48 protein-coding genes, 2 tRNA genes and 1 pseudogene are annotated in these 57,410 nt (G+C 40.9%); 30 read left to right on the top strand and 21 right to left on the bottom strand.

The features are described from left to right. The first annotated feature begins 216 nt into the window (after nt 1-216). The 3 genes and pseudogenes from RRG12_RS26310 to RRG12_RS26300 all read left to right on the top strand — a co-directional run bounded on the left by RRG12_RS26310 (nt 217) and on the right by RRG12_RS26300 (nt 3,950). Nucleotides 217-471, top strand: a complete 255-nt coding sequence (locus tag RRG12_RS26310) for a hypothetical protein (RefSeq protein ID WP_420761205.1) — start codon at nt 217-219, stop codon at nt 469-471. 84 nt (nt 472-555) lie between these two features. Further along, nucleotides 556-3,658, top strand: a pseudogene (locus tag RRG12_RS26305) (phosphoenolpyruvate carboxylase). 37 nt (nt 3,659-3,695) lie between these two features. Continuing rightward, a complete protein-coding gene (locus RRG12_RS26300; RefSeq protein WP_420761204.1) occupies nt 3,696-3,950 on the top strand; it encodes a hypothetical protein in 255 nt (84 codons plus the stop codon). 239 nt (nt 3,951-4,189) lie between these two features. Here RRG12_RS26300 and RRG12_RS26295 read toward each other — a convergent pair whose 3' ends face one another. Next, nucleotides 4,190-4,864, bottom strand: coding sequence for a DUF1997 domain-containing protein (locus tag RRG12_RS26295; RefSeq protein WP_069072034.1), 675 nt, complete (start codon nt 4,862-4,864; stop codon nt 4,190-4,192). 177 nt (nt 4,865-5,041) lie between these two features. Here RRG12_RS26295 and RRG12_RS26290 point away from each other — a divergent pair, with 177 nt between their 5' ends. Both RRG12_RS26290 and RRG12_RS26285 read left to right on the top strand, forming a co-directional pair. Then, nucleotides 5,042-5,701, top strand: coding sequence for an NAD(P)H-binding protein (locus tag RRG12_RS26290; protein ID WP_069072033.1), 660 nt, complete (start codon nt 5,042-5,044; stop codon nt 5,699-5,701). A gap of 222 nt (nt 5,702-5,923) precedes the next feature. After that, nucleotides 5,924-6,574 (top strand): glycoside hydrolase family protein, encoded by a 651-nt coding sequence (locus RRG12_RS26285; protein WP_069072032.1) that lies wholly within the window; start codon nt 5,924-5,926, stop codon nt 6,572-6,574. A 14-nt stretch (nt 6,575-6,588) separates the two neighbouring features. Here RRG12_RS26285 and menH read toward each other — a convergent pair whose 3' ends face one another. From menH to metG, 5 genes are all read right to left on the bottom strand, one after another. After that, entirely contained in the window at nt 6,589-7,407 is an 819-nt protein-coding gene (gene menH / locus RRG12_RS26280) for a 2-succinyl-6-hydroxy-2,4-cyclohexadiene-1-carboxylate synthase (protein ID WP_069072031.1), read from the bottom strand. A 182-nt stretch (nt 7,408-7,589) separates the two neighbouring features. Then, nucleotides 7,590-7,991 (bottom strand): metal-sensing transcriptional repressor, encoded by a 402-nt coding sequence (locus tag RRG12_RS26275; protein WP_420761203.1) that lies wholly within the window; start codon nt 7,989-7,991, stop codon nt 7,590-7,592. A gap of 160 nt (nt 7,992-8,151) precedes the next feature. Next, nucleotides 8,152-9,360 (bottom strand): LPS export ABC transporter periplasmic protein LptC, encoded by a 1,209-nt coding sequence (lptC, locus tag RRG12_RS26270; RefSeq protein WP_420761202.1) that lies wholly within the window; start codon nt 9,358-9,360, stop codon nt 8,152-8,154. After that, a complete protein-coding gene (locus RRG12_RS26265; protein ID WP_069072029.1) occupies nt 9,360-9,989 on the bottom strand; it encodes an NYN domain-containing protein in 630 nt (209 codons plus the stop codon). Before RRG12_RS26265 ends, lptC begins: the two co-directional genes overlap by 1 nt. Nucleotides 9,990-10,155: 166 nt before the next feature. Beyond that, nucleotides 10,156-11,760: a methionine--tRNA ligase gene (gene metG / locus RRG12_RS26260; protein WP_420761201.1), complete on the bottom strand. Its 1,605-nt coding sequence runs from the start codon at nt 11,758-11,760 to the stop codon at nt 10,156-10,158. A 379-nt stretch (nt 11,761-12,139) separates the two neighbouring features. Here metG and RRG12_RS26255 point away from each other — a divergent pair, with 379 nt between their 5' ends. The 3 genes from RRG12_RS26255 to RRG12_RS26245 all read left to right on the top strand — a co-directional run bounded on the left by RRG12_RS26255 (nt 12,140) and on the right by RRG12_RS26245 (nt 15,680). Continuing rightward, nucleotides 12,140-12,865 (top strand): lysophospholipid acyltransferase family protein, encoded by a 726-nt coding sequence (locus tag RRG12_RS26255; RefSeq protein ID WP_420761200.1) that lies wholly within the window; start codon nt 12,140-12,142, stop codon nt 12,863-12,865. A 96-nt stretch (nt 12,866-12,961) separates the two neighbouring features. Then, nucleotides 12,962-13,789, top strand: a complete 828-nt coding sequence (locus RRG12_RS26250) for an alpha/beta fold hydrolase (protein WP_420761199.1) — start codon at nt 12,962-12,964, stop codon at nt 13,787-13,789. A 724-nt stretch (nt 13,790-14,513) separates the two neighbouring features. Then, nucleotides 14,514-15,680: an EcsC family protein gene (locus RRG12_RS26245; protein ID WP_420761198.1), complete on the top strand. Its 1,167-nt coding sequence runs from the start codon at nt 14,514-14,516 to the stop codon at nt 15,678-15,680. Nucleotides 15,681-15,740: 60 nt separating this feature from the next. On the opposite strand, the gene RRG12_RS26240 is transcribed toward RRG12_RS26245, so the two are convergent. After that, nucleotides 15,741-16,979 (bottom strand): RNA-guided endonuclease InsQ/TnpB family protein, encoded by a 1,239-nt coding sequence (locus RRG12_RS26240; protein ID WP_420761197.1) that lies wholly within the window; start codon nt 16,977-16,979, stop codon nt 15,741-15,743. Between the two features lie 456 nt (nt 16,980-17,435). Here RRG12_RS26240 and RRG12_RS26235 point away from each other — a divergent pair, with 456 nt between their 5' ends. The 5 genes from RRG12_RS26235 (at nt 17,436) to fabD (ending at nt 22,380) form a co-directional block, all read left to right on the top strand. Next, nucleotides 17,436-18,917, top strand: a complete 1,482-nt coding sequence (locus RRG12_RS26235) for a leucyl aminopeptidase (RefSeq protein ID WP_420761196.1) — start codon at nt 17,436-17,438, stop codon at nt 18,915-18,917. A 26-nt stretch (nt 18,918-18,943) separates the two neighbouring features. Further along, nucleotides 18,944-19,099, top strand: a complete 156-nt coding sequence (locus RRG12_RS26230; protein ID WP_420761195.1) for a hypothetical protein — start codon at nt 18,944-18,946, stop codon at nt 19,097-19,099. Nucleotides 19,100-19,156: 57 nt separating this feature from the next. Next, nucleotides 19,157-20,179 carry a phosphate acyltransferase PlsX gene (gene plsX / locus RRG12_RS26225; protein ID WP_420761194.1) on the top strand — a complete coding sequence of 341 codons (1,023 nt, stop codon included), beginning with the start codon at nt 19,157-19,159 and terminating at the stop codon, nt 20,177-20,179. A 155-nt stretch (nt 20,180-20,334) separates the two neighbouring features. Further along, nucleotides 20,335-21,327: a beta-ketoacyl-ACP synthase 3 gene (locus RRG12_RS26220; RefSeq protein WP_420761193.1), complete on the top strand. Its 993-nt coding sequence runs from the start codon at nt 20,335-20,337 to the stop codon at nt 21,325-21,327. 171 nt (nt 21,328-21,498) lie between these two features. Continuing rightward, nucleotides 21,499-22,380 carry an ACP S-malonyltransferase gene (gene fabD, locus RRG12_RS26215; protein ID WP_420761192.1) on the top strand — a complete coding sequence of 294 codons (882 nt, stop codon included), beginning with the start codon at nt 21,499-21,501 and terminating at the stop codon, nt 22,378-22,380. A gap of 36 nt (nt 22,381-22,416) precedes the next feature. Here the strand turns inward: fabD and RRG12_RS26210 are convergent, their stop codons facing one another. The 3 genes from RRG12_RS26210 to RRG12_RS26200 form a co-directional block, all read right to left on the bottom strand. After that, nucleotides 22,417-22,554, bottom strand: a complete 138-nt coding sequence (locus RRG12_RS26210) for a hypothetical protein (protein WP_420761208.1) — start codon at nt 22,552-22,554, stop codon at nt 22,417-22,419. Nucleotides 22,555-22,606: 52 nt separating this feature from the next. Then, nucleotides 22,607-23,503 (bottom strand): indole-3-glycerol phosphate synthase TrpC, encoded by an 897-nt coding sequence (gene trpC / locus RRG12_RS26205; protein ID WP_420761207.1) that lies wholly within the window; start codon nt 23,501-23,503, stop codon nt 22,607-22,609. A gap of 328 nt (nt 23,504-23,831) precedes the next feature. Further along, nucleotides 23,832-24,014: a hypothetical protein gene (locus RRG12_RS26200; RefSeq protein WP_420761191.1), complete on the bottom strand. Its 183-nt coding sequence runs from the start codon at nt 24,012-24,014 to the stop codon at nt 23,832-23,834. Between the two features lie 543 nt (nt 24,015-24,557). On the opposite strand from RRG12_RS26200, the gene RRG12_RS26195 reads away from it, so the two are divergent. Both RRG12_RS26195 and RRG12_RS26190 read left to right on the top strand, forming a co-directional pair. Beyond that, complete coding sequence (locus RRG12_RS26195) at nt 24,558-25,205, top strand: RNA polymerase sigma factor (protein ID WP_420761190.1); 648 nt, start codon at nt 24,558-24,560, stop codon at nt 25,203-25,205. Nucleotides 25,206-25,412: 207 nt separating this feature from the next. Beyond that, nucleotides 25,413-26,072, top strand: coding sequence for a hypothetical protein (locus RRG12_RS26190; RefSeq protein WP_420761189.1), 660 nt, complete (start codon nt 25,413-25,415; stop codon nt 26,070-26,072). 698 nt (nt 26,073-26,770) lie between these two features. Here the strand turns inward: RRG12_RS26190 and RRG12_RS26185 are convergent. The 3 genes from RRG12_RS26185 to RRG12_RS26175 form a co-directional block, all read right to left on the bottom strand. Beyond that, nucleotides 26,771-26,989: a hypothetical protein gene (locus RRG12_RS26185; protein WP_420761188.1), complete on the bottom strand. Its 219-nt coding sequence runs from the start codon at nt 26,987-26,989 to the stop codon at nt 26,771-26,773. Between the two features lie 253 nt (nt 26,990-27,242). Then, a complete protein-coding gene (locus RRG12_RS26180; RefSeq protein WP_420761187.1) occupies nt 27,243-27,431 on the bottom strand; it encodes a hypothetical protein in 189 nt (62 codons plus the stop codon). A gap of 169 nt (nt 27,432-27,600) precedes the next feature. After that, the gene (locus RRG12_RS26175) at nt 27,601-27,789 is read right to left on the bottom strand and encodes a hypothetical protein (RefSeq protein ID WP_420761186.1); all 189 of its coding nucleotides are present in this window, start codon (nt 27,787-27,789) and stop codon (nt 27,601-27,603) included. A 500-nt stretch (nt 27,790-28,289) separates the two neighbouring features. Between RRG12_RS26175 and RRG12_RS26170 the strand changes: the two genes are divergently transcribed. Together RRG12_RS26170 and RRG12_RS26165 are read left to right on the top strand one after the other, a co-directional pair. Then, complete coding sequence (locus RRG12_RS26170) at nt 28,290-28,571, top strand: hypothetical protein (protein WP_420761185.1); 282 nt, start codon at nt 28,290-28,292, stop codon at nt 28,569-28,571. A gap of 866 nt (nt 28,572-29,437) precedes the next feature. Continuing rightward, nucleotides 29,438-29,611 (top strand): hypothetical protein, encoded by a 174-nt coding sequence (locus RRG12_RS26165; protein WP_420761184.1) that lies wholly within the window; start codon nt 29,438-29,440, stop codon nt 29,609-29,611. Nucleotides 29,612-29,859: 248 nt separating this feature from the next. Here RRG12_RS26165 and RRG12_RS26160 read toward each other — a convergent pair whose 3' ends face one another. Next, nucleotides 29,860-30,102 (bottom strand): hypothetical protein, encoded by a 243-nt coding sequence (locus RRG12_RS26160; RefSeq protein ID WP_420761183.1) that lies wholly within the window; start codon nt 30,100-30,102, stop codon nt 29,860-29,862. On the opposite strand from RRG12_RS26160, the gene RRG12_RS26155 reads away from it, so the two are divergent. The 3 genes from RRG12_RS26155 (at nt 30,095) to RRG12_RS26145 (ending at nt 32,307) form a co-directional block, all read left to right on the top strand. After that, nucleotides 30,095-30,733, top strand: a complete 639-nt coding sequence (locus tag RRG12_RS26155) for a lysophospholipid acyltransferase family protein (protein ID WP_420761182.1) — start codon at nt 30,095-30,097, stop codon at nt 30,731-30,733. The genes RRG12_RS26160 and RRG12_RS26155 overlap by 8 nt on opposite strands. Nucleotides 30,734-30,888: 155 nt before the next feature. After that, nucleotides 30,889-31,926: an AI-2E family transporter gene (locus RRG12_RS26150; protein WP_420761181.1), complete on the top strand. Its 1,038-nt coding sequence runs from the start codon at nt 30,889-30,891 to the stop codon at nt 31,924-31,926. A gap of 84 nt (nt 31,927-32,010) precedes the next feature. Then, complete coding sequence (locus RRG12_RS26145; RefSeq protein WP_420761180.1) at nt 32,011-32,307, top strand: DUF2288 domain-containing protein; 297 nt, start codon at nt 32,011-32,013, stop codon at nt 32,305-32,307. Between the two features lie 149 nt (nt 32,308-32,456). On the opposite strand, the gene RRG12_RS26140 is transcribed toward RRG12_RS26145, so the two are convergent. Together RRG12_RS26140 and RRG12_RS26135 are read right to left on the bottom strand one after the other, a co-directional pair. Next, nucleotides 32,457-34,409 (bottom strand): SPFH domain-containing protein, encoded by a 1,953-nt coding sequence (locus RRG12_RS26140; RefSeq protein WP_420761179.1) that lies wholly within the window; start codon nt 34,407-34,409, stop codon nt 32,457-32,459. Nucleotides 34,410-34,429: 20 nt separating this feature from the next. Beyond that, the gene (locus RRG12_RS26135) at nt 34,430-35,101 is read right to left on the bottom strand and encodes a DUF1449 domain-containing protein (protein ID WP_420761178.1); all 672 of its coding nucleotides are present in this window, start codon (nt 35,099-35,101) and stop codon (nt 34,430-34,432) included. A gap of 845 nt (nt 35,102-35,946) precedes the next feature. On the opposite strand from RRG12_RS26135, the gene RRG12_RS26130 reads away from it, so the two are divergent. The 8 genes from RRG12_RS26130 to RRG12_RS26095 all read left to right on the top strand — a co-directional run bounded on the left by RRG12_RS26130 (nt 35,947) and on the right by RRG12_RS26095 (nt 46,322). Then, the gene (locus RRG12_RS26130) at nt 35,947-38,370 is read left to right on the top strand and encodes an endonuclease MutS2 (RefSeq protein WP_420761206.1); all 2,424 of its coding nucleotides are present in this window, start codon (nt 35,947-35,949) and stop codon (nt 38,368-38,370) included. A gap of 237 nt (nt 38,371-38,607) precedes the next feature. After that, nucleotides 38,608-39,732 carry an alpha-hydroxy acid oxidase gene (locus tag RRG12_RS26125; RefSeq protein WP_420761177.1) on the top strand — a complete coding sequence of 375 codons (1,125 nt, stop codon included), beginning with the start codon at nt 38,608-38,610 and terminating at the stop codon, nt 39,730-39,732. 106 nt (nt 39,733-39,838) lie between these two features. Continuing rightward, nucleotides 39,839-39,922 (top strand) — tRNA-Leu (locus RRG12_RS26120). Between the two features lie 767 nt (nt 39,923-40,689). Next, complete coding sequence (locus RRG12_RS26115) at nt 40,690-41,487, top strand: WecB/TagA/CpsF family glycosyltransferase (protein WP_069073711.1); 798 nt, start codon at nt 40,690-40,692, stop codon at nt 41,485-41,487. Nucleotides 41,488-41,994: 507 nt separating this feature from the next. Then, nucleotides 41,995-43,476 (top strand): lipopolysaccharide biosynthesis protein, encoded by a 1,482-nt coding sequence (locus tag RRG12_RS26110; protein WP_420761176.1) that lies wholly within the window; start codon nt 41,995-41,997, stop codon nt 43,474-43,476. A 177-nt stretch (nt 43,477-43,653) separates the two neighbouring features. Continuing rightward, complete coding sequence (locus RRG12_RS26105) at nt 43,654-44,817, top strand: polysaccharide pyruvyl transferase family protein (RefSeq protein ID WP_420761175.1); 1,164 nt, start codon at nt 43,654-43,656, stop codon at nt 44,815-44,817. Beyond that, on the top strand, nt 44,810-45,655 hold the full coding sequence (locus RRG12_RS26100; RefSeq protein ID WP_420761174.1) for an FAD-binding protein: 846 nt from the start codon (nt 44,810-44,812) through the stop codon (nt 45,653-45,655). The genes RRG12_RS26105 and RRG12_RS26100 overlap by 8 nt, the downstream gene beginning before the upstream one ends. 595 nt (nt 45,656-46,250) lie before the next feature. Continuing rightward, a tRNA-Gln gene (locus RRG12_RS26095) sits at nt 46,251-46,322 on the top strand. An 88-nt stretch (nt 46,323-46,410) separates the two neighbouring features. On the opposite strand, the gene RRG12_RS26090 is transcribed toward RRG12_RS26095, so the two are convergent. Next, complete coding sequence (locus RRG12_RS26090; protein WP_420761173.1) at nt 46,411-46,890, bottom strand: hypothetical protein; 480 nt, start codon at nt 46,888-46,890, stop codon at nt 46,411-46,413. Nucleotides 46,891-47,106: 216 nt separating this feature from the next. On the opposite strand from RRG12_RS26090, the gene RRG12_RS26085 reads away from it, so the two are divergent. Continuing rightward, entirely contained in the window at nt 47,107-48,405 is a 1,299-nt protein-coding gene (locus tag RRG12_RS26085) for a hypothetical protein (RefSeq protein WP_420761172.1), read from the top strand. 85 nt (nt 48,406-48,490) lie between these two features. Here RRG12_RS26085 and RRG12_RS26080 read toward each other — a convergent pair whose 3' ends face one another. From RRG12_RS26080 to RRG12_RS26065, 4 genes are all read right to left on the bottom strand, one after another. After that, the gene (locus tag RRG12_RS26080) at nt 48,491-49,636 is read right to left on the bottom strand and encodes a SpoIID/LytB domain-containing protein (protein WP_420761171.1); all 1,146 of its coding nucleotides are present in this window, start codon (nt 49,634-49,636) and stop codon (nt 48,491-48,493) included. 189 nt (nt 49,637-49,825) lie between these two features. Then, on the bottom strand, nt 49,826-52,018 hold the full coding sequence (locus tag RRG12_RS26075) for a GumC family protein (RefSeq protein ID WP_420761170.1): 2,193 nt from the start codon (nt 52,016-52,018) through the stop codon (nt 49,826-49,828). 583 nt (nt 52,019-52,601) lie between these two features. After that, nucleotides 52,602-53,561, bottom strand: a complete 960-nt coding sequence (locus RRG12_RS26070; RefSeq protein ID WP_069073705.1) for a ribonuclease Z — start codon at nt 53,559-53,561, stop codon at nt 52,602-52,604. Nucleotides 53,562-53,671: 110 nt separating this feature from the next. Beyond that, complete coding sequence (locus RRG12_RS26065) at nt 53,672-54,061, bottom strand: hypothetical protein (RefSeq protein WP_420761169.1); 390 nt, start codon at nt 54,059-54,061, stop codon at nt 53,672-53,674. Between the two features lie 1,390 nt (nt 54,062-55,451). Here RRG12_RS26065 and RRG12_RS26060 point away from each other — a divergent pair. Beyond that, nucleotides 55,452-57,200, top strand: a complete 1,749-nt coding sequence (locus RRG12_RS26060; protein WP_420761168.1) for an endonuclease — start codon at nt 55,452-55,454, stop codon at nt 57,198-57,200. The last annotated feature ends 210 nt before the right edge of the window (nt 57,201-57,410 follow it).

Here is a 57,410-nt window from a genome sequence, read left to right as displayed (position 1 = left end):
TAATTCTATATGACTGGCTGATAACTTGTCCTTTAAAACCGGACTCGCGTCCCAATGTGCTAATGTAACGCCCCTGGCCCCTGATAGGCGAAACAAACAACAAGCTTATCTCATTTCAACTCCATCCCTTAAATGTTGGAGTCATCTTAACTCCTAACTCTTAACTCCTGACTCATAACTCCTTTTGCCTCATATTCCCATAACCAAAAATTAGCAATGCCTCCTACCAACCAACAACCCGCAACTAACCCCACATCCAATTTGGATTTTTTTAGCATTCCCCAATCTTTCCTTTTACAAATAGGTACAGCGTCTATATTACTGCTGCTCATTACCGGAAAAACTACAGTAAGAGCACTAGAATCCATCGGGGAAGCCAGTGAAGAATTATTTCGAGGCGATCGCCTACCCAACCTCGACTTCCCAGATGAACACGAAATCAATCAAGATGAGAAGATATACACCAAATAATTATTTGCTCAGGAACAACCCGGTGAGCATTCAGTGCAAAACCTAGAACCGTAAACAGTAATTAGCTTTACAAGAATAGAGAATATGGGTTCCCTTTTATACTCTTCGTCTCAAACTGCGGATATATACCCGGTGTCGGAATTATTTTTGCGTCATCGTCTCCAGGTAGTGGAAGAATTGTGGGAGTCAGTTCTCCGGCAAGAATGCGGTCAGAATATGGTAGATTTGTTGCGGCAGTTGCGCGATCTATGTTCACCAGAAGGACAAGCAACAAATGACCAAGCATCCTCAGCCGTTAAATTAATTGAACAACTAAATATCAACGAAGCAATCCGTGCGGCTCGTGCTTTCGCTCTATATTTTCAGTTGATCAACATCATAGAGCAGGAATACGAACAACGGCAGCAATTGAGTCGCTATGAAGCAGAAACAGAGCCTACAGACGCAGAAAGAGCATCTAATGTCAATTACTCGTCCAATCAAAGAGAAGATGATGCGCCTGTTAGCAAGGGAATCGCAGCAGAATTGCTGGCAAAAAATTATCTAGAAAAAGCGCAAGTCAAACCAAAAGGGACTTTTGCTGCTTTATTTCCCTATTTATTCAAACTGAATGTACCACCCCAGCAAATTCAACGTTTAATTGCACATCTGGATGTGCGTTTAGTTTTCACAGCGCACCCGACGGAAATTGTTCGCCATACTATCCGGGATAAGCAGCGCCAGGTGGTACAACTCTTGCAAAAGCTGGATACCTTAGAAAACCATTTTGGTACTACAGCCGGGGGATATGCTTGGGAAGCAGCAGATGTCCGCGAACAATTGCTCGAAGAAATTCGCCTGTGGTGGCGCACAGATGAACTGCACCAGTTCAAACCTACGGTGCTAGATGAAGTAGATTATGCCCTGCACTACTTCCAAGAAGTTTTATTTGATGGCATTCCCCAACTTTATAAACGTTTCAAACATACCCTATCCAATACCTTTCCTTGGCTAGAACCACCGAGTAAAAACTTTTGCTCTTTCGGTTCTTGGGTAGGCTCAGACAGGGATGGGAATCCATCAGTCACACCCGAAATTACCTGGAAGACAGCTTGCTATCAGCGCAAAATGGTGATCGGGAGATATATTCAGTCAGTGAAAAATCTGATTGAATTGTTGAGTGTGTCGATGCACTGGAGTGATGTTTTACCAGACTTACTGGAATCTCTAGAATTGGATCAGTCCCAGTTGAGCGAAGTTTATGACGCACTGGCGCTGCGTTATCGACAAGAACCCTATCGGCTCAAACTAGCTTATGTGCTGAAACGGCTGGAAAATACTCGCGATCGCAATCTAGCTTTATACAATCGAGAAACGCCAAAAAATCAAGATAGCCCCCTGTATCTTTCCGGAGCCGATTTTTTAGCAGAACTGCGGATGATTCAGCGCAACTTGACAGAAACAGGTTTAAGCTGTCGAGAATTAGAAAATCTCATTTGTCAAGTAGAAATTTTTGGTTTTAACTTGACACAGCTAGATATTCGCCAAGAATCATCCCGCCACGCCGATGCGCTGAATGAAATCCTGGAATACCTGCAAATATTACCTCAACCTTACAACGAACTCTCTGAGGAGCAAAGAGTCGCTTGGCTCACAGGAGAACTGCAAACCCGTCGGCCATTAATTCCGGCAGAATTGCCATTTTCCGAAAAAACCAACGATGTAATTGAAACCTTTCGCGTCGTGCTAATCGCTCCAACAAGAATTTGGTCTAAATATTTGCCAAACTTACATTATCAGTATGTGCCGCGACGTGAGCGATGTGCTGGAAGTGTTGCTGTTAGCCAAAGAAGCCAGACTTTTTGACCCCGCCATTGCTGTAGGAACTATTCAAGTTGTCCCCCTATTTGAAACAGTAGAAGACTTACAACGCTCCAGAAGCGTCATGCGGAAACTGTTTGAACTGCCGTTATATCGCGCCTTATTAGCCGGCGGCTACGAACAAACAAAAGCAGAAGATACCGATGAAAATTCATCCTCCCCTGCCTCCCCTGCCTCCCCTGCCTCCCCTGCCTCCCCTCCCCCCTCCCCCCTCACCCCCAACTTGCAAGAAGTAATGCTGGGGTATTCTGACAGCAACAAAGACTCTGGTTTTTTAAGTAGCAACTGGGAAATTCATAAAGCCCAAAAATCACTGCAACAAATAGCAGAAGGCTATGATCTAAATTTGCGGATTTTCCACGGACGCGGCGGTTCTGTGGGACGCGGTGGCGGCCCTGCTTACGAGGCGATTTTGGCTCAACCCGGTCATAGTATCAATGGGCGAATCAAGATTACCGAACAAGGAGAAGTTTTGGCTTCTAAATACTCCTTGTTGGACTTGGCTTTGTACCACATGGAAACCATCACTACAGCTGTGATTCAAGCTAGTCTACTGCGGACAGGGTTTGATGATATTGAACCCTGGAACGAGATTATGGAAGAATTAGCAGTGCGATCGCGTCAACATTATCGTGCTTTAATTTACGAACAGCCTGATTTTGTTGACTTCTTCCACCAAGTAACCCCAATTGAAGAAATAAGCCAGCTACAAATTAGCTCTCGTCCAGCCCGCCGTCCATCTGGTAAAAAAGATTTAAGCAGTCTGCGAGCTATTCCTTGGGTATTTAGCTGGACACAAACTAGATTTTTGCTGCCTTCCTGGTACGGTGTTGGCACGGCTTTACAAGAATTCTTGAACGCAGAACCAGAAGAACATTTGAAATTGCTGCGCTACTTTTATGTTAAGTGGCCCTTTTTCAAGATGGTGATTTCTAAGGCTGAAATGACCTTGGCAAAAGTAGATATGCAAATGGCACATCACTACGTCCAAGAATTGTCAAAACCAGAAGATCAACTTCGTTTTGCCAAAGTTTTTGATCAAATTGCCAGCGAGTTTTATCTCACAAGGGATTTGGTGTTAAAAATCACCGATCACAATCAACTGTTAGATGGTGATCCTGTATTGCAACGATCTGTGCAGTTACGCAATGGCACAATTGTCCCCTTGGGATTTATCCAAGTTTCACTACTCAAGCGCCTACGCCAGTCCTTAAACACTACTGCTACTTCTGGAGTTATCCATTCTCGCTACAGCAAAGGTGAGTTACTGCGAGGAGCATTGTTAACTATTAATGGTATTGCAGCAGGGATGAGAAATACAGGTTGATTGGGCATGGGGCATGGGAATAAGGGACAAATGACAAATGACAAAAAATAGAATTTTAATTTGCACTTTTTTGGCATTGTCATTAGGTTTTTTTGGTGCTTACACCAGTGGGCAAATTACCATAATGCTGCATAGCCAAAAATGCCAAAACCAACCTTGGGGTTTAAAGGAGATGTGTAACGCTTGGATGACACCAGGAGCAATATGGCAAGGTAGCACAACAGGACTATGGACAGGCACTATTTTAGGGGGGTTTATTGGTGGTTTGGTGACGCGACAAGCTCGTGATTAGTCTGTTGACTAATTAATCAAGCGTGAATTCGACGAACCTCTCCTTAACTTGAACTTTAGTTAAAGTCTGTCCCTTTGCACTTGCAAGTCGGTTTGGTTAAGAAAGTTATCTGTTGAGGTGAGCAGGGAAAGAAAAATTGCTAATAAACTTTCTTTCTTACCCTGCCTCACTTTCTTATCCGAATTGTATTGTCCCCACTTGTGACTATCCATTAGTCAGATTTTTCTTAACACTTTCGTTCACCGCTTTTGCCTAGAATTGGTATTAAAGGGTATGTCCAAAGATTTATGAAAATCTTCCTGAACTTTGCGAGTTAAGCGGCGGGAGACTTGGCGGACGATTTGGTTAAGTACGCGATCGCCTGTAGATTGAACTAGAGACTTGGGTAATCGCTGAATAAACCTAGGAAAGTGAATATAAACTATTAAATCTAATTCCCATTCAACTCTTGTAACCTCCCCAATACTAGAGGAAACATCCGTTTCTATTAACTTGAGAGCTGCGTGGTAGTCTACGTCATAACCAGGCGGCTGATAGTCAGGAATGGGGATTGTACGGATGCGGTAAATACCTTCCTCTGGGGGCAATAATTCTAAACCAATTTTCGGTTCTACTTCATAACCGAAAGAACCAAAACGACCAATTACTAAAGCATAGCCATTTTCCCCAAGTGATTGTACCTTCATAGGTTCAGCGCAGCGCGAAAACCATGAGGCGTGAGCATTGAGATACTCAGCAACCTTCTCTGCTGGGGCAGCCATTTCCATACAGTCTTGATAACGACCGTAAAATTTTGTGAGCGTTGCTACATTTGCTTCTGTTAATGTTTCCTTAGCTTCTTCTTGGGTGGAGGCTACAGGTAAAACGGCTTCTGTTATTTCCCAGGATTTATATTCGCTTTTTCTTGAAAGCATAAATGCATTACTGTATACTTTGGCGTTCGTCTATATTAATGATTCCCCACGCGCCTGGGTCATTTCGCATTCAAATCCCATTTTACTGAAACCTCATTAATCTGCCATCAACTCCATAGAATTACTAAAATAAAGAACTGAACAAGCACACAATAGTTTCCCAGGATAGCATTTCTCATGAAAGCATTTGTAGCAGGGGCAACGGGTGAAACAGGTCGCCGGATTGTGCAAGAATTGATAGCGCGGAATATTCCCGTCCGAGCCTTGGTGCGGGATATAGAGAAAGCTAGGGGTATTCTCTCTCCTGAAGCCGAATTAGTTGTAGGCGACGTTTTACAACCAGAAAGTCTGGCTGCTGCGTTGGGAGATAGCACAGTTCTGTTGGTTGCAACTGGCGCAAAACCGAGCTTTGACCCCACTGGCCCCTATAAAGTGGATTTTGAAGGGACTAAAAATTTAGTAGATGCTGCTAAAACAAAGGGAATTGAACATTTTGTCTTAGTTTCTTCTTTGTGTATTTCGCAGCTTTTCCATCCACTGAATTTGTTTTGGCTGATTTTGTTGTGGAAAAAACAAGCTGAGGAGTATATCCAAAAAAGTGGTCTGACTTATACGATTGTGCGACCTGGTGGCTTGAAGAATGAAGATAACCTCGACCCCATTGTGATGCAGAGTGCAGATACACTGTTTGAGGGTAGCATCCCCAGGCAGAAAGTCGCCCAAGTTGCGGTTGAGGCGCTGTTTGAAGCTGATGCACGGAATAAAATTGTCGAAATTGTTGCCAAACCTGAAGCTAGCTCCAAAACTTTTGGGGAATTATTTGCTAACGTTGCGTAATCAATCAGTGAAGAGTTAGGAGCAACACGCGCTAGGGGGCGCATCTATGCGCCCCCTATGAACAGTCGGTATGTATTGTCTGAAAATGAACTTTGCCAGAATGAGCGCGTCAATTATTGTTGTTAGCAAACAGAGCAAATTTGAAGGAGTTAGACTCTGAAAGGCTTTGAATTCAAGGGTGTTGAAAAACTTATTGGCCCAATAGCCGCGCTTCTCGGCTTTGTGTATTTGTTGCAATGGTATATTGGAGACTTGCGATCGCCTTCTGATCCCGTTTTTAGAGACCAACAGCCGCCTTTGGTGATGAAACAGGGCGACCCCTATATCCGCGCTTTAATGCGAACTATCTCGGCGAGTGAGGCTAGTGGGAACCGTCCCTATTCGCTGTTATACGGTGGACAGCAAGTTAATGACCTCAGCCGACATCCTGAGATATGCGTCACAATTGTCACAGGCCCCAACACAGGTAATTGTTCTACTGCTGCTGGCAGATATCAAATTATCAACATTACTTGGTATCGTTTAGCCCCCACTTATCATCCAAATCCAATGCAGATGATGTTTTGGACTGGTTATAGTTTTGAAGCAGAATATCAAGATGTAGTAGTTTACCGATGGTTAAATGATTCTAAAGTTTGGGGAGTTGATATTTCTCAACTGTTGCGTCAGGGAAAGATAAATGATGTTTTGCGGCGACTCTCTCCCACCTGGACAAGTTTAGGATATGGGATAGAAACTAATTCTGTTAGTAGCTCTTTACCTAAGATTTATCAGAAAATGTTGCAAGAAGAATTAACCGCAATTAATCAACCAACAGCCCCGAATTTGACACCATCCCCAACTCCTTCTAGCAAGGCAATAAAGAAGCAGTGAAGTTATCTTAATTTTTAACTTGCTGCGGACAAAAAATCTTTTATATTTTCCACAAATGCCAAGGTGTTTTCAAAGTGGATATTATGCCCAGCATTATCAATTATTCTCATCTGGGCAAATTCACATCTTTTAGCCATTTCTGTATTAATAGATATAAATTTTTTATCATATTCACCAACTAATAAGAGAATAGGAATTGTATTATCTTTTAGCTTTTCCCATAAAGAGGGTTGGTATCCAGTACCCATAAAGCGCAGTGACTTATCTAATTCCTGGGGATTGTTCTGTAACCTAATTTCTACCATGCGATCGTATTCTGGATGATTTTTGATACAAGCAAAAATCGGCTGATCATACCAATGTGATAAAAAAGTGGCAAAATCGTTTTTTTCAAAACTTCTTGTTACCTTTCTACCTATTTGCGTATCAAGTTTAATGCGTTCTAATCGTTCTGCTTCTGTTGGCAAACCTGGTGAAGCTGACTCTAGTACAACTTTATGAAAACGTTCTGGAAAATTCAGGGTGAGATATAAAGCTAATCTTCCACCCATTGAATAACCAACTAAAAAGCATTTGGCAATTTTTAACTCATCCAGCAAGTTGATTAATGCATGGGCAGTATTTGTTATTGTATAGTAATCATCCCCAGCCAAAACTTGGGTTTTGCCATGTCCAGGGAGATCAATTGTTAAATAGGAAAATTCATCAGATAGTAATTTTATAGCTTCATCAAATTCATTTATATTACCCATGAAACCATGCAGAAAAAGAATCAGTGGTTTTTCTGGGTTGCCCATGAAAGAATAGTAAAATTGATATTTTTCTCTTACCATAGTCTACTTAAAAACCATCTTTCTTGGCTGCACAGCATATTATCTTATGGAGTAAGCTTATTTAAGCATACGAGGAAATGAATTAAAATAGGTTGCTAAAAGTTTGCAACATAATATTGCTAAGGTAAATATCATGATGCACTATTGAATAGCGAATGTATCCTACATTATTTTTTTAATTTTTAAGGTAAAAATCGATCTAAAGCAGCTTTTAACTGTTTAATTTCAAGGTCAATATTACCTTCTTGTGCGGCTCTACCAATGCACTCGGTTAAATGTTCATCCAAAACAATTCGCGCTACCCGATCCAATGCGCCTCGGACTGCGGCAATTTGCAGTAAAACATCAGGACAAGGGGTACTTTGCTGCACCATTGCCTTAATACCACGAACATGTCCTTCTATACGCGATAATCGATTGACAATTCGCCGTAGAGATTCTTCACTATGGACGTGAGAATGAGCTAACTCTCCAGTCCCATGAGTATGATCTGTCTGCTCTTGCTCTGTATCATGATGGTGGGAATGTTCTGCTTGCTGGGGTGTTGGCAAGGATTCCTTACCTAATCTGTTTGATCCATTCATGGGTTATCAAAGGACTTGTAGTACTAAAATCCTAGCCTAGTACTCGACCAACCCAAAATTTATGAGTGGGGAGTGGGGAGTGGGGATGAGGGAGATTGAGAATAACTACTATAAACAATGCCCAATGCCCCATGCCCAATGCCCAATGCCCCTAACTCCACTACTGACGATTGGCTCTTTCTTGGGGAATAATCTCCGTTACGACCCTACCGCTAGGACTGCCACCTTTGACAACAATATTTTCTGTTTGCAGATTACCAACGGCTGTTTCACCCACAAAATTTATTTGTGGGTCAACTTGCCGATAAAGCACATTTCCCTGAGCTTCAACTAACTTATTGTCTAAATACCAAGTTAATGAATTGGATCTTAGAGACTGGCGACGCTGACCAACGGCGTTGACGTTACCTGTTAAATAAACAATTTTTCGCGGTATTATCATTTGACCTTGATTGGATGTCACTGTGACATTTTCGGTACGGTGGAACATTCGTGTGGGCGAGTGTGTGGTAATATTTTCTGTGTTCATGTTCCAGGTCATAGAGTTACTAGCTATTTGCAGTGGCGGGTCTAGTAATTCTAGTTGGGCATTTTTCTGGACAGTGGCAATTTTTGTTTTTAAGTTGACTTCGGCATAATTTCCCTTGCCGCGATCGCTAATTTTATTATCTTTGTAGCGATCAATTTCTATGGGGCGATCGCCAATCAGTTTTTCTTCTTTAATATTCCAGATCAAATGCTCGGTTCTAACTTGTAATTGGGGATCAGCTGAATTCGCTACTACTCCTCCAGAAAATTCCATTCGCTGTTCGCGGGTTTTAACTCGCGCTTCTTTCGCCACTGCTTGTAGTTGTTTATGAGTGCCGTTAATCTGGTTGCGGACAATCAACAAATCTTCTTGGGGCCGCCATTCTAATTCATTGCCTTGCAATACAATTCCATTACTAGGGTCTGTGGCAAATATCTTGCCTTTAAGAAACAACTGCTTCCCATCTTGCTCAATGTCTGCTACATCTGCCTTGATTTGGTAAACTACTTTGCCATCTTGGTATAGTTCACCATAAGGACTTTCAGCCTGACCAATTTGTTTTTCTTTGGTGTATTTTGCAGTTTTAGCCCTGACTTTCCAAATGGGTCTTCCCACTTCATCTGCTTGTTCTAGGGTGACATCAAAGAAAGTCAAATCGCTATCTGGATTAGATGAATCCGCAGTATTTTGTTGGGAAGCTGGAGGGGATTTACCCCCGCAAGCAACTAAACCAAATACCAAGAAAAAGGTCAAAGGTAAAATAAGAAAAGAGGGAGTGGAGGAGAAATTTTGAATTTTTCTCTTGCCCCATCTCCCCTTTTGATGAAATTTATACGCCATTATTCTTGGATTTCTAGGTGTCCATCACTACTTCTGGGGTCTTCTAAAAAACCGATACCAGATAAAGGCCGGTATGGATAACTTTGGCGAGGGGTTTTTTGAATATCCTCTTTGATGGCTTCTAAATCGATGTAGCGATCGCTTACATTAATTAAGCTGTCACTGGTCATCGATCGCAAGCTCACTACTTCTACCCGCACGCCACGATAGCTCACTGAATTAACTGCATAAGCTAAATCCCCATCACCGCTGACTAAAACTGCGGTATCATAGGAATCTACTAGTGCCATCATATCGACTGCTATTTCTACATCCAGGTTAGCTTTTTTAGAACCATCTGGTAGCTGGACTAAATCCTTAGCAATGACTCGATAGCCATTGCGACGCATCCACAGCAGAAAACCCTGTTGCTTCTCGTTTGTCCGGTCTACACCAGTGTAGAAAAAAGAACGCAACAGTCTGGAACCTCCAGTTAATCGGCACAATAGCTTGGTGTAGTCGATTTCGATTCCTAGTTGCAGTGCAGCGTAAAATAAATTTGAGCCATCTATAAATATGGCAACCCTACCCCGATTCTCCAAAACTTGTTCTGGCGTAAAGATCGAATCGTTTTCCAAATTATTCAACATCATTGTGATACCTCAATTTTTATCCCTGTTATTTTTGATACAAATTACCAACTTTTAGATGCTAGTCACAGCGGCTTATGATAATGTTCCGAGGCTAATTTAAATTCAGCCCCGATAAATTTTTTGAGAAAATAAGAGATTGAACAAAATCAGACTTTGATAAGGACTAATCGTTTTTCGGGGGTTCTATTCGCTTAAAAATAGGTTTGGGTGTACCCAACTCTTGTTTACTGGATAGTATTCCCCATGTAGCATGGGTGGCAAAAGGGGCAGTAACCGAACTTTGTATTTGATCGTTGAAGTTTATTCCGAAGCCCAGCTGCTGATAAATATCGCTACTGATGTTCGGAATAATTGGGGATAGCAGATAAGCTGCTAGTCTAACTGATTCTAGAACTGCGTAGAGAACCTTTTCCACCGACTCTTGCTGTCCCTGTTTATATAATGACCAAGGAGCTTGTTCATCAATAAACTTATTACTGGCTTGCACCAATGAAAGGATAGCCCCGCAGGCTTGATTGAAAGCTAGCTCTTGGTATGCTTGTTTCACCTGTTCCCCTAGACGTAAACCAATTGCTTTCAAAGGATTTTCGTCAGGAATCGCTTCATTGCCGATTGATGGGACTTTATTCTCAGCGCAGTATTTCTTCACCATGTTCAAGGTGCGATTGAGCAAATTACCTAAATCATTTGCCAAATCTGCATTCAAAACATTGATGAACCTTACTTCATTAAAATCTCCATCTTTGCCAAATTCGATTTCCTTAAGGAAGTAATAACGAACGGCATCACTACCATAGCGCTGAACTAACGCGATAGGATCAAGGGTATTACCCAGACTTTTGCCCATCTTCTGCCCGTCTTTGGTCAAAAAGCCATGCCCAAATACTCGCTCTGGTAAGGGTAAGCCAGCCGACAACAGCATTGCGGGCCAGTAAACTGCATGGAAGCGGAGAATATCTTTACCAATTAGGTGCAGGTTGATTGGCCACCATGTTTCTAAAGCATTTGCTAAAGTTGGTTCTGCATCTGGTTCTAGTAATGCTGTGACATAACCTAGCAGCGCATCAAACCAGACATAAAGGGTGTGCTTGGGATCAACTGGTACGGGAAAACCCCAATCTAAATTCACCCGCGAAATGGAAAAGTCTTGCAACCCTTGATTGACAAAGCTGAGAACTTCGTTGCGCCGACTTTCTGGTTGAATAAAATCTGGTCTTGATTGATAAAATTCTGTCAGCTTATTTTGATATTTGGATAAGCGGAAAAAATAGTTTTGTTCGTCTCGCCATTCAACTTCTTTGTTAGTATGAATTGGGCAACGGTGTCCTTCTAATAGATCCCGTTCTTCTTTGAATTCTTCACAGGATACGCAATACCAGCCTTGTTGTTGTCCCTGGTAGATATCACCAGATTCCCAGACTCGCTCAAAGAATTCTTTGACGATCGCTTCATGACGAGGTGCAGTAGTCCGACTAAAGCGATCGTATTGTATGTCTAGTAACTGCCATAAACTCACAAAGCTAGGGACAATTTCATCACAAAACTCTTGTGGTGCTTTGCCTAAACTTTCTGCTGATCGCTGGATTTTTTGCCCATGTTCATCTGTACCTGTAATTAGTAATACCTGATTTCCTAGTAGTCTGTGAAATCGCGCAACTACATCTGCTGCGATCGTCGTATAAGCACTGCCTATATGAGGAACATCGTTTACATAATACAGGGGTGTTGTTAGTGCAAATGTCAATTCTTTTTTATTCACTAGATTCATACAAAATAAAAATTAACTTATTAAAACGTTTTACACCTTAGCTTTCAGCGGCAAAACCACGCAATTATACAATATTATTCTTATTTTTTCCAATAACATCTTTATACTAGCAAATTTATTAGGTCAATAATTGTTTTGTAATATGCATCAATTCAGCTATTTTTGCCTAAAAGATGAAAATTGACTAATCATAATTTTTTTGAATACTTTCTATTAGATATTATTGTGATCAAAAATACATAATTGAGAACATAGAAAATTTAGCTGCTTTTGTAGATTAGATATTTCTATCTTAAGACGGTCATGGCAATAGTAAAGAAATGTAAAAATTAAATTAAGATAAGCTGCCATATTTACCGGAAAAATATATTGATTAGGTATGAGTCGAAATAGCCCCCTAGAGATTTCTCGTGCTTTGGTGGCTGCATTTTCAACGCAAATGTTTCGCTATTACGAAGACCGCATTCCCCAGGATGCCAGCGTGTTGGTAGTTAGCAATCACCGCAGCTTTATGGATGCACTGATTTTAATGGCGGCGTTATCGAATCCGATTCGCTTTGCTTGCCATCACTATATGGGACAAGTGCCAGTCATGCGGGAGATTGTCACTGGACAATTGGGGTGTTTTCCTTTGGAGGAGACTCAAAACCGCCAGCAAAGCTTTTTTTCGCAGTCGCAGTTGCTATTGCAGTCTAAGCAGATGGTGGGAGTATTTCCAGAAGGGACTGAACCAATGGTGAAATTTACTCAGCCAAACCAGGTGAGTGAGTTTCAGCGCGGGTTTGCCCATTTGGCATTGCGGGCTGATGTGCAGGATTTAGCTATTTTACCGATCGCGATCGCCTCCTTAGAAGAGGTAAACACGAATGGCTTCCCATTAAGGCTTTTGAGTGTATTTGACCCCTCAGAACCTTTATTTAACCAAAGTGGTTGGCATCCTTTGGTAATTTATCGTCGGGTTGCAGTGTTAATCGGTCGTCCTTATTGGATTACGCCCCAACATCATCAAAAATATCATGGCAAACAAGCCAGAACTGTTGTGGCTGAACTGACAGAACACTGTCATGGTGAAATTAGTAATTTACTGCGTCAAGGTTGCTATTAGAGTCGTTCGATTTGGGATTTTGGATCGTCCGAACAATCAACAGTTAAAAAGTTTTATACCATTAACAAATGACCATTGACTACTGACCAATGACTAATGACTATCTCTGAAGTTGAGTTAAAGCCTTGTTTCCTGACTCCTGAACGAGTACAGCCAGAGTATCCCTTATTGGTATATTTGCCAGGAATGGATGGAACAGGTCAACTATTGCGATCGCAAACCACAGGATTAGAAACTGGCTTCGATGTCCGCAGTTTGGCGATCCCCCGCAAAGACCTTAACAGTTGGGATGTGCTAACTAAAAGTGTCTTGGACTTGATCCACGCAGAATTAGAAAAAAGCTCTCAGAGAGCAGTTTACCTGTGTGGTGAGTCCTTTGGTGGTTGCTTGGCAATGAAAGTAGCAATCCAAGCACCTCACTTATTTAAGCGAATTATCCTAATTAACCCAGCTTCATCCTTTCAGCTTCGCCCTTGGTTGCATTGGGCATCCCAACTAACCTACTTAGTACCATCAGGGTTGTATGATGTTGGCGCACTAGGGTTGTTGCCGTTTTTAGCATCTTTGCCACGCATTTCCCGGAGCGATCGCCATGATTTGCTAAAAACTATGCGTTCTGTACCATCAGAAACCGTTCTTTGGCGATTGTCTTTACTGCGAGAGTTTAATATTGACGAGGAACAATTAAGTCGCTTAACTCAACCAGTTTTGTTGATTGCCGGTGGTAGCGATCGCCTTTTGCCTTCTGTAAGTGAAGTCAAGCGCATAGGGAATATCCTACCAAATAACAAGATTGTGGTATTGCCCCATTGCGGACATGCTTGCTTGCTAGAGCAAGATACTAATCTCTATGAAATTCTTAAAGATAACGAATTTTTAGAAAGTAATGCTGATATCAGTACCGAGTTAGAGGTGAGAGGATAGGGTGAGGTGCGATCGCATCAAATTGGGATATTTCTACCCGCGTTTCTCATCTGATGCTGGTGGTTTGACTTTGTTTTCATTCTCTTCCTAGATCAAACGCGGGGATTTGAGGATGTTTTAAAAGTCCTCTGGTCGGTAGCAAAACGTTTTAGATCCCCCTAAATCACCCGATAAATTGGGGGACTTTTAGAGACTTTGCCCTCCTTTTTAAGGCTACGGTGTATACACAAGTTATAGAATCACAACCAGTCTGTCGGATTACCCCACCCTAACCCTCCCCTTGTAAAGGGGAGGGAACTGGATTTTCTATTTCCCCCCTTGCCAAGGGGGGATTAAGGGGGGTAATTCGACTTGTGTGTACACCGTAGCCTTGCATTGGGGAGGGAACTGGATTTCTTGTTTCCCCCCTTGCCAAGGGGGGATTAAGGGGGGTAATTCGACTTGTGTGTACACCGTAGCCTTGCATTGGGGAGGGAACTGGATTTTCTGTTTCCCCCCTTGGCAAGGGGGGATTAAGGGGGGTAATTCGACTTGTTTATACACCGTAGCCTTGTTAAGGGGGGTTGGGGGGATCAACAAGTGCCTAAAATTACAGCAAACCACTTTTAAAACAAGAAAATAGTTAATCTGAAACTGATAATTATGTTTATAGAGGGATGTAGAGCCGCTCAGGATTCGCTAAAAGAAAGAGAGAGGCTTTAGAGATAGAGAATGGTGTCAAAGAATGGCAGACAAACCCCAAGAAATAGAAGTGAAAAAATCAGGTAATTCACCCACAGAAACTTCAAAAGTCGGAATTCAGGCTCAATCATCAGTAGAAAATGAACCATCTATAATAGAGTCTTTTGTTAAAACTGTTGCTGATACTGGCATGGCAGTTTTAGACACAGTAGTGGGTGTGGGAGAAGCCACCGCGAAACAAACACACAAGTTAATTGAGCAAACAACTCAAACTAGCGGTCAGTTTGTTAACCACCTCAGCCAAAATTGGCTGATTAGAAAAGTATCTGGAGTGTTAAATCTTAACTGGCTAATTGGTAGTACTGACATTATTGATTTAGAAAAAGCAGAAGCGGCAGTAAAGAAGCTAAAGCAAAAGTATCCCAATGAATCAACTAGCCAGATTGCTCACCGAATCATGCTGGCAAAAGCAACTAAAGCTGGCACTGTTGGACTAGCAACTAGTATTTTGCCGGGAGTAGCAGTTGCATTGTTGGCAATTGATTTAACAGCAACAACAAAATTGCAATCAGAAATGATTTATGAGATTGCATCTGACTATGGGCTAGATTTAAAAGATCCTGCCCGGAAAGGCGAAGTTTTGGCAATTTTTGGTTTGGCTTTGGGTGGAGGCCGTTTATTAAAAGCTGCTGGATTAGGGTTGCTGCGAAATGTACCTTTTGCTGGTGCAGCGATCGGAGCTAGTTCAAATGCGACGATGATCTATTCATTGGGGTATGCTGCTTGTCGATTTTATGAAGCCAAGCTGGATGAATCAACATCCCTCGAATCGCCAGAGACATTGGCAACCTTGAAAGCCGAAAGCGAAAAGTATCTCGAAAGTGCGATCGCTCAACAAACTCTCATGGATCAAATCTTAGTCCACATGATCCTAGCCAGTCATCCAGAAAAGACTTGGGAAGAAATTTTGCCAGAATTAAAAGCTGTAAACATCAGTCCTAAGTCCTTAGATGCCATTGCCCAAAATATCAAATCACCCCAACCTTTAGATGTACTGTTAAATCAGCTAAATCGTGATTTTGCCATACCTTTGTTAGCTCAGTGTTACAAAATTGCCCAGGCTGACAATCAGACTACACCAATTGAGCAAGAAATAATCTCAGCGATCGCCAGCAAATTTGACATTGACACAAATACAATTGGGGCATAGGGAATTGGGCATTGGGCATTGGGCATTGGGCATGGGGTAGGAATTGACATCCTCCCCACCCTACTTCGTAGAGGGTGGGGATTCCAAAGATCGCTCTTTAGGTTTCCTCTTTCCACGAGTTGATTTGCTTGAAGGAGTTTCCTCACCCAAGTATTGATCAGGCTCTCCGGAGGCGTTAGTTCCGACGTGACCCGCCGTACTTAATCCATGAGCTAATATGTTCCGTGCCGCATTCCAATCCCGGTCTTGGGTGTGTCCACAATGAGGACAAACATGAGTTCTGGTACTAAGAGTCTTTTTGACAACTTCACCACAATTCGAGCAATTCTGCGAAGTGTAATGAGGTGGGACTGCAACAGTCACTACACCAAAAACCTTGCCGAAATACTCAACCCATTGCCGGAACAACGACCACGAAACGTCATTAATCGATTTAGCCAAGCGATGATTCTTGACCATATTCCGCACCTGCAAATCTTCATACGCCACGAGGTCGTTAGACCTCACCACGCACCTTGCTGTCTTAACAGCAAAGTCTTGACGCTGGCGACTTACTTTGAGGTGAAGACGAGCAAGTTTATTTCTAAACTTAATTCTGTTTTGAGAACCCTTTTTAGTCTTAGACATCCGGCGTTGCAATCGCCTCAAAGACTTCTCGCTCTTGCGAAGATGTCTAGGATTAGCGACTGTATCCCCGTTACTATCGGTGTAGAAGTGGTTCAAACCAACATCAATACCAATAGTTTTACCCGTTGGCTCTCGCCTTTCTATTCGCTCTTGGTCAATGCAAAATTGGCAATAATAGCCATCTGCACGACGTACAACCCGCACTCTTTTAAAGTGTTTAAGTTGGTAGAAATGCAAGTCACGAGTTCCCCAGAGTTTGAAAGTTCCCGCTTTAAATCCATCGCTAAAAGTGATGTGTCTGCGGTCATCAGAAAGTCGCCACCCACAGGTTTTGTACTCAACAGAACCGTGGGTTTGTTCCTTCTTGAACTTTGGAAATCCCTTTTTTCCAGGTTTACCTTTTTTGCAGTTATCAAAAAACCGAGCAATCGCAGACCACGCTCTTTCAGCACTGGACTGTCTTGCCATTGAGTTCAGCTTCGATACCCAAGGAAACTCAATACTGGCTGCAAGTACAGCGCAAAATTTATTTAGGTCATAGCGTCCAATGCCCTTATTGTCCATCCAGTATCTAAGGCAACTATTACGCACAAAACGAGCAGTTCTGATTGCTTCATCAAGCGCTCGATACTGCGAGTCTTGTCCATCAAGTTTTGCCTCGAATACGAGCATTTATGTCTAACTTTGGCACATAAAAAATATATCATGATTGTTAAAAACTTAGCTACTATGCAGATTCTATTTCGCTAACGCTCAATATCAATCCGCATAGTGCTGAGTTTTTAACCGCTTTACATCCCCCGCCTACGAGATGTTGAGGCGGGGATCTTACAGCGATTCGATAAATAAAGTACAGTTCATTCATCGCTTCATTAACGAGTATCAAAGACTCATTAACGGAGTTCTGAGGTGGATTAATGAGTATCAAAGACTAATTAACGGAGTTCTGAGGTGGATTAATGAGTAACAAAGACTCCCTTAGAAGTCCTATTTATACCAATTTGCTAAATTATAGCCACTGATCCCTGCTCCCCAATGCCCAATGCCCAATTCCCCATGCCCAATACCATGAAACAAGAATTTTGAGCAATACTGGTACAGGAAGGAATATTTACAAAAAATCCCAAAATGACAATTCAACTTAGTGATAAGCCTTTGCTAGAGTGGGCAGGCGATAGTTTGGCAATTGGATTATTTGAAGATGCAGTAGAGTTAACCGGAGAACTGGCAACTTTAGATCAAAAGTTTTCTGGGGTTTTAAAAGAACTAATTACAGAAGAAGAATTTAAAGGGAAAGCTAACAGTGCAATCTTCACCCGTGTAAATGCTGATAGCCCAGTGCGTAAATTGATTATCGTAGGTTTAGGAAAACCAGATGCACTAAAACTCGACACTTTGCGACGCGCGGCGGCGGCTGTAGCCAGGGTAGGAAAAAAGCAAAAAAGCAAAATTCTGGGATTTAGTTTTCCATTGTGGAACAATGATCCAGCCGCTAGTGCCCAAGCGATCGCAGAAGGTGTGGAATTAGCGCTTTACCAAGATATTCGCTTTAAATCAGAACCAGAAGAGAAAGGTTCACAAATAGAAACCGTAGATTTACTAGGATTTGGTGGACAAGAAGCAGCCATCACCCGCGCCAATCAAATCGTTTCTGGGGTAAATTTGGCACGGCAGTTAGTAGCAGCACCAGCTAACGCAGTAACACCAATTACTTTGGCGGAAACTGCCCAAGCGATCGCAAAAGAGTACGGTTTACAAGTAGAAATTTTAGAAAGAGAAGACTGTGAAAAGTTGGGTATGGGTGCTTTTTTGGGAGTAGCGCAAGCTTCCGAATTGCCACCTAAATTCATTCATCTGACTTATAAACCAGAAGGTACACCCAAAAAGAAACTAGCAATTATTGGCAAAGGTGTAACCTTCGATTCTGGTGGACTCAACATTAAAGGTGCTGGTAGCGGCATCGAAACCATGAAAATGGATATGGGCGGTGCAGCTGCTACCTTGGGCGCGGCAAAAGCAATTGCTCAAATTAAGCCAAATGTTGAGGTTCACTTTATCTCGGCGGTAGCTGAAAACATGATTAGCGGTCGCGCCATGCGTCCTGGAGACATTCTCACAGCATCAAACGGCAAAACAATCGAAGTGAACAACACCGATGCTGAAGGACGTTTAACCCTAGCAGACGCCTTGGTGTATGCCGACAAATTGGGATTAGATGCGATCGTTGATTTAGCTACCTTGACTGGTGCCAACGTCATTGCCTTGGGTGATGATATTGCCGGATTGTACACTCCCGATGATGCTGTCGCTTCCCAAATCGAGAAAGCTGCCCAAAGTTCAGGAGAAAAGATTTGGCGGATGCCAATGGAAGAAAAATATTTTGAAGGGCTAAAATCTGGGATCGCGGACATGAAAAATACAGGCCCGCGTCCAGGTGGTGCTATTACCGCTTCCCTTTTCCTTAAACAATTCGTTAAAGAAACTCCTTGGGCACATTTAGATATTGCTGGCCCAGTGTGGGCAGATAAAGAAAATGGCTACAACAGCGCAGGGGCAACTGGCTACGGTGTTCGGACACTAGTTGATTGGGTACTGGATGCTGGGGAATAGGGAGTGAAGAAGGGAATAGGTGACAGGTGACAGGTTACAGGTTACAGATTATTCGCTATCACCTGTCACCTGTCACCTATCCTCTAATCCCAATCCCCAATCCCCAAATTCGTGCTATCTTGAGCTTGCCAGTAAAAATTGTTGCAATAGTAACAGAAATAATTTGGCTGTCAGAAAGTTAAGCTTTTTCGGGCATTGCCATCTGGTAAAATTTGTAAGGTTTCTAGAAGCTCTTAGCAATGAGATCGACTCGCGTAAGGATCGCAATTGACGCAATGGGAGGGGATCACGCACCCGGTGAAATCGTTGCTGGCGCATTGCGAGCACGGGAAGAATTGGGTGTAGATATATTGTTGGTTGGTGATCCCCAACAAATAGAAGCTGCCTTGCCACCAAAAACAAGTTTAGGGCAGATGGAGATCGTGACTGCACAGGAAGCGATCGCAATGGATGAGGAGCCTTTAAACGCAGTTAGACGCAAACGCAAGGCTTCTATTAATGTGGCTATGGATTTGGTCAAGCAGGAAAAGGCAGATGCCGTATTTTCTGCCGGCCACTCTGGGGCAGCTATGGCATCAGCTTTGCTCCGCTTAGGACGATTGCCAGGAATTGACCGCCCAGCCATAGGGACAGTTTTTCCCACGATTGTTGCTGGTAAGCCAGTACTGGTACTTGACGTTGGGGCAAATGTAGATTGCCGTCCCAAGTTTTTAGAGCAGTTTGCCGTCATGGGATCGGCTTACAGTCAATATGTCTTGGGTACAACCGAGCCTAAAGTGGGTTTGCTGAATATCGGTGAAGAAGACTCTAAGGGCAACGATGCAGCCGTCCGCGCCCACCAACTGCTGCGCGAAAATTCCCAAATTAATTTTATTGGCAATGCCGAAGGGCGTGATGTGCTTTCCGGTCGCTTTGATGTGATTGTCTGTGATGGATTTGTCGGGAATGTATTATTAAAATTTGCCGAAGCCGTCGGAGAAGTAATTCTGCAAATTCTGCGGGAAGAATTACCCCAAGGATTGCATGGTCAACTCGGTTCAGCACTCTTAAAACCAAACCTGAAGCGGGTTAAACAGCGAATGGATCATGCAGAACATGGTGGTGCTTTGCTGTTAGGCGTGGCAGGAGTCTGTTTTATCGGTCACGGTAGCTCCCAAGCACCTTCGATTTTTAATGCAATTCGGATGGCAAAAGAAGCTGTTGACAACCAGGTAATACAACGAATTCAGTCCCAATATATCCTAGAGCGCGAGAGCGGTTAGTCATTGGTCATTAGTCATTGGTCATTAGTCATTGGTCATTAGTCATTGGTTATTTGTAAAGGACAACTGGCAAAGGACAAAGGACAAAGGACAACTGGCAAAGGACAAAGGACAAAGGACAAAGGACAAAAAGCTGATAGCTTGGGAGATTAGGAGTGCAAAATTTAGGCATAGCAATTATCGGAAGTGGCTCGGCAGTACCAGCAACTTCACTACATAATCAGACATTAAGTGAACTAGTTGAAACATCAGACGAATGGATAACCACAAGAACTGGAATTCGTCAACGGCGATTAGCGCTGCCGTCTGAGTCCTTGAGTGTACTCGCCACTGCCGCTAGCAGTCAGGCGATCGCAGCTTCGGGCATTAAACCAGAAGAACTAGACCTGATTCTGCTAGCGACTTCCACCCCCGATGATTTGTTTGGTAGTGCTTGTCAAGTACAGGCTCAATTGGGAGCTACTAATGCAGTGGCCTTTGACTTGACAGCTGCCTGCTCTGGCTTTGTGTTTGGTCTGGTTACAGCAGCCCAATACATTAGAACAGGTGTCTATAAAAATGTACTGTTGATAGGAGCAGATATCCTCTCTCGCTGGGTAGATTGGCAAGATCGGCGCACTTGTGTACTGTTTGGTGATGGTGCTGGGGCAGTAGTATTACAGGCTGACAAAAGCGATCGCTTATTAGGATTTGCACTTAAAAGTGATGGCACTCAAAACCATCACCTTAATCTTGCCTACGCAGGCACTTCCCAAGAACTGCTCACTGGTGTAAATATCACCAAAGGCACTTACCAACCAATTACTATGAACGGCAAAGAAGTCTACCGCTTTGCTGTGCAAAAAGTGCCAGAAATTATTGATAAAGCATTGTTTCAAGCTAACCTCAGCGTTGACCAAATAGATTGGCTGCTGTTGCATCAAGCCAATCAACGGATTATCGATGCCGTTGCCCAACGCCTAAATATCCCAGAACATAAAATTATCAGTAATCTTGCCCAGTACGGCAATACATCTGCGGCTTCCATCCCCTTAGCTTTAGATGAAGCAGTACGGCAAGGTAAAATTAAACCCAATGACATTGTTGCTACATCAGGCTTTGGTGCCGGTCTTACCTGGGGCGCGGCAATTTTTAAATGGGGAAGATAATATTTTGTCCTTTGTCATTAGTCATTTGTCCTTTGTTAATGACCAATACAACTCTTCTCCCAAGGGGAGACGCTACGCGAAGGAGAGGCTGTGCCAACGGCAAAGCTAAGTACAAATGATAAATGACCAATGACTAATGACTAATGACCAATGACCACTGACTATTGACAAATGACAAAAACTGCATGGGTGTTTCCCGGACAAGGTTCCCAAGCGCTGGGAATGGGAATGGACTTATTAGATATACCATCCGCTAAAAACAAATTTGCCCAAGCTGAGGAAATTTTGGGCTGGTCTGTAACAGAAATCTGTCAAAACGAAGAAGAAAAATTATCACAGACGCTATACACTCAGCCAATTCTTTATGTGGTAGAAAGCATTCTTGCTGACCTTCTTCGAGAACGAGGACACCAGCCAGATTTAGTTGCGGGTCACAGTTTGGGAGAATATTCTGCCCTTTATGTAGCGGGTGTCTTTGAGTGGTCGGCTGGTTTATATCTAGTAAAGCGTCGTGCAGAACTCATGGATAGTGCCGTCGGTGGTATGATGGCAGCTTTGATGAACTTTGACCGTGAACAGTTGGAAAAAGTCATTGCCGAAACGCCTGATGTAGTGCTGGCAAATGACAATAGTCCGGCTCAGGTGGTAATTTCAGGCACGACTGAGGCTGTACAAGCAGTGATGACTCAAGTTAAAGCAAAGCGTGCGATTCCCCTAAAAGTTTCTGGAGCATTTCATTCACATTTAATAGCACCAGCGGCGGCTGAATTCCAAGACATTCTAGAATCTGTAGAATTTCAGCCAGCTGTTGTACCAGTTTTGTCTAATGTAGAACCAATTCCGTCTATTGATGCCAAGATTTTAAAGCAGCGCCTAAACCAACAAATGACTGGTTCTGTAAGATGGCGAGAAATTTCTCTACAATTACCAGCTAACGGCATTGAGCGAGTGATGGAAATTGGCCCTGGTAAAGTCCTAACTGGCTTGGTTAAACGTAATAGCCCTGATTTAATATTACAAAACATCCAGAGTGCTGCTGATTTACCCGTTTAAGTTTTTTTAGCTTCTACTACTCAGTCTCTCGATATCCTAATCAGTTATCACTTCAATTGCTGGACGTTGTTCGTTTGCTTTGAGGCGATGTTTGAGAATTAAAATCGTACTATTGATACCTTCGTAGATATTAAATGTAAATGGCAAGCCGAGTCGTGGAAAGAGAAAGCCCAAAAAGTTATTCTTGAAATCTCCCGCTAACCTGACGGTGTAGTGGGAGAGGGTGTCAATTTGGAGTATCCCTTTTGAGCAAATGACGGACAGCCTGCTCGATATCGTTTTCTTTAATTAAAGACTCTCCCACTAATACTGCATTTGCACCAGCTTCAGCTACCAGAGATAAATCAGTGTGTGCATATAATCCAGATTCGCTAACAACTGTGACACCCAACGAGAGCAACTGCGATTTCCTAGCTGTCAAAAGGTTTTGAGTAGTGCTAATGTCGATTGTAAAGTCTTGTAGGTTTTGATTATTAATTCCGATTAAGCGAATGTCGTTTAGTTTTAGCACCCGATCCAGTTCAGCTAAAGTATGAATTTCTACTAAAGCATTCATTCCTAAATAGTGAATCACCCGCAAAAAATCTTGGAGTTCTCTGTCTGTGAGAATTGCTGCTATTAGTAGTACTGCATCTGCGCCTGCGGCCCTGGCTAAATAAATTTGGCAGGGGTCGATAATAAACTCTTTGAATAATAAGGGCAATGCCACTCGCTGGCGGATGGCATTCAGAATCTTGAAACCACCGTCAAAAAATGACGCCTCAGTTACTACTGATATACAAGCTGCACCACCTCGTTCAGATGCCTTGGCGATCGCCACTGGATCAAAGTCTGCACGGATCGACCCATGACTAGGTGAGCCTTTCTGCACTTCTGCAATTAAGCTGGGTCGGTAAGGGCATTGCTGCAAGGTAGTCAAGAAATCTCGCACCTTTGGTGCAGCAATTAACTGGCGTTGCAACGAAGCCAAAGACATCTGTTGGTGCAATTGTGCAACTTCTTGCTTTTTCTGCCACACAATCTCTCTGATAATTGGTTGCAGAGGGGTAGTATTAACGGCGCTAGAATAAATCATAAATCTGAGAAAAATTTGGGATTGAGGACTGAGAAAGGCTGAGAAGATAACGCTGTATTGGTGTAGGGTATCTTTGCTAGGCAGAAGTTTTAACTCTCTAGCTGTAAGATGTTTCGATTACTCATAAAACCTCTGTGGATGGATATAGGCTTGGATACTATCCTGGGAATAATCTTCGGGTTCCACTTTTCTTAGTGCAACTTCAGACCGCATATAATTCTTTACAGCGTGTCTTTTTTTGTTGTTATCGCGGTATAAATCCAACAAAAAACCCCAGCTAAATTACTGAGGCCTGAGAGAGAAATCATGGCAAGAAATTATGGTAGACACCGATACGAAAGCAAAAAATCTTAGCTAACACCCAAGGCAATCAAAACTAGACTGATGACAAGTAATGTAGCGAATGCCCCTTGGAGTGAGTAGCGATAGTATATGGTGGTGTGGAGAAATTACTAGGGAAGACAGCAAATAAGTTGAAGTATTTATGAGCGGCAACCGATTCACCGCTACTAACGTTAACAAGCTCTTCAGTGGAAATCTCTAAATCGATAATCTGCATATTATATACTCCTTAATTAATAGAATGAGAGCGAAAAGTGAAGTGGCACTTTTTTAGAGTAGAAAGAGATGTAAAGCTCCTTTTCTATCTATCTGTGAAATTGATAATGGACGGTTCCTATTTCCTTTAACGCACAGCCAATGCCAAATATTCCAAAACGGACATATCTATCTTTTGACTGAGTTTTATCTCTCTTTTGACCAAGGCTAATATTTTGGCTTTGACAACAATAAGTAAGTAGATTGATCAGCAAATAAAGAATGAGAAAGTTGACATTCTTGTAATAAAAATTATTTTAATTTTATGTCTAATGTTTTGCTTTTTAAACTTGATTTTTTAGTTTTTTTTAAATAAAAATTATATTATAAGTTTGGTGGTTTTTTGCTAATTTATCACCTGAATAATTTTGTAAAAATTAATTCTTGTGGTATGAGATCATGGCAAAAATACAGAACATAAAATTACAGTCATGTAGTTAGTATATGTTCTGAGGTATTCCTTCCACTGAATTATCAAATTAATTTTGTCCCAACCCAAATACTTATGCTATTAAAACAGAAATCATTGTCTGATTATCAAGATATTTTGGTCGGCTTAAATTATCGCCAGAGATTAGAAAAGATTGCTCGTAAATATACTAGGGGCACAGGCTTATCCTGGGAAGATGCTGTTCAAACTGCTTATTTAAAAGTCTTACAGGCTTTTCAAGCTGGAAAGTTTCGACAAGGGGAAGCGGAACAGTTTTATTACTGGGCTGTTACTGTGGCTCGATGTGTGATTATTGATTTTCTTCGTAAAGAAAGTCTGCGGAAGTGCCAAAGCTTAGATTCTAATATTCCTGGAACAGATATAACCCTGTTAGATACAATTCCTGATGAATTTAGCACGTTAGAAGCAACAGAGCGTGCAGATTTAATTCTGAAAGCATTAGAGGCTATTTATCAACTTGATAGAGACTATCCACAGCGAAAGTATCTCAAATTATGGCAAGGTAAGGTTGATGGTAAAACACAAACTCAACTGGCTGCTGAATTGAGAATTAGCCAGGGTGAAATATCCAAGCGATGGCAGGAACTCTTAGGGCGCATAGCTGAGTCATTGGGACTATTGAAAATTCCAGATGTCAAATGTAAAATGCAAGAGACTTCTCAGCCAAAGAAAGCAGTCACTCGCTCAACAAAGCAATGGTAAGCTAATAAAATTTTGCCTGATACCTGACCATCAATATTATAAATGTCAGCATATTTGGAACCGTTAATACGTTAACTAATATATAAGTTCAATAAAATCACATCTTAAATACTGGTTTGGCTCCTCAGTCACCCGTGTTTTAAATTACTAATTATTTATATATGCCAATTTAAGTAAATTCATATTGTTAATAGGTAGCGTTTTAATATGTTAATGCCACAACCTGGGGAAATTTGGGAAGTAAGTCGCTCAGTACAAAGTCCTCTAAAGTTCTCAAGTCAAGAGCAACAGAGTTTGTATTCCCTCGCGGCACAAACTTTTTTAGCAGGCAACTCACCACCGCGCTATGTAATGATTGTCAAGGAACCTGAACTATCCATAGGAATAGAGGAGCAGTGGTTGATTGTTTCTGTAATGTTGCTCTCAGCAGAAACAAATTTTATTAGTGATGTAGATTTGCTGATTCCTGGCGAAATATCTGGATTAGTCCAAGATTTTTTAGCTGAGACTTGGCATATTATTCCTGCGCTAGTTTGTAACTTACTACAGCCAGTTGGTAAACGAATTTCCCGCCAGATTTATGATTATCTGCTGACGGTAAGAGATTATCATCATGGGTTAGTTTGTCAACTACCAACAATATCAGAATCAGAAATCCAGTTCTTAGGATTAACAAATGAGAACTTACGCCCTGCAAACAATTCAAAAATTCAAGATTTTCATCAAGTAGAAGAAGCTTGGAGTGATGTATTGACAGTTCCAGTAGGAGCTTACCATACTTATTTGAAAAGTATAAAATTTACAAATACAGTGTTAGATGAGGCATTGCAACTAGAACAAGATTTGCAACTTGATATTGACGATTAAAAATTAGGCCTTGCTGAGTGGAAATATGAATTTGTAGCACCCAGAGGCACAGAGACTAAGAGTTGAGATGAGTTGGTTTTTGAATTTCATATTCAAATTCAGCAACGCCAAAAATTAAACTCTAAGTAAATGGGCGTGAATAATAAAAGGTTTGTATAGCGATTTTTATTTGAATGAGGTACAGGGGTAGGGTAGCACAACTGTGCTACCCTACGAGGATCTATATTCATCTGTGGTTAATTATTTTTTTCTGTACCTTAGCTGTACAAGAGCCGATTACTACGAGCCAATTTAATTAATATTACATTGATTTTTTCTGGAAACCAACAGGCAGGGATGAGATTTTCAATCATCAAGTTGTGGCAAATGACAGACTCGCTAATCTCACCACTACTAACGCCTGCTGGATGGCATGTCAGGTACACAAGATGGAAAAACTTTGACTGGATTTTCTCCAAGTATAGAGAAAAATTACCATTTGTATACACAAGTGTATATAAGAATCCTACTTGAATCTTGCTCAATATAGTGAGAAGTTAAGCTTTTAGGCAGCTTGATTATTCAAAAATCAAATAGGAGTCCTATAGCAGTCCTAAATTATTTATGAAATTTTCTGTAATTCTGTACATGATAAATTTCACAATTTAGGTAAATGGTTTAGCGATAAGTTTTTATTTTTGGAGAGTGAAGGAAGAGGGTTATGGGGTTTTGTTGCTACCAGGGGCTGGCAGCACATCAATTGCAAACAGAAAGGCTGTATTCAGTGCTTCCGGGCTAGCTGCCAAACGAGGATTGAGCGCACGTAAAACGGTGAGATACGCAGCAGCAGTTTGGAGACCACCGCCACTGATAGTAGCAGATTCCTCATTGGATATTTCGTTTAACAATTCGTTATTTTCAATATCAATAATTTGCATATTCTTTGGTCATTAATTAACAGAATGAGAATGAAGATTTGAAACGAATACTCAATGCGAGATATTCCCAAACGAGACTGAACGGCTAAGAAAGAAACTGTCTATTTTCTATTTTTATAGGAGGTGTAATAAATGCGCCCAGCCTAATCACGCTGACGTGGCGAGTATCTGATCGAATTTATTGGAACTGAGCAGGGCGCATTCTTCACCTCAGCTTATGAAAATAAGCTTATGGGATGACAAAAAACGATTATTAACCTTCTTTCAGTGTGCCAATTGTAAACAGCAACGTAGTATTTCTAGGGTCAGCAATGCCAAATGCTGTTGCTACTGTATTATAATTAGCACCAGATGCGAGATTACCGCCTTTAATGCTAACAGATTCTTCAATGGAGATTTCTTGGCACAGTTCGTTATTTTTGAGGTCGATAATTTGCAACATGTTGTGTTCTCCTTAATTAACAGAATGAGAGTGAAGAGTGAAGGTGTAATAAATGCGCCCAGCCTAATCACGCTGACGTGGCAAGTATCTGATCGAATTTATTGGAACTGAGCAGGGCGCATTTTCACCTCAGCTTATGAAAATAAGCTTATGGGATGACAAAAAACGATTATTGACCTTCTTTCAGTGCGCCCATTGTAAACAGCAACGTAGTATTTGCGTCAGCAATGCCAAATGCTGTTGCTACTGTATTATAATTAGCACCAGATGCGAGATTACCGCCTTTAATGCTAACAGATTCTTCAATGGAGATTTCTTGGCACAGTTCGTTATTTTTGAGGTCGATAATTTGCAGCATGTTGTGTTCTCCTTAATTAGCAGAATCAGGATTAAGAATTCAGTGGCACTTTTTCATAGCGAAAAGGTACACACATCGCTAACAGTCACAGTTCACATCAAGATAAATATTCAAGTAAAATGTTTGCTGATGGTCAAACTTCCTTGTCTATTTATGTGTGAACTTAGTAGTGAACCGTTCCTACTTTCTTGAACGAACACTCAATGCAAAATATTTCAAAAATTGATCGCAAAAGTTGGCACTAATATCTCATATTGAATGGCTGATAGTATCAGAACCTTATTCAGGTATGGGAGACATAAGTAGGTGGTTTCTTATTTCATTCATAATAGGGACAACACCTGTTTTGCAATATGCCAATTTTTGTTACTAGTTTTGGAATATTTTACGTTGACTATTCGTTCAAGAGAGTAGATTAGACAAAGCAAAGCAAAATCAAGCACAGTCTAATCTTCTTTATTTTTTGAAAGACAATTCATTTAGCATTAAGGAGTCCTTTAATGGCAAACGTCAAAATCGATGAACTATATCTTACATATTCTGATTTGTTGCAAAATTCTGAAAACTATCTTAATGAGGTAGCTGATCATGAGATGCAATTAATCAAAGGAGGTTTCCTTGGTGGAAATGGTGGAAATGGTGTAAATGGTGTAAATGGTGGAAATGGTGTAAATGGTGGAACTAATAGAAATGGTGGAAATGGTGGAACTAACCGAAGTGGTCGCCGCTATCCAATTGAACTTTCCGGCTTCCTTTACGAGGACGAAGGGTTCGGAAGGTAGTAAAGACTTTGTTGGCGGCGATCGCTATCCTCAAAGCTTTGAAATGTCGTAGTCGCTGACACCAGAAATTGCGGTTTACATGAATTCGCTAACAGAGTCAGCAAAACTATCACCAGCCGCCATGCAAAAGCTGAAACGCTTATCTATAAGCAGCCTCATAAAAATTGTTCAATGATTGATCCCTCAATTTACCTTTGAGGGAAACTAAGGTGAAATTGCTCGGCAGACTCCAACCTTGAGTTTTTTCTAGTAGGTTGAATTAGTTTACCGAGCAGCTTCTTTCCATCCACTCACGATTGGTGACAAGTTAAGGCTGTAACTCAGTTATCTGGATGCCTAAGCAAGGAAATCACCCTCTTGACTCGGCTATAAAACCGTGCATGAAACGTTAAATTCACACGGCTCCTCAGTGATTCGGTGCTTTGTCAAGCACACTATAAATTCCGAGTTAAAAGGGATTCAAAAGAGTCTGATTTTTTGCCCTGTTTGAATAACAATTCATTTGCATTAAGGAGTAATTTAATGGCTAACATCAAAATCGATGAGATGTGTCTTGTATCTCATAATTCATTGCAAAATTCTAATTCGGCAAGCTTTTTCAATGATATAGCTGATGAAGAAATGCAATCTATTATAGGAGGGTACTGGGTAGAGTACTGCGAATGGGTATGGTATTACTAAGAGTTCGTTCATAGTTGACTAGCATAACTAATCAACTGGGAAATTAATTAGAACAACATTGCGACTATCCCCGACTTGCTATTGCTAAAGTCGGGGCTGAATAGCCCTTAATTAAGGTAGAAGCAAATTACAATGACTTTCTGCCCATTTTGAATGACAATTAATTTGCAATAAGGATTACTTTAATGACTAACAGCAAAATCGATGAACTGTTTCTTATATCTGATAATTTACTGCATAATTCTGAAAGCTTTCTCCATGAACTAGCTAATGATGAAATGCAATCTATTAAGGGAGGTTGTATGGAATGTTCCCACAACTACAACGGCAACTACAATGATGAATGGTGGTACTATTAAGTGTGAGTTATTAGTCCTCCATAAAAAATTTTGCAAGTTTTGGAATATTTTGTGTTGAGTCTTGATTCAATCATCGAGTCATTACTCAACGATAAAATAAGGGTTTCATCGTGCCAGGGTCAGTATTTGCAATTCTTTTAGTGCATAGTATGTACGTACTCTGCACTAAAAAGAAATTTTATCTGCGTCTACTTCCCCCTTCTTCACCCTTGGATTACACCCTAAAAGTCCCTCCACTTCGGTTCGGTTTAATCAAGGTTGGCAATCGCGCGAGTTTTCTCTTTCTCGTACTTAACGCTGATTCGCCCTTGTTGTAGGTAACGCTCAAGCGCCCGGACACTCACGTTAAAAAAGTCTGCTGCAAAGATTTCTAGATTTAGTTTTCCCCAATGGGTGAAGCAATTCATATCTATAGCTTTTTTGCGTTTGATCTGGACGTTGCGATCGCTTATGCTAAATTCAGTTTGATTTGCATTATCTTCTGTGGACAAAAACCGCGAACCGTTTATCAGTCTGGCACTTTACCACGCCTTTAAATGGTCAGTCGTCAGCCCCATGCTTCACGCTTACTTTCGGGGCCGGATTTATGGTACGGAAAATGTCCCTCAATCAGGGCCGCTACTGATAGTAAGTAATCACGCTAGTTACTTTGACCCGCCGATTGTCTCTAATTGTGTACGTCGTCCAGTGGCGTACATGGCTAAAGAAGAATTATTTGAGATTCCTATTTTGGCGCAAGCGATTAAATTGTACGGTGCTTACCCGGTGAGTCGGGGAAATGCCGATCGCAATGCCATCCGTTCCGCCCTAGAATATCTCAATAACGGCTGGGCTGTCGGTGTTTTTTTACAAGGTACTCGCACCCCAGATGGTCGAATTACAGACCCCAAAAGAGGCGCATTGCTGCTGGCGGCGAAAGCAAAAGCCCCAATATTGCCGGTGAGTGTCTGGGGTACTGAGGATATTTTACAAAAAGGCTCGAAAATACCTCACGCAGTTCCCATCACTGTGAGAATTGGTAACTTGATTGATGCTCCTAGTTCCAGCAATAAAGAAGAATTGGAAGCTTTGACACAAAAGTGTGCCACGGTAATTAACCAGATGCATGATTTGGGAAGATGAGTTAGAAAAGCTCAGATATATGCTTTAGGGAGGTAGCGATCGCTCCTTAGCCTCTGTATGTTTAAGGTCAATGTGCTCTAGCAATGAAGTCTAACTTTGTGCTTAAATGCAACTGCTAGGCAAATCTACCATCTATAATTCACCCTAAACAGCATATGAGCGGCTTTGAAGCCAAGAATCTTTGGGAGCGATTAAATAATCTGGCGTTAGTCCGCTTTCTGCTTTTAGTTGCTTCTGGCTGGGCAATTGTACAGCTTTTAGCTTATTTTGAAGCAGTCATTGTTATTTTCACATTCGCTGCAATTTTAGCCTTTTTACTCAGCTATCCCGTACAAGGACTGCGGCGTTTTTTACCCCACGGTGTAGCTGTTGCTCTTGTTTTCTTGCTCAGTATTGTGATTATAGGCGGTCTGATAATTACTGTGGGCTTAACGGTTTTATCTCAAGGACAACAATTAATTGATAGTATCACTGCGTTTTTAAATTCTTTAGTACCTCTATTAGAGCGAATCGAAGGAATTTTGCGAAGCCGTAATTTGCAGATAGATTTAAGTTTCATTGAAGAACAACTGCGGAACCAAGCTGTCTCAACTCTTGTGACTAGTTTAGCTATTCTACAAGGGTTTATGACAAACTTTGTGACTTTTGTCTTAATTGCAGTTGTGGCTTTCTTCATGTTATTAGATGGAGACAAGCTGTGGAACTTTATTTTAAAAATTGTACCAAAACATCGCCGCAATAGATTTACAATTATAATCAGAAAGTCATTTTTAGGATTTTTTAGAGGTCAGTTATTATTAAGTGCATTTCTGACAAGTACGACTTTCCTAGTTTTCTTAATATTACAAGTACCTTTTGCTTTAATATTGGCAATAATAGTTGGAATTCTTGATATCATTCCTGGCATAGGAGCAACATTAGGAGTAAGCACAATTACTCTATTTGTGTTGTCTCAAGGTGTTTGGTTAGCATTGAAAGTATTGATAGCTTGTATTATCCTCCAGCAGATACAAGACAACTTGATTGCACCCCGGATTATGCAAGGTGCGCTGAATCTTAATCCTGTAGTGGTGTTTTTTGCTTTGCTAGTAGGTGCTAAAGTAGCAGGATTACTAGGAGTTTTTATATCTATTCCCATTGCTGGAGTAATTGTATCTTTATTTGAGATTGATGAGATGAAGGCAGAGGTTTAGTCATTTGTCATTCGTCATTTGTCAGGAACTAGGAACTAGTGAATAATGTAAAAATAGCTATCTATAAATCAATATTGGGAAGTGATGTCGGATTTAAGAGCAGAATTGACAGAAATTTTGGATGAGGCAGAGTGGGAGTGGCTAATTCCTCATGTACAACGAGATGCAGTTATTTTGGTGGCACCTGATTTAAACTTGATTGATGTTGGAGTAGCGATCGCTAGTGATAATATTCCATCAGTGGAACAGTGGATTGATGAACAATTGATTACCAAACCCACGACAGTACAAGTTGGAGAATGGAACCTTAACCGCAGTAAGCGATTTAATACCCTGATTGTGCAGCCTTACGTTTTAGCACAAGAAATAGCCGCTGCTTAACCAAAATTTGCTGAAGAAGAAGTCAGAATTCAGAAGTCAGAATTCAGAATAGTTAAAGAATCAGAATAAGATTTGATGAATAAATTATACTGGACTCATTATAAATTCTGACTTCTGACTCCTGGGTGCTGAATTCTTACAATTACGAATTACGAATTAGTTTCTGTGTTGTTTTCGATGACAGTTGGTGTTGGGGTAGTTTCTAAAGAAATGTGGCTTGGTGTGCCAGTTATTACTTGGTTATTGCCACGCACTAGCTGGCTGACTTGACCGATTAATTCGCCTAATTTACCTTCGTCAAGTAAAGTATTGATTAAAGAAAGTCCGCTTGTGGATAGTAGCAATTTGTTAATATCTTGACTGCCACTACTACCATTCGCGCCAGGAAATGAATAAATGCGAGTATCTCCTAAAACTCCCGGCTGTGGTGCTAATGCGGTAACAATTTCTGGTAGTTTATCGGCTAATTCTGGCCAAATAGTGGTGATAATTTTGGCAGTGAGATTGGCGTTACTAATGGAATTTTCGGCGTTAATTTTTGCTTGAATACCTTCTGCTTCTGCTAAAACTCTATCTCGGTTAGCTGCTGCTAGGGTGCGAATTGCTTCAGCTTCTAAGTCTGCTGCTTGTTGGGCGATTTCTGCTTGACGGCGACGGCGGAAAGCATCGATTTCTACTACGTTGCGATCGCCAATACTCCGTTCTTCGGCTTCTCGTTCCGCAGCAATCACCGATAGACGTTTGTTGCGTTCGGCTTTTTCAACTTCACCTGCTGTCTTAACTGATTCCTCTGCTTTGGCTTGTTGTGCTTGTGCAACAAAGCTTTCGCGTTTTTTGTTTGCAATAGCGATCGCTACATCTTCTTGAGCTAGTCTTGCCAATCGTTCTGACTCAGCTATCTGCACTTGTGCTTGTAGCTTTCCAGATTCTACACTCTGTTGACGTAAAATCTCTGCAAGCTCAGATTCTTGTTTTTGCAATGTTTGCGCTACATTTAGCTGTTTATTGCGTTCTTCTAGGGAAATATCAGCTTCAATTTGGCTTTGCTGCACCGATAATTTTTTGCGAATTTCTTCTTCTTCAATTGATTTTTCTTGCAAAATTTTAGTACGGCGTACTGTTGCAGCTTCCCGATCTTTGGATTCTTGAATTTCGCGTTCTTTCTGTGCTTTTAGTGCTTCTACTTGCAATTTTTGCTCCAGTTTCGCACTTTCTTGCTCTTGGGCAATTTGTAGCGATCGCTTTTGGGCATCTAGTTCTTTTTGCTCAATTGTCACTTGTGCTGCTAACTCAACTTCCCGTTTTTGTTGAATTGAGCGCTGAATAATTTCTGTTCGCAAACGCACACCTTGAGCATCAAAGAAGTTATCTGGATCATAGGTAACACTTTCTAATATTTCGGAAATGGCGATGTTATTTAGAGTTAATCCGACTTTTTTCAAATCCGTGCCAACTAAGTTCAACACCTCCTGAGCAAACCCCAATTTATCAGAGTCAATTTCTGCTAAATCCTTAGTTTTAGCTGCTGCTCTAATTGCATCATCTGCTCTTTTTTCTAAAGCGTTTTTAATATCTTCAGGAGTAATTTTGCTGCCATTTTGAGATAGTCTAGCGGCTGCTGTTAAAACATCGTCTTCGGAGGCATTAATACATACATAAAAAGTGACTCGAATATCTGCTCGTAAGTAATCTTTAGTCCGAACTGCAAGTTTACCAGTACGTTCCACATCAATGGAAATTTCTCGCAGAGGTACGCGAGTTAGCTGATGAAATCCTGGTAGAACAATACAACCCCCATACAAAATCACTGATTTCTTTTTGATAAAAAGACCCCCAGTTCTCACGAAAGCTTCGTTATTGGGTGTCACTACATAAACCCGCGTATAAGCAAACAGGCTAAATAGTAGTAATAAAACTAAAGCAGCAATAATTCCCGGAAATACTAATCCCCCATTAATTTGGGCAATACTCGGCTGGATTCTGACTGGGAGTGTCTGAGAAATTAATGTTGTTTGCTTTTGTTGTGGTTGCAAATTAATTTGTGGAACTTCAGCTATTGCGACACTCGGTAAAGACTGGATAAAAGTTAACCAAAAAAGCATATTTTTTCCTCTCACTAAGTTTAATTTCTCTGGGATGAGTTAGTTAACCAGTGTTCTTCATCGGGACTATCTTTAGCAATAACTACATAAATTTGTACCTTGTGTTCAATGATTAAAACTTTTTCCCCACGTTGTGGTGCAATAGTTGCCCAGTCTGGTAGAACAGCACTAACTGTCAAAAGATTACGTTTTGTATCCAGCACATCTATTTGTCCAATTCTGCCCAGATTTTCCATAGGAATGTAAGCAGACGTAACAATACCAACACAACCTATCAAGCGATCGCTACTTGCATCCTCGCTAAACTCGGCAAAAATCTTGCCAATTGGTCGTGCTATCAATCCTCCGATTAATAAACTGATAATCAGCGAACCAAATAATATAATACTCCCAATAAAACCAGTAATATTACTATTTGAATTTCCACTAATCCAAACATTTAACATCCAACCCAAAAGGCCCCACAAACTCATATCTGTTGCTAGTAACAATATGAGTGGTGCTTTACCAATACCTACCCATCCCAAGAATTGTCCAAAGCCCAATTCGCTATTGCTATCTGCATCGAGGTCTGCATCTACATCTGCATCAATATCTTGCCCTCCCCCACCGGAAATTATCATAAATAAAAATAGCAAGACTCCGATTCCCAGAAATATCCAATAAGGCAAGTTAGCTGGGCTAAACAGCATAATATTTCGTAAATGATATGTGCTGGTAGTTTCGTAACATCTAATTTGTTTATTAGATTAGTACTACAATTATAAATATAATAAACTACATTGCTTATTTACTGAAAATTCAACCATAAAAATATAAATTTAATTTTTATTTAATAAAATAATAATCTTCTTAAAGATTTGAATAAAATGTTAATCCAAGTTTAAATAAATAAAAACTATTTTGATTGTCAACAAGCATATAATTTTCAGATAAATAGTCGCATTATCATATAGGACTCATATTTGATTTCTGAAAAAACTCAGTACAACTAAGAAGCCTTTTTTCCTGTTGCCTGTTGCCTATTGCCTGTCTATGCAAATCCTTTCAGAAATCAAAGCGGATTCCTAATAGTGCATTAGAGGTTGTTTGAAAAGTAGTATGTTGTGATTTTAATCGAATTATTACCCCCCTTAATCCCCCCTTATAAAGGGGGGAAACAATAAAATTCAGTTCCCTCCCCTTTATAAGGGGAGGGCTAGGGTGGGGTAAAAAAATTTTATACATCAATCATGACTTTTCAAACATCCTCTTAGACGTAGGTTGGGTGGAGCGGAGCGCAACCCAACATATATCAGGATGTTGGCTTTGGCAAAGCCTCCAATGCCACTTGATACAACGCGGGGAACCCGCGCAACGCAGTGGCTCCCCAACCTACAATTTTTTTGCTTAGGGCGTTGCCCAGCCAACCAAAGCATCAGACTAAAATCCCAACAAAATTGATTGACTATTGACTAAAGCAAAATTTTCTCCTTTAAGATTTATCCATCTAGGAGCTAGAATTGTTACGATAATTTCAGATTAGATGTTGAAATCCTTGATCCAATCTGAAACCTTAGAACTATTAGAATGGCCTCGCCTCTGCCAGCATCTTGCCACCTTTGCGGCAACTAAGCTGGGGGCGACAGCTGCGCGTCATCTGAAAATACCCGATTCTCAGACCCAAAGCGAACAGTTGTTAGAGCAAACCAAAGAAGTCTACCAACTGGAAAATCGTCTAACCACTGGACTGTCATTTGAGGGAATTCAAGATATTGGCGATTCCTTAGAACGGGCAGAACGCGGTGGAATTTTGACGGGGGATGAACTGTTAGCGATCGCAACCACCCTCGCTGGTGCCAGAAATTTGCGCCGTGTCATTGACAATCAGGAAGATTTACCGATACTCACTGGGTTGGTTGCCGATTTGCGGACTTATCCAGAACTAGAACAGGAAATTCACCGCTGTATTGATGAACGGGCCCAGGTAACTGACCGCGCGAGTCTAAAACTGGGAGAAATTCGCACAGATTTGCGGCGATTACGCAGCCAAATTACTCAAAAGCTGCAAAATATCTTACAAGCAAAATCTGGAGCAGTTCAAGAACAGCTAATTACGCAACGGGGCGATCGCTATGTCATCCCCGTAAAAGCACCTCAAAAAGATGCCATTCCCGGTATTGTCCACGATACCTCTACCAGCGGTGCGACGTTGTACGTGGAACCGAATTCAGTAGTGCCTCTAGGCAACCAACTGCGGCAGATTATCAGAAGAGAACAAGCCGAAGAAGAAGCGGTTCGCCGTGTTTTGACGGAACAAGTCGCCGCAGTCAAACCAGATTTGGAGAGATTATTAGCGATCGCCACCACTTTGGATTTGGCAACCGCTAGATCGCGCTATAGTTACTGGCTAGGAGCGAATCCCCCGCGATTTATCCAGCGGAAAGATAATGAAATCATTACCTTGCGAAACTTACGACATCCCCTGTTAGTGTGGCAACAACAGCACGAACAAGGGCAACCAGTAGTTCCTGTAGATTTGCTGATAAACCCGCTAATTCGAGTAGTAACAATTACCGGGCCAAATACTGGCGGTAAAACTGTAACCTTAAAAACTTTGGGGTTAGCAGCATTGATGGCCAAAGTGGGTTTATTTGTCCCCGCCCGCGAACCAGTGGAAATACCTTGGTTTGATAAAGTGCTGGCAGATATTGGCGATGAACAATCCTTACAGCAAAGTTTATCCACATTCTCTGGTCACATCCGCCGGATTAGCCGGATTTTAGAAGCATTGGGAACTGCGGAAGCAGAGGGAGATGAGGGAGAGTCCAATGCCCCATGCCCCATGCCCCATGCCCTAGTTTTACTCGATGAAGTCGGCGCTGGAACCGATCCAGTTGAGGGTAGTGCTTTAGCGATCGCCTTGTTGCAATATCTTGCTAACCATGCCCAGCTAACGATCGCCACCACTCATTTCGGCGAACTAAAAGCCCTGAAATACGAAGACGAGCGGTTTGAAAATGCCTCTGTAGAATTTGACGAAAGTACTCTCTCACCTACTTATCGTCTACTTTGGGGCATCCCCGGACGTTCTAATGCCTTAACCATTGCCCTGCGCTTGGGATTAAAACCAGAAGTGGTAGAACAGGCAAAAACTCAAGTGGGAGAGGCCACAGATGAAGTTAACCAGGTGATTGCCGGGTTAGAAGCACAACGCCGCCGCCAGGAAACCAAAGCTGCCGAAGCCCAAATTTTGTTGCAGCAAGCGGAACGTTTATACAAAGAAGTATCAGCAAAAGCCGCAAGTTTGGAGGAGAGGGAAAGCAGTTTGCGGGCTTCACAGGAAGTAGCTGTAAAACAAGCGATCGCTCAGGCAAAAGGTGAAATTGCCCAAGTGATCCGCCGCTTGCAGAAAGGTACGCCCACAGCTCAAGAAGCACAGCAAGCCACCAATGCCTTGAATCAAATTGGCCAGCAATATCAGCCAGCAACGCCAGTAAAACCAAAAGCTGGATTTATGCCCAAAATAGGCGATCGCATTCGCGTTCCCAAACTGGGACAAACAGCCGATGTAATCACCGCCCCTAATGAAGATGGGGAATTAAGCGTTCGCTTTGGGCTAATGAAGATGAATGTGAAGTTGGAAGACGTAGAATCTCTAGATGGTCAAAAACCCGAACCAGTCGTCAAACCAAAACCAGCCCCACCAGCAGTAACTCCACCACCGCAAAATGTTCCAGAAATTCGGACTTCCCAAAATACCATCGATTTGCGTGGTAAACGGGTGGCTGATGCCGAATACATTTTAGATAAAGCCATTTCGGAAGCTACAGGCCCAGTCTGGATTATTCACGGGTATGGCACTGGTAAGTTGCGGCAAGGAGTTCATGCCTTTTTGCAACAGCATTCCAGAGTGAAAAACTACGAACCGGCAGAACAAGGAGACGGCGGCAGTGGTGTTACCGTTGCTTACATCAATTGACATACTCACCGAGAAAGAAGGGTCGGTGATTCTGGAGTAATAAGTAATAAGTAATAAGTAAATACCTATTTCTCATCTACTCGTTAATCATTACTCATTTACAGTCCTGTCACCGATGCGCTTTTAGCGTCTCGTAGAGAGCGTCATTGCGTTAGCAAAGCGGGGCGTTAGCAAGAGTGCGAATTGCGAATTGGTATAACCTTTCATCATCACCAAAAGTTGCCAAGAACCTTAATTATGTCTACTGACTTATCCAACAACGATCGCTTTCAACCCATTAACCTCTTTGAATACGAAAAATTAGCAAAAGAATGTCTGCCTCAAACGACACTCGATTACTATAGCAGTGGTGCTTGGGACGAAATCACATTGCAAGATAATCGTGATGCTTTTGAGCGAGTCAAGCTGCGACCTCGGATGTTAGTCGATGTGAGCGATCGCAATCTAACTACCTCTATTTTAGGACAACCCCTGCAACTACCTTTGTTAATCGCACCGATGGCTTTTCAATGCCTAGCTCATCGAGACGGAGAAGTTGCCACCGCCCTAGCTGCTGCATCAGCTGGTGTGGGCATGGTATTAAGTACAATGGCAACAAAAAGCATTGAAGAAGTGGCGACTGCATGTAATCAGTTTCCAGATTCTCTGCGATGGTTCCAGCTTTACATCCATAAAGATCGGGGATTAACTCGTGCTTTGGTAGAAAAAGCCTATAAAGCAGGTTACAAAGCACTTTGTCTAACTGTAGATGCACCTGTTCTCGGACAGAGAGAAAGAGATAAACGTAATGAATTTTCCTTACCCCTAGACTTACATCTGGCTAATCTAGCCACCATCTCAGGACTAGATATTTCCCATGAAAAAGGTGAATCTGGGTTATTTACCTATTTTGCCCAACAGCTAAACCCAGCAGTCACTTGGCACGATTTGGAATGGTTGCAATCTTTATCTCCACTACCTTTAGTGATCAAAGGAATTTTACGAGGAGATGATGCTGTGCGGGCTGTAGAATATGGAGCCAAAGCAATTGTTGTTTCCAACCATGGTGGCAGACAACTCGATGGTGCGATCGCTTCTTTAGATGCCCTAGCTGAAATAGTAACAGCAGTGGATGGTAAAGTAGAAGTGCTGTTGGATGGAGGCATTCGTAGGGGCACAGACATTCTCAAAGCCCTAGCATTAGGAGCAAAAGCAGTACTGATCGGACGACCTATTTTGTGGGGACTAGCAGTAGCAGGACAAATTGGCGTATCTCATGTCATCTCACTCCTACAAGATGAGTTAAATGTGGGAATGGCACTTAGCGGCTGTGCCAAACTACAGGATATTGACCCTAGTTTATTGACTGTGCCACGTTTTTAAGCCAGATACTTCTTAGAAGTGTTATTCCAGCAAAACTTTGAAAAATATTTTTCAGACTTGTTACAAAATCATTTAATTAGAGTATACTAGTTAAGGTTGGATATAAGGGCGGGTGGCGGAATTGGTAGACGCACCACACTCAAAATGTGGCGGCCTTACGGTCATAGGAGTTCGATTCTCCTCCTGCCCACTACCAGACAAGTGATAGAGAGGTTAAAAATTTATGCGCCTGAAACGATGGGAGTCTCCCCGTAAAGAAGGCAGGAATGACAAAGGTAGAGGCGGTTCTGCTAGGAAGCGTCAACTCAAAAAGCAAAGGCAAATGTTACTGCAAAGACTCAAGGAAACTAATAAACCAGAGAATAACAAAAATGAGAGAGCAGGGGAAGATAAGTTTATCTTCCCCTTATTTTTTTGGCTTTTATTTCAGAAAAAAATAAAATTTAGGAATTTTTCAATATATAGACTCAATTAAATCTTTGGAAAAGAATAATAAAAATTTATTAGTCATTCTTAAAAAGATACTAATTTGAATTAAACCTCTTAAGCCCATAATTACGTATCAAATCAGCAGACTAAGTGTCTAGAATTTTACATTTACACGCAAGCACGCTATGTAGCAAATGCTGCTTAGTTAAATATATATCCATAGGAATTTGTCGCAATTGTAATGTTTGCATGAACAAATCAAAAATTAATTATGAAGAAAGTATGAATTTTGTCAAATAGCGCCTAGAATTATCAGCTTAAAACAGTAAGCTAGGACAAAACACCAAAGAATCCTAGTGTTAGCGATTAAGCTAAAAGTATACTAAGAAGGTAATTGCACCTCCATGTGTTAACTTCCAACGATCACACAAACCTACAAAAAGTCAGGAGTAATCCAATCCAAATTATTCAATATTCGGAATGGTCTAGGTAATCTATGGATTTTTTTCTCGGACACAGGAGTTATTGATGGTGGCGAGAGTGTTTCTACCTACTAAAAAAGTGCTTGATTTTTCTATTACCGCTTTACGCTTTGACGATCAGGTACAAACAATACTTAAGTGGGCGAATAGGCGTGAGAGTAAAGCTGTATATGTAGCCAATGTACACATGCTCATTGAAGCTCATTGGAATCCAGAGTTTGCCACCGTATTACGAAATGCAGACATAGTTACTCCTGATGGTATGCCTCTCGTATGGATGATGCGAAAAATGGGAGCGCTCTACCAAGACCGTGTGGCAGGGATGGATATTTTCCTCGCATTGTGTCAGCGAACTCAAACACAAAATCTGAGTATTTTCTTTGTCGGTTCCCAAACAGAAATTCTTTCTAGAATGCAAAAAAGGTTAGAGCAGGAATTTCCGCAAATTAAGATTGCGGCGATGGAACCTCTACCCTTTCGTCCCCTGACTGAAACTGAAGATGAAGCTTTGGTTCAAAAGATTAATTCTAGTGGTGCCAGCACCGTCTTAGTATCTCTGGGATGTCCCAAACAAGAAAATTGGATAGCTCAACATAAGGGTAAAATACAAGCTGTAATGATTGGACTGGGTGGAGTTTTCCCAGTTTATGCAGGAATTCACAAGCGGGCACCCCGTATAGTTCGAGACTTAGGACTTGAATGGCTGTATCGATGGATTCAAGAACCGCGCCGACTTTGCGGCCGCTATGCTAAGACAATTCCACTCTTTATATGGCTGGCTACGAAGCAACTACTATCATCAAGTCGTATTGCAGCGGTCTTCCTTCACGAAACCGGAGACTGAAGGAAAAGGGCGTCGAATAAATGCCGGATGAATTGGCGGTTTAAACCATTGAAAATTCGTTCCAAATTGGGCGAAATCATCCCATGATTGAGTCTTCTGTAGACAACAACATTGTTGATAATATGTCAACTGTAATAATCGAAAAAATCTAAAACAAAAATAACATTACATTAACACAAGAATTATCAAAGTCACATTGCATCCAAGGCTTAAGAATCTAAGCAACAGGCATTTTGTGTAAAAATCTAATAGGCTCATCAATAAATTTTCTCCTAAAAGTACCTTGAATAGCTGCCAATTTTTAAAAAGATTGTGGTAGACTCTTCTAGGACTAATTACTTAATATAAATAGCAATTTTCGTAATATATAAGTCGCTTTGCATGGTAATCATAAACTTACACAGAAATAGGGTAAGACCTAATGGCGTGAAAAAATAATCCAGCTACTTAAGGCTGAAAGCATTAAAAATACATATTACCTTAGATTCTTTTATTGGTAAACTATTAATGGAATCACCTCAAACCTCATCAAATTTACGAGAAAAAGCTGTTAAAAGCGTTATTTGGACAGCTATTGAAAGTTGGGGACGCCAAGCAATATCTTTAGTTGTTTTCTTTATTCTAGCTCGTTTACTTAGTCCAGAAAATTTTGGTTTAATTGCTCTAGCATATATTTTTATTGAATTTGTACAAATTTTTGTTGACCAAGGATTCTCTGTAGCAATTATCCAGCGTCAGGAGATAGATGCGGAGCACTTAGACACTGCATTTTGGACAACTTTAGGGATAAGTATACTCTTGACCGTGTTAAGTATTGCTGGTGCTGGATTAGTCGCTGATTTACTTAAACAGCCGCAGTTAATACCAATTATTCAATACTTATCTATAAGTTTTACGCTTAGTGGGTTGAGCAGTGTGCAGCAAGCGGTTCTTGAACGTAGGTTCGCATTCAAAAGTTTAGCAATACGCTCACTACTAGCAGTGATAATAGGTGGGATAGTTGGCGTAGTGATGGCTTTTTTCAATTTTGGCGTTTGGAGTCTTGTAGGTCAACAAATATCTAGTAGTTTAGTGCAAGTTTTAGTATTGTGGCGAGTTAGCGATTGGCGACCAGGATTCAAATTTTCTGTCATACATGCTAAAGAACTTTTTACCTTTGGAATTAATATATCTGCATTTAATATAATTAACTTTTTCAATCGCCGATCCGATGATTTACTAATTGGCTACTTTTTAGGACTAGTTGCATTAGGTTATTACTCAGTTGCTTACAAATTGCTTCTAGTAATGATGCAAGTCTTGATCACTACCACAACTAAGGTTGCACTACCAATATTTTCTAGGTTACAGGGAGAGCCAGAACGGTTACTCAATGCTTTCTATAGTGCTACTCAGTTCACAAGTCTACTTGTTTTTCCAGTATTTTTGTGTGTACCAGCGTTAGCACCTGAATTTATAAAGGTCTTTTTTGGTGAGCAGTGGATTCAGAGTATTCCAGTATTGCAAGTACTATCGCTTATTGGCCCTGTTCACTTAATTTTCTTTTATAACAATTCTGTAATTCTGGCGCTGGGAAAACCTTCGTGGAGGCTATGGATACAAGTGATAAATACAGTTACTAATGTCGTCGGTTTTGCTCTGGCAGTCAAATGGGGCATTGTAGCTGTTGCATCTGCTTATGTAATTCGTGGTTACTTAATATTACCTATTTCGTTATTAGCTATTAATAAACTTGTTAAAATGAGTTTAATTAACTATTTACGTTTGTACATAGTGCCTTTTGTAGCTTCTGGAGTAATGATTGGAACTATATTAATAACTAAATATTTCTTTGGAAAATTTATTGAAGCGTGGATGCTACTAATTATTTCATTGCTATTGGGTATTTCTATTTATATTTTTGTTCTCTCAGTAATATCGCCAAAGCTTTTCAGACAATTACTTGACTTAGCAAGAACTTTGAATATCAAAATAACAAAGAAAGCATGATACATAACATGTTAACATCTTTACAATAACAAGATTTTAATACTTCTTAACTAATACTTAATATAATGTAGCTAAATTATAAGAAAAAATATTCGACTTCATACAACTAGTTAGCAAAGAATATTAGCTGTCAAATTAACACCAGAATCATAGTTTAGTTTATCAGAGAGAGGAAATATGAAAATCGGAATTATAACTTTTCACCATGTGGACAATTACGGAGCAACATTGCAAGCTTATGCTCTCTGGAATTTTCTTAACAGTCAAGGATATGATGTTGAAATAATAGATTACCGGCCTACTAAGATAGCATGGATATATTTTAGGTCTTTACTTCCCATCAAAAGGGTAAAAATTAATATTAATGAAAATAAAAAAATTCGGATTAATGAAAAATCCTTCATTAATATTTCAAGAGCTTGGAAAATGAGGCGTTTCCTACTTTCTAATCTGAAGTTAAGCAACAGAAAAGTTTATAGTAAGAAAGGTTTGGAATACTATAAGGACAAGTATGATGTAATAATATGTGGCAGTGATCAGGTATGGTGTCTAGATTCTTTCAGAGGATATAATTCTTCTTTCTTTTTAGATTTTGTTAACAATACAACTACTCGTAAGATAAGTTATGCAGCGAGTTTTGGCAACACTATAAAATTAGGAGATTTTCAAAAAGAAATATATACCTTGATTAATCAGTTTCAAAGTATTTCAGTTCGTGATTCTAATAGTTTAAAAATTATTACCAATGAATGCGAAAAAGAAGCTGTGAAAGTTTTAGATCCTACTTTTCTAATTAATTATGATGCACTGAAAAGGCCTCCAAAAATAAAAGATCAATATCTTTTGTTATATATTCAATCTGATATGGAAACAGAAGAGGAATATTTTATCAAATTACTGGCAGAAGAGAAAAACCTCACTATAGTTTCAGTTGGTAAATATAATCAATTAGCACAAATAAATTTAGAAGCTGCAAGTCCAAAAGAGTGGATTGGATTATATAGCCAAGCATCTTATATCGTAACTAATACTTATCACGGTGCTGTGTTTTCTATTATATTTAAAAAACTTTTTAACGTATTTGTTCCTAATGATAAATCAAATAAAGTAACAGATTTACTTATTGATTTAGGTTTGCAAAATAGGATATTCTCTGACCAGTTAAAATATCAAATACTGAGCAAGCAAATCTTTGATATTGACTATAAAACAGTACATGAAATCCTAGAATCAAAAATCCTAGAATCAAAAAAATATTTAGTTGAAGCGATTACACAAGGAGTAGTTGATAGTAGAAGTAACGTTGAATACAATAAGGAGTATAAAGGGGTAGATGTCTAATTTAAAGATTGAGTCTTTAACATCAAACAGTCTTTCCCACTATAGAACTCAACATCACTTTGAGCGAGTAGGAGAGATTAATAGTGTAGATGACCTTCAGATGTATTGTAACTGGGCTAAAGAAAACAAAGTAAATATCTACATAATTGGAAATGGTTCTAACACGTTGTTTGTGAAAAAAAATATTCAATCGTTGGTATTGAAAAATAAACTGCTTAAGTACACAAATCCTCTACCTGAAAACAGACTAGAAGTGTCCTCTTCTGTTTCAGTTATGGAAGTACTCAAGTACTGTTACCAAAACTCTATGGATTCTTTTTATTATCTTGCGTCTGTACCAGCAACGATTGGTGGTGCATTAGCAATGAACGCTGGTAGAGGAAGACAACATGGATGTACAATATATGACTTTGTTGAAAGTGTAACTTTCTTTGAGGATGGGTGTGTCAAAACACTTCAAAATAGTCAAATTGCACGAGATTATCGTGAAACTATATTTACTGGTATGCACTCCAAACTTATATTGAGTGCAATTTTCAAGTTTGAACTTACAGAATTTACCGAAAATCCTCTAATTTCAAGGCAAATTTGGGCAAAAGAGCATCAAGATAATACAGCACCTAACTGTGGCTCGGTATTCAAAATTGCTAATTATCGCATACTTCAAAAGCTCAGAGGGATGTCTATAGGTAAAGCTATGTTTTCTACTAAAACGAGTAACTGGATACTCAGTAAATCCCAAAGTAGCTATTCAATAATTCTACTAATTAAAATAGCTATGATTTTGCATTTTATAACTAGACAAAAAATTGCTCTCGAAGTAATTACAATTGATTAATGATTTAATTTACAGTCAAAAGTATAGAGTACTATCCATTCTTAAAAAGCTGAAGAAATGGCGCTTTTGCAAAGTACATATTTCCCAAAGCCTGATAAATCCAGCTTCGAAAAGCCTTTTGGGAGAGTTTGACCAATGCTAAATCTTGATTTTCTTTACTTAATTGGGTACTCTGCTAGGAATTCAGACCCCTTTTGAATAAGCAGCCCTAAATTATTTTAATTTGGTGGAGTCTTAACCCCTTGCTCCCTTTCGGTTGCGGCATAGGGAAGTAGGCAGGAGGCAGCAGAACTACATTCTTCTTCCCTCTGCCTTCTTTGATAAAAAGAAATAGCGTGTCCCTATTCAGGAGGAACAGACCATAAGGCGTTCATCATCAAGTGAAGCAGATTTTAGACACAAAAGAATCGCGATCGCAGAATTTTCTGCCTTAACCACAAAGATTCAAGGGTTAACCCAAAGTCATGAAAGAGCCTAAGTGCAAGGATTTCGACCAATCAATACCCAAGGTTAAAAACCTCTTATCTGAAATAAACTATTAAAGTACTTGACATTAACCCAGGACTAAATGCTATATTTACTATAGTGAATTCATTGGGGCGTCGCCAAGTGGTAAGGCAGCGGGTTTTGGTCTCGCCATTCCTGGGTTCGAATCCTAGCGCCCCAGTCAACCTAAAGACAGGCATAACAGCCTGTCTTTTAGAGTATTTGATTGTATTTTAAGATGCTTCTCAATGCATCTAATTTTATAAATCTTACTTGTCAGGCGATTTGAGAGCTTGATCCAAAATCTGCCGAGCCTGTTCTGCTTTAGATCGCGCTTCTTGGTAACGCACATTAGCTTGGGCAAAATTTTTGAGAACTTTAAAACCTTCCTTGAGTCGAGTAATTTCCTCTTCTGTTACCGACTCATCGGAGAACAGAACATCAACCGCTTTGCGAATTTCCAACGCTTCAGATCGTGATTCCTGAACTTTCAGCTTGAGTGTGGCCAGGTTACTCAAAACCTGGACAGCTTGTGTAATGGTATCCTCACCGCTAGCAGTATCAATAGTTGACTCTTTAACCTCAATTAATTGTTGAGGGCCAAATCCTTCTTCCAGTTCCGTAGGTAGTTTACCTGCATCCATCAGTTCCATCAACTGATCCATTGCTTTGTCACGGGCTTTGGCTGAATCTTTTCCAGAAACGGTAAGGATAATTTCTGGGCTTTGAGCAAGAGTGTATTGAACCATATTTGAGCAGAAAATTTGCTGATTTAACCAAGCTGAGGAGAGTAATTATATCATTTTGCGTGTCAGATCATTTGTTGATTGTCTAGTCAATTAAAGAGTTGAAGACCGAACGTCAACACTTTGAATTTTGAATTGTTACCTCTACCCTTGCTAAGTCGCTCAAAATAAAACTTTATACTTAAGAAAAGGAATAATTTTCAATAGGAGGGGAGAGCAATGGCTCCCAGTCCCACCATCATGCAGGCTGTGGAACAACTGGGTTATCGTGTCACTGTTGGTGATGTGGCAACTCAGGCAGGATTGAACGTCGCTGAAGCTAATCAAAGCTTGTTAGCCCTGGCATCTGATGCTGGGGGACATTTACAGGTAGCGGATTCAGGTGATATAGTTTACCTTTTTCCACAAAATTTCCGAGCAATTTTGCGTAATAAATACTTCCGATTACGATTGCAGGAATGGTGGAAAAAGGTCTGGAGTGTTCTGTTTTACCTGATTCGCATTTCTTTTGGAATCTTCTTAACTGTTTCCATCGCCCTGATAACTGTTACCATCTTCATCATCATTACCGCTGCCAATTCAGACCGTGATGGCGACAATCGGGGCAGTAATTCCGGTGGTGGGGGGTTCTTCTATTTTCCTAATTTATTCTGGTATCTTAGCCCAAATTATGACACCCACTACCAGGAACGACGACGCGGAAGCCAGGAAGAAAGCAATCTAAATTTCTTTGAAGCTGTGTTTTCGTTTTTGTTTGGCGATGGTAATCCTAATGGCAACCTAGAAGAACGTCGCTGGCAAGAAATTGCTACAGTGATTCGGAGTAACCGTGGTGCAGTGGTAGCAGAACAAATTGCCCCATATTTGGATGACATTGGTGAGGGATATACAAGAGAGTACGAAGATTATATGCTGCCCGTTCTGACGCGATTTAATGGGCAACCAGGGGTAAGTCCAGAAGGGCAAATTGTTTATTACTTTCCAGAGTTGCAGGTGAGTGCAACTAAAAAGCGCCGTCATGCAATATCAGATCACTTGGAGGAATTTCCCTGGCGTTTTAGTGCCGCAAGTTCAGGGCAAATTATGCTGAGTGCTGGGTTGGGGGTAGTCAATTTTGTTGGTGCCTTAGTACTGGGAAGTTTGTTGAGAGATGGCACTATTGCCGTCCAATTAGGTGGACTGGTAGCTTTTGTGCAAGGAATTTATTGGCTGCTATTGGCTTACGGAGTAGGTTTCTTAGGCATACCGTTATTGCGTTATTTTTGGATTCGGTGGCGTAATCGCAAAATTGGCGATCGCAACCGCGATCGCCTTTCCAGAGCAAGGCTATTGGCAAGCCCTGATGCACCTTTGCAACAAAAAATCGACTATGCCCAACAATTTGCCGCAGAAAAAGTCATTGGCAACAAAGATTTAGTGTATTCCAGCGAAACTGACTTACTCGACCAGGAAGTTGAGCGTTCTGCACAAATTGACGCTGAATGGCAACGGCGCTTGGAACGGGGGAGTGGGGAATAGGAAGCAGAGGGGCGGAGGGCGGAGGGGCAGGGGAAATAATCAATCCCCAATGCCCCATGCCCAATGCCCCATGCCCCATTCCTGATTACTTCGCCTGAATTGGTGTTAGGGCTACACCTTGATAATAATGTCCCAAAATTTGTAGGTGGTTCACTCCTTGCCGAGCCAAATTATACGCCCCCCACTGACTCATGCCTAAACCATGACCGAAGCCAAGTCCTTGGAGTACAAAATTGCCATCGGCTCCCTTCGTGACGCTAAAGCGGGTACTTTTTAGCTTCAGCGCTGTCCGCACTTGCTCGCGCTGTAAAACTTTTGTGCCCTTGCTACCGACAATTTTCAAGACTTTAACACTGCGGAAAGGCGAGAATGTTTCTGGAATCATCGCCGTCACATTGCCCACTTCAGGGAATTTAGCACTAATCTCACTGGGCGAGAAGGTTTTTACCCAATTACACGCACTGATATTTTGATCGTAGTCTTGAACAGCCCGTAGGTACGGCAAGGCATTTCCCCAAACGTCTTCCACGTTTTCGGTATGTCCTCCAGAACAAGCGTGGAAAACTGAGAGAATAATCTTGTTGTTATAAGTTAGTACTTGCCCTGCTGTTTCATCCACTGCTTTGTAAGTAGCAGGAGATTCACTGATGACGCCTTTGTAAATTTGCCAGCGATCGGGGGTATTGCCTAAATCGTAAATGGGATTATTCCGTTGTTTTTCTCGTTCGTAGAGGGCATAAGTGCGGGCTGCGATCGCTTGGGCTTTTAGTGCTTCTTGGGGCCAGCTAGCATTCATTTCGCCACCGAGAACGCTGTAGAGATATTCTTGATCATCAACCCAGTTAACAGCAGTTAAGCCTTTTTCTGTGGGGACAACCAGAGTTCTGCCTCGATACCAGCGATCGCCAATATAAACGAATCCTTTACCAGTTGGCTCAATCCAAAATAAACCAGACTGCCACTTATCTAAAGCAACTCCACCAGGAATGGCTTGGGCATAATATGCACTCATCGCTGGTAACTGTCCAAGAGTCCGGCCAGTACTATCCTTGACAATCCCAGTGGTGGAACTGCCCACTTTTACCTGATTAACGCCCCTCTCAATTGCCACGCGCAGAATTACAGACGCTTGGGCTGGGGCAACCAAAGCTATCCACAATAAGACACTGACCCACCAATGACGTACTTTAATCTGGGAAAATAAAGAGCCTAAGTAAAGTTGGAATTTCATGCTGATCATCTAATCACACTAGTATCTAATTGACGCTTTGAACTATGGCGTCTACTACTTTAAGATGAGACACTTCTCCAACGCAGGAGGTTGCCACCTCCTACTAATTATGCATTTTGCTTTAGCTATCAGGTAGAAATTAGGTGAAGGGGGTAGGGCAGATGAGGAATACCTCTCTGCTTCTTCAATTTACGATGCCAATACCTTTTGAGAATTGCTCACTTCATTAGCGATAATTCCAATTAAATTCAACTTACTCAAAATTTCTGTTGCTTGAGTTAGTTCTGTTCGGGTCACTTTCCCCATCCGCTCTACCATCACAATACCGTTACAAAAAGATGCCACAATCCTGGCATCAACCGTGCCTAAAATAGGTGGAGCATCTATCAGTACTAAGTCGTAATTTTGTTCAAACAACTCTATTAATTCTTTCATCCGTTGAGAACTGAGCAACTTAACCGTGTCTTCTGGTTCCGGCCCAGCAGTCAAAATATCAATGGAGGGGTGAATGGGCTGGATGTAATCTTGAAAATGGGTAGTTGTCTCATCAACTAATAACAAAGATAGTCCCCAGTCATTGGATAGATCCAGGATTTTGTGCAAGCTAGGATTATGTAGATTAGCATCAATTACTAATACTCGTCGATGCATCCGGCTAGCACTAGCCACAAGCCCTAATACTAAGGTTGTCTTCCCTTCCCCTGGTAGTGCTGAAGTGAACATCAGCGACTTGAAAGGCAAGGGATATTTTAATATTTGAATATTCTGGTAAATCATGTCCAAAGTCTCATGGACGGGCAATTTATTACTGGCTTCTATTACAGAAGAATCTGAGCTTCGCCGACTATTCCAAGGCAGTCCCAGCCGCCGCTTTTTGACACCACGCGACGGTAGTTTTGGTACTGATCCCAATACACGTAGGTTCGTCAGTTTCTTTAAATCTCCTGCACAATAAATAGCGTCATTAAACTTTTCCAAAATTAGGGCTGCTAAGATACCTAAAATTGGCCCAATTGCTGCTCCCCCAACCAAAATTAATAATCTGTTGCTACCCATATAAGTACCCAGAGTAGGTTCGGTCAAAACTTGCCAGTTATATCCTTCCTGAGCAATTTTCAGCCCCAAGGATTGTTGTGCTTGGAGCAGTTGTTCAAGAGTTTTACGACTAGTTTCTACCTTTGGCAGCAGACTGTTGTACTCTGCGATTAAGCTTGGGTATTTGTTTAGTTCAGAGCGGAGTCGCTGTTCTGACTCGGCTAGATTTTTTTCATTGGCAGTTAGTCCTAAGACAGTTGTCTGTACCAGAATTAACTCGTCTACTAGCTTTGGCTCAACCCCTACGATTTGCCCTTGTAAGAGTGGTTCACTTTTACTGCTAGTAGTAATAGTTTTTACTTCTTCTCGTAATAGCGACAGTTGACTTTGGCGTTGCTGCTTTAGTTTTTGTACTGATGGGTAATCGTCTGTATAGCGCAGCCGCTCCTTAGCCAAAGCTAGCTCAGTTTTTTGAATTTCACTCAATAGTGCTTGGTAGCGGCTTGACTGATTTAAACGAGACGAAATTAGTGTATTTTGCTGAGACGAAGACGCTATTTGTTGCTCTAGGTTGCTGTAGCGAGCATTTACATCTTGAAGGTTGGCACGAGTGGTTTGTAGCTGCTGTTGAATATCGGCTAGAGATTCTAGCAGGATTTTACTTTGGACTTCAGGATCGAGTAATTTATGTTTCTTACGAAACTGTTCCAAATTTTTATCAGCTTTACTCACCTCTTTTTTGATCTCAGGGAGGCGAGCGTTTACAAATGCTAATCCCTGATTTAGACGTTCTTTTTGTTGCTCTTTATTGTAGTTTTGATAGACTTTTTGTAGCGCTTGAAGTATTCTTTGTGCTTTAACTGGATTGTCATCATTGAAAGAAACTTCAAAGACTTGATTGAAAACTTTATTAGCTCCTATGCTTTTCTCTTCTAGAGTCACTTCCAGAGGTGCTTTTTTACTCTGTTTTTTTTGACCATTGATATCTTCTAAGGTGATATCAGGATAATCAGAACGAAGTGAATCTACAGCTTTCTGGAGCAGCTTAGAACTCAGCATAAGTTTCATTTGAGTAGTGGAATCAGTAACCTGAGTATCTACTCCAACTGGGATATTATTTGACTGTGTCCCTTCAGATAAATTGGAACTCACCAATATCTGCATATTGCTCTGGTAAGTAGGTTTGGCAATGACAGCTAAGAGGCTAGCCGCTGACATAACTACACAGGAAACTCCCAAGATCAGAAAGCGTCGGCGAAGCAAAATAGTAGATAGTTGTCTGATGTCAACTGCACCTTGTGCTGAAGTAGTAACCTGTTGCTCTTGATTCAGACTAGTCTTAACCACTATCCAACTCCTCTAATATCGAAACACTATATTTATTTGGAAGATTTATGAAAAATGTGAAATGATTTTTTTACACCTAATAGCTGCAATAGCATACTGTATTTTTCTTCCAACGATGACAAGCCCACTTGGCACAATATTATGCCAACTGGCGCTTTCATGTTCATCAATTCATGCATATAAATTCTTAATCAGTGTTGGAAGAATAAATTTTTAATAAATATTTTATTTAAGGAAGAAAAATCTTGACGGAAAATTAATTATTTTTCCTAAGTATTTAAGTAAAAAGTTCTTTGATTCACAACCGTACTATTACAATAAAGTTCTTTTTATAACTTGTAATTTAAAAAACATATTGATAAAAATATTTAAACCATACTATCTCTATATTCTTGATACACTGAGCTAACCGTAAATCGTTGGTTAACTACTTGACTTACTCATATAACTAAACTGCTGTGTATTTGCTGGATGTTAACTTAACTCCAAGATAAAGCTTGGTTAATTTTAGATTTTAGATTAGAAGGGTTCAATAGGAAATCTAAAATCTAAAATCCAACATCTAAAATCTAAAATCTAAAATCTAAACGCCTACTTTGGTTAACTCTACTTCCCGTCGCCTGGGTACTTCATGAATCATAAAATCGTGGGCCATATCAGTACGGGGAAAAATAGCACGGGCTTCTTTAAGGAGATCCTTCAACTCCAAGGTATTTCCGGGAGCATAGCGGGGACTAAAATGACTCATAATCAACCGATGTGCCCCAGCGGCTAAAGCTGTTTGCGCTGCCATTGTGGTTGTGGAATGCAATCGCTGAAAAGCCATATCTGCATCTTGATGAGCAAAGGTTGCTTCGTGAATTAATACATCTACATCATGAGCTAATTCCACTGCCCCATCACAATAAATTGTGTCTGTACAATAGGCAATCTTTCGACCAATTTCTGTGGGGCCGCACAGTTGAGTGCCATCAATCACCCGTCCGTCGTCAAGGGTAACTGTTTCACCGCGCTTAAGTTGACCATAAATCCGACCAGCAGGAATTTGCAACGCTTTGGCTTTTTCCACATCAAAGCGTCCTGATCGGTCTTTTTCGGCTACGCGGTAGCCGAAAGCGGGAATGCGGTGATGCAAGTTACCACAGCTAACGGTGAAGTCCTCGTCTTCATAAATTACCCCTGGACGGATGGCGTGAACTTTAATTGGGTAAGAAAAGTGGGTGTGGGAGTAACGTGAGGCGGAGTGAATGTAATCATTTAATCCAGGTGGGCCATAGATATCGATTCGTTCTACATTGCCAGCCAAGCCGCAAGTAGCAAGAAGTCCCATCAAGCCAAAGATGTGGTCGCCGTGCATGTGGGTGATAAAAATTCGGGAGAGTTGACTGATTTTCAGTTCACTCCGCATAATTTGATGCTGGGTGCCTTCGCCACAATCGAATAGCCAGAGTTCTGCCCTTTGTGGTAATCTCAGAGCGACACTGGAAACATTGCGCGATCGCGTGGGTACACCGGAACTCGTCCCTAAGAATGTTATCTGCACAGTGTTCTTTAGTCTTCCTATTGCTCAATTTGCAACTCTATATTTATATAGTGGCACGGTTGATGAGCAAAATACTTTTTAGAGCCAGTACCTTTGTCAATTTACGATACTTAGGAATAAGGTTGATTTTCCCAATAAGCTAGTTGGGTTTTCAGGGTGCTGATATGGATAATATGACGTTCGACTAAGGTTTTTAGTTGTCGTGCCCTTGCTGTATAAATTTGTTTATGTGCTAATGCCTGATGAACCTCTTTTTCACTGGAATTAGTCAAAGCAACTTGCATTTGTTTTTCCCAAGCGATCGCAAGAGCTTGGACTTTTTCGTAATCTCTTTGAGCAATTTGCTTGGCTGTATTGGATTCAGCGATCGCTTCATGTAAAGTTTTGAGGTAATTATTCCAGGTGTCTGCTAGCGCCTCAATATTTTTGTTGTCTGGTTGGAAAGTCTTGAGATATGAACCTCGTTCGATTTGGTTAAACAAGTTATTTACTTCTAGCATATTTTTATCCCCAGCTAACATTAGGTTGATTAACTATGGCAGTGTTTAATAATTCGTTAAATGCCATATTTGTATTACTGGTGCAGACTTTAGTCAGATTTATAACTTCTTCCAAAGTTGAAAGATTTGTATGATTTATATTTGATCTTTGATGTTTAATTGGTTGTTGATATTTAAAATATATAAAAGCTGATTAATAAATTCATTAGCTTTTTCTGACAAATTAGTTACATTTTGTGTCAGACAACGTTATAGCTTTGTGAAGCAGTGATTTCCGAAAAATCTATGAATTAAAGTCTTTATTAAGCCTGTGTATTATCTACATATTTTGTAACAATTCTAAAACCCAGATTTTAAGAGAGTCTTAGAGGATGTTTTAAAAAGGCTACGGTGTACAGACAAGCTGTTTTACCCCACCCTAACCCTCCCCTTGCAAAGGGGAGGGAACTGGATTTTTATGTTTCCCCCCTTGCCAAGGGGGGATTAAGGGGGGTAATTCGACTTGTGTGTACACCGTAGCCTTATAAAAGGGAGGGAACTTGATTTCTTGGAAAGGGGGGGATTTAGGGGGATCTAAAATTTTTGATATCGACAAGCATTCTCGTAAGAGTAGCCGCTGCGCGTCTACATGAATTGCTCTAAGTCTTATTAATGATAAATACTCAACTTTGTTGATAATTTAATACGTAGGTCTAAAGTTTTTCTGAGTGCTTGCGATCGCACTCGCAAATGTTAAGGAAAGTATAACCAATGGTTAAGTATTGGTTTATTTTAGCCTGATTATCTCTTCGCAAAAAACTGGGATACTCTAGTCGCAATTAAGTACCAAAAAGTAACTTAAAAACCAGTTGATAAATACTAAATAACTGCTGTATTATGGCAATGATTTCTTTTTTGAAATCTAAGCTCGACTTTATCCATTTTCTCTGAACACGATTGCTAACGCTGAAACCTTAGTGGGACTGTTGTTTTACTTTTTCGATTTCACCGAAAATCAGTGACATGGTAAAAGTTTTGCTAAAAGACTAGGGTTTTTGCTGGAGAAAGAGAAGCAAATTCTTAATTTTGGATAAAGTCGAACTAAGTACACCTCTTAATACAAGAAAAAACTTGCACTCAATGCTTGATTTGAGTTGAGACAGATAGATTGTTTTTCACAGCCAAATGGCTTGAGAAGGACTTCAATTTATTTGTTTCTCATATTCTTTGGGATGCAATACTGCTCGGATAAGCATTTTAAACTCGGAATTGGGTTTGGGGAAAAGGTTAAAGGTTAAAAGTTAAAGGTTTTTTCTTTCCCCTTACCCTTTTCCCCAAAACCCGACAAGTATTGCTTTGGGATGGCACTGCAACTGAATTCAGTCTCTATTTGCAACTAAGGACAATGTTCATGAGTTCTATCCGAAAAGTCTTGCAGACACTATGCCTTATTGTTTTTCTTGCATTCTGCCTTCCTTCAGGAATCGCTTATGGTGTAGAAGTTACATCTTTGGTAGGAAGTCCTACGCAACTGACAGTTGCTACCTTCAATGTCGAAAATCTTGATCCTAAAAAGGAAGATGTTTCTAAGGTTGATCGCAATTTGACTAGAAACGTCGATGATGATGTCAGAAACGGTAAGTTTACAGCTTTGGCAAATCAGATTGTTACTAATCTTGAAGCACCAGACATTATTGCTTTGCAAGAAGTACAAGACAATGATGGCGCTGAGTTGAGTTCAGTGGTTGATGCTGCTGTGACAGCTAAGACTTTGATCGATTCAATTCAATCTGTAGGAGGCCCAAGGTATGAATATCAAGAAATTCCTCCTCAGAACGGACGAGATGGAGGCCAACCAGGTGGCAATATTCGGGTAGGCTTTTTGTTCAATCCTCAACGAGTTAAGCTACAAAAACTTGAACGCTTTGCGGATGACCCAGCTTTTTTAGAAAGTCGCAAACCTTTAGTGGGTGAATTTACTTTCAATAATATTCCCATCACTCTGATAAACAACCACTTTGCTTCTAAAAGCGGAGGAGCGGCTTCTAACCCAAGACGGATAAAGCAAGCAACAATTGTGAACGAATTTGTTGCAGATCGCTTAACTACTGACCCCAATGCAAATATTGTCGTTCTTGGCGATTTGAATGATACTCCAGACTCCCGGCCGATAAAAGCTCTTGCAGGAAATCAGCTAGAAAATTTGGTAAACAAAATTCCACTAGCAGACCGCTTTTCTTTTGTCTTTCAAGGAAGTAAAGAACAAATTGACCAAATCCTGATTACTCCAAACTTGCGTAACAATGGAAATCCTGAGATCAATGCTGTTCACATTAACGCAGGTATTTCTAGGTCAGCCAGCGATCACGATCCTGTGATTGCTCGGTTTACTCTATCAGCTGTTGGAGAAGCTACTCCTATTACATCAGTCCCAGTTACCAATCCTGAACCAGCAGTTACACCAAGCACGATTCTTTCTGGGATTACTGGAGATGATTTACTGAAAAAATTAGATAGCCTTTACTCTCCTCGTACTAGCCTTGGATATGGTAGCGCTCGTGACCTGCTCTACACCAAAATAGATAACCAAGGCGGTATATTAACAGACATCTACGCTGGTTACAGTGTGCCGCTCAACCAAAATTCAGACAAACCCAGAGAAGAAGCTGCACGACACAGAATCAATGCAGAACACGTTTGGCCGCAGAGCATGGGAGCCGAAGGCCCAGCAAAAAGCGATTTGCATAACCTTTTTGCTTCACGGATGGAAATTAATAGCGATCGCGCCAACTTTCCCTTTGGAGATATTCCTGATAATCAAACCACTTCTTGGTATCTCGACGATGAAGAACTGAGTTTGAAACCGAATCCCCAAGATATTGACAAGTACAGTGAATTCAAACGGGGATTTTTTGAGCCACGGGAGGCGAAAAAAGGAGATATTGCTCGGATAATTTTCTATTTCCGCACAGTCTACCCAGAACTAGCAAATGCCAGCTTCTTTGAGAAACAAAAGGATACTCTCTGTAAGTGGCAAGGAGAAGATCCAGTTGATGCTGGGGAGGTAGCACGCAGTAATGCGATCGCTAAAACACCCCAAGGTAATGATAATCCCTTTGTGTTAGATCCTACTCTGCCACAACGAACCTACTGCAATTAAAAAGTATAGAGGTCTTAACTCTATCCTATTTGAAAGAGTTTTAGACCTCTGATATTTTTGGTATAGCGGTTCTCCACAAGCGTGAAGTACAATTTTGACCTCACTTCCATTCCTCTCTCTTAAAAGGCTACGGTGTACACACAAGTTCTAAAAACCTAGCTTGATAAGCATTTCCTCGTTCCCAGTTTCCGACTGGGAATGCATTCATTG

The organism is Nostoc sp. CALU 546 (genome assembly GCF_048836525.1).
This window is presented reverse-complemented; position numbering and strand designations above follow the sequence as displayed.

Excerpts from the sequence above, each read along its gene's own strand:
- RRG12_RS26310 (WP_420761205.1), top strand. The coding sequence starts at position 217 with ATGCCTCCTACCAACCAACAACCCGCAACTAACCCCACATCCAATTTG.
- RRG12_RS26300 (WP_420761204.1), top strand. The coding sequence starts at position 3,696 with ATGACAAAAAATAGAATTTTAATTTGCACTTTTTTGGCATTGTCATTA.
- RRG12_RS26295 (WP_069072034.1), bottom strand. The coding sequence starts at position 4,864 with ATGCTTTCAAGAAAAAGCGAATATAAATCCTGGGAAATAACAGAAGCC.
- RRG12_RS26290 (WP_069072033.1), top strand. The coding sequence starts at position 5,042 with ATGAAAGCATTTGTAGCAGGGGCAACGGGTGAAACAGGTCGCCGGATT.
- menH (WP_069072031.1), bottom strand. The coding sequence starts at position 7,407 with ATGGTAAGAGAAAAATATCAATTTTACTATTCTTTCATGGGCAACCCA.
- RRG12_RS26275 (WP_420761203.1), bottom strand. The coding sequence starts at position 7,991 with ATGAATGGATCAAACAGATTAGGTAAGGAATCCTTGCCAACACCCCAG.
- lptC (WP_420761202.1), bottom strand. The coding sequence starts at position 9,360 with ATGGCGTATAAATTTCATCAAAAGGGGAGATGGGGCAAGAGAAAAATT.
- RRG12_RS26265 (WP_069072029.1), bottom strand. The coding sequence starts at position 9,989 with ATGTTGAATAATTTGGAAAACGATTCGATCTTTACGCCAGAACAAGTT.
- metG (WP_420761201.1), bottom strand. The coding sequence starts at position 11,760 with ATGAATCTAGTGAATAAAAAAGAATTGACATTTGCACTAACAACACCC.
- RRG12_RS26255 (WP_420761200.1), top strand. The coding sequence starts at position 12,140 with ATGAGTCGAAATAGCCCCCTAGAGATTTCTCGTGCTTTGGTGGCTGCA.
- RRG12_RS26250 (WP_420761199.1), top strand. The coding sequence starts at position 12,962 with ATGACTATCTCTGAAGTTGAGTTAAAGCCTTGTTTCCTGACTCCTGAA.
- RRG12_RS26245 (WP_420761198.1), top strand. The coding sequence starts at position 14,514 with ATGGCAGACAAACCCCAAGAAATAGAAGTGAAAAAATCAGGTAATTCA.
- RRG12_RS26240 (WP_420761197.1), bottom strand. The coding sequence starts at position 16,979 with ATGCTCGTATTCGAGGCAAAACTTGATGGACAAGACTCGCAGTATCGA.
- RRG12_RS26235 (WP_420761196.1), top strand. The coding sequence starts at position 17,436 with ATGACAATTCAACTTAGTGATAAGCCTTTGCTAGAGTGGGCAGGCGAT.
- plsX (WP_420761194.1), top strand. The coding sequence starts at position 19,157 with ATGAGATCGACTCGCGTAAGGATCGCAATTGACGCAATGGGAGGGGAT.
- fabD (WP_420761192.1), top strand. The coding sequence starts at position 21,499 with ATGACAAAAACTGCATGGGTGTTTCCCGGACAAGGTTCCCAAGCGCTG.
- RRG12_RS26200 (WP_420761191.1), bottom strand. The coding sequence starts at position 24,014 with ATGCAGATTATCGATTTAGAGATTTCCACTGAAGAGCTTGTTAACGTT.
- RRG12_RS26195 (WP_420761190.1), top strand. The coding sequence starts at position 24,558 with ATGCTATTAAAACAGAAATCATTGTCTGATTATCAAGATATTTTGGTC.
- RRG12_RS26190 (WP_420761189.1), top strand. The coding sequence starts at position 25,413 with ATGTTAATGCCACAACCTGGGGAAATTTGGGAAGTAAGTCGCTCAGTA.
- RRG12_RS26185 (WP_420761188.1), bottom strand. The coding sequence starts at position 26,989 with ATGCAAATTATTGATATTGAAAATAACGAATTGTTAAACGAAATATCC.
- RRG12_RS26180 (WP_420761187.1), bottom strand. The coding sequence starts at position 27,431 with ATGTTGCAAATTATCGACCTCAAAAATAACGAACTGTGCCAAGAAATC.
- RRG12_RS26175 (WP_420761186.1), bottom strand. The coding sequence starts at position 27,789 with ATGCTGCAAATTATCGACCTCAAAAATAACGAACTGTGCCAAGAAATC.
- RRG12_RS26170 (WP_420761185.1), top strand. The coding sequence starts at position 28,290 with ATGGCAAACGTCAAAATCGATGAACTATATCTTACATATTCTGATTTG.
- RRG12_RS26165 (WP_420761184.1), top strand. The coding sequence starts at position 29,438 with ATGACTAACAGCAAAATCGATGAACTGTTTCTTATATCTGATAATTTA.
- RRG12_RS26150 (WP_420761181.1), top strand. The coding sequence starts at position 30,889 with ATGAGCGGCTTTGAAGCCAAGAATCTTTGGGAGCGATTAAATAATCTG.
- RRG12_RS26145 (WP_420761180.1), top strand. The coding sequence starts at position 32,011 with ATGTCGGATTTAAGAGCAGAATTGACAGAAATTTTGGATGAGGCAGAG.
- RRG12_RS26140 (WP_420761179.1), bottom strand. The coding sequence starts at position 34,409 with ATGCTTTTTTGGTTAACTTTTATCCAGTCTTTACCGAGTGTCGCAATA.
- RRG12_RS26135 (WP_420761178.1), bottom strand. The coding sequence starts at position 35,101 with ATGCTGTTTAGCCCAGCTAACTTGCCTTATTGGATATTTCTGGGAATC.
- RRG12_RS26125 (WP_420761177.1), top strand. The coding sequence starts at position 38,608 with ATGTCTACTGACTTATCCAACAACGATCGCTTTCAACCCATTAACCTC.
- RRG12_RS26115 (WP_069073711.1), top strand. The coding sequence starts at position 40,690 with ATGGTGGCGAGAGTGTTTCTACCTACTAAAAAAGTGCTTGATTTTTCT.
- RRG12_RS26110 (WP_420761176.1), top strand. The coding sequence starts at position 41,995 with ATGGAATCACCTCAAACCTCATCAAATTTACGAGAAAAAGCTGTTAAA.
- RRG12_RS26105 (WP_420761175.1), top strand. The coding sequence starts at position 43,654 with ATGAAAATCGGAATTATAACTTTTCACCATGTGGACAATTACGGAGCA.
- RRG12_RS26100 (WP_420761174.1), top strand. The coding sequence starts at position 44,810 with ATGTCTAATTTAAAGATTGAGTCTTTAACATCAAACAGTCTTTCCCAC.
- RRG12_RS26090 (WP_420761173.1), bottom strand. The coding sequence starts at position 46,890 with ATGGTTCAATACACTCTTGCTCAAAGCCCAGAAATTATCCTTACCGTT.
- RRG12_RS26085 (WP_420761172.1), top strand. The coding sequence starts at position 47,107 with ATGGCTCCCAGTCCCACCATCATGCAGGCTGTGGAACAACTGGGTTAT.
- RRG12_RS26080 (WP_420761171.1), bottom strand. The coding sequence starts at position 49,636 with ATGAAATTCCAACTTTACTTAGGCTCTTTATTTTCCCAGATTAAAGTA.
- RRG12_RS26065 (WP_420761169.1), bottom strand. The coding sequence starts at position 54,061 with ATGCTAGAAGTAAATAACTTGTTTAACCAAATCGAACGAGGTTCATAT.
- RRG12_RS26060 (WP_420761168.1), top strand. The coding sequence starts at position 55,452 with ATGAGTTCTATCCGAAAAGTCTTGCAGACACTATGCCTTATTGTTTTT.